General features: G+C 59.6%; 49 protein-coding genes and 1 tRNA gene (1 of these 50 running past the window's edge). 23 read left to right on the top strand and 27 right to left on the bottom strand.

The features are described 5' to 3' along the window. The 9 genes from NKI61_RS08310 to NKI61_RS08270 form a co-directional block, all read right to left on the bottom strand. Window positions 1–672, bottom strand: the 5' portion of a protein-coding gene (locus NKI61_RS08310; RefSeq protein ID WP_352839151.1) for an oligopeptide/dipeptide ABC transporter ATP-binding protein. Its footprint begins 312 nt before the window's first position; the window shows 672 of its 984 coding nt (coding positions 1–672); the start codon lies at window positions 670–672; its stop codon lies beyond the left edge, outside the window. Then, window positions 665–1675, bottom strand: coding sequence for an ABC transporter ATP-binding protein (locus NKI61_RS08305; protein WP_023683319.1), 1011 nt, complete (start codon window positions 1673–1675; stop codon window positions 665–667). The genes NKI61_RS08310 and NKI61_RS08305 overlap by 8 nt, the downstream gene beginning before the upstream one ends. Beyond that, window positions 1672–2583 (bottom strand): ABC transporter permease, encoded by a 912-nt coding sequence (locus NKI61_RS08300; protein WP_023669882.1) that lies wholly within the window; start codon window positions 2581–2583, stop codon window positions 1672–1674. Before NKI61_RS08300 ends, NKI61_RS08305 begins: the two co-directional genes overlap by 4 nt. Window positions 2584–2587: 4 nt before the next feature. Further along, window positions 2588–3529: an ABC transporter permease gene (locus NKI61_RS08295; protein ID WP_023703912.1), complete on the bottom strand. Its 942-nt coding sequence runs from the start codon at window positions 3527–3529 to the stop codon at window positions 2588–2590. A gap of 28 nt (window positions 3530–3557) precedes the next feature. Continuing rightward, window positions 3558–5120: an ABC transporter substrate-binding protein gene (locus NKI61_RS08290; protein WP_023683322.1), complete on the bottom strand. Its 1563-nt coding sequence runs from the start codon at window positions 5118–5120 to the stop codon at window positions 3558–3560. Between the two features lie 129 nt (window positions 5121–5249). After that, complete coding sequence (locus NKI61_RS08285; protein WP_352839150.1) at window positions 5250–5690, bottom strand: YqaA family protein; 441 nt, start codon at window positions 5688–5690, stop codon at window positions 5250–5252. Window positions 5691–5699: 9 nt separating this feature from the next. Beyond that, window positions 5700–7022 (bottom strand): MFS transporter, encoded by a 1323-nt coding sequence (locus NKI61_RS08280; RefSeq protein ID WP_352839149.1) that lies wholly within the window; start codon window positions 7020–7022, stop codon window positions 5700–5702. 64 nt (window positions 7023–7086) lie between these two features. Continuing rightward, entirely contained in the window at window positions 7087–8427 is a 1341-nt protein-coding gene (locus tag NKI61_RS08275) for a cation diffusion facilitator family transporter (RefSeq protein WP_352839148.1), read from the bottom strand. A gap of 8 nt (window positions 8428–8435) precedes the next feature. Continuing rightward, complete coding sequence (locus tag NKI61_RS08270; protein WP_023669876.1) at window positions 8436–8717, bottom strand: metal-sensing transcriptional repressor; 282 nt, start codon at window positions 8715–8717, stop codon at window positions 8436–8438. 104 nt (window positions 8718–8821) lie between these two features. Between NKI61_RS08270 and NKI61_RS08265 the strand changes: the two genes are divergently transcribed. The 3 genes from NKI61_RS08265 to NKI61_RS08255 are packed head-to-tail and all read left to right on the top strand — an operon-like array spanning window position 8822 to window position 10676. Next, the gene (locus tag NKI61_RS08265) at window positions 8822–9211 is read left to right on the top strand and encodes a hypothetical protein (RefSeq protein ID WP_023696825.1); all 390 of its coding nucleotides are present in this window, start codon (window positions 8822–8824) and stop codon (window positions 9209–9211) included. Window positions 9212–9259: 48 nt separating this feature from the next. Further along, complete coding sequence (locus NKI61_RS08260) at window positions 9260–9994, top strand: HupE/UreJ family protein (protein ID WP_031202371.1); 735 nt, start codon at window positions 9260–9262, stop codon at window positions 9992–9994. Window positions 9995–10028: 34 nt separating this feature from the next. Then, entirely contained in the window at window positions 10029–10676 is a 648-nt protein-coding gene (locus tag NKI61_RS08255; protein WP_023669873.1) for a hypothetical protein, read from the top strand. A 210-nt stretch (window positions 10677–10886) separates the two neighbouring features. Here NKI61_RS08255 and NKI61_RS08250 read toward each other — a convergent pair whose 3' ends face one another. Next, window positions 10887–11957 carry an NAD/NADP octopine/nopaline dehydrogenase family protein gene (locus tag NKI61_RS08250; protein WP_031201715.1) on the bottom strand — a complete coding sequence of 357 codons (1071 nt, stop codon included), beginning with the start codon at window positions 11955–11957 and terminating at the stop codon, window positions 10887–10889. Between the two features lie 231 nt (window positions 11958–12188). On the opposite strand from NKI61_RS08250, the gene NKI61_RS08245 reads away from it, so the two are divergent. The 8 genes from NKI61_RS08245 to NKI61_RS08210 all read left to right on the top strand — a co-directional run bounded on the left by NKI61_RS08245 (window position 12189) and on the right by NKI61_RS08210 (window position 18809). After that, window positions 12189–13160 carry a LysR family transcriptional regulator gene (locus tag NKI61_RS08245; protein WP_352839147.1) on the top strand — a complete coding sequence of 324 codons (972 nt, stop codon included), beginning with the start codon at window positions 12189–12191 and terminating at the stop codon, window positions 13158–13160. Beyond that, window positions 13157–14626, top strand: a complete 1470-nt coding sequence (locus NKI61_RS08240; protein ID WP_023669871.1) for an NAD(P)-binding domain-containing protein — start codon at window positions 13157–13159, stop codon at window positions 14624–14626. Before NKI61_RS08245 ends, NKI61_RS08240 begins: the two co-directional genes overlap by 4 nt. Beyond that, on the top strand, window positions 14623–15105 hold the full coding sequence (locus tag NKI61_RS08235; protein WP_023669870.1) for a CMD domain-containing protein: 483 nt from the start codon (window positions 14623–14625) through the stop codon (window positions 15103–15105). Before NKI61_RS08240 ends, NKI61_RS08235 begins: the two co-directional genes overlap by 4 nt. Then, window positions 15102–15665 (top strand): peroxidase-related enzyme, encoded by a 564-nt coding sequence (locus tag NKI61_RS08230; RefSeq protein ID WP_352815052.1) that lies wholly within the window; start codon window positions 15102–15104, stop codon window positions 15663–15665. The genes NKI61_RS08235 and NKI61_RS08230 overlap by 4 nt, the downstream gene beginning before the upstream one ends. Window positions 15666–15722: 57 nt before the next feature. Next, a complete protein-coding gene (locus NKI61_RS08225) occupies window positions 15723–16463 on the top strand; it encodes an amino acid ABC transporter ATP-binding protein (RefSeq protein WP_023669868.1) in 741 nt (246 codons plus the stop codon). Window positions 16464–16487: 24 nt separating this feature from the next. Then, window positions 16488–17315 (top strand): transporter substrate-binding domain-containing protein, encoded by an 828-nt coding sequence (locus tag NKI61_RS08220; RefSeq protein WP_023669867.1) that lies wholly within the window; start codon window positions 16488–16490, stop codon window positions 17313–17315. Window positions 17316–17382: 67 nt separating this feature from the next. After that, on the top strand, window positions 17383–18099 hold the full coding sequence (locus tag NKI61_RS08215; protein WP_352768689.1) for an amino acid ABC transporter permease: 717 nt from the start codon (window positions 17383–17385) through the stop codon (window positions 18097–18099). A gap of 17 nt (window positions 18100–18116) precedes the next feature. Then, entirely contained in the window at window positions 18117–18809 is a 693-nt protein-coding gene (locus NKI61_RS08210; protein WP_023669865.1) for an amino acid ABC transporter permease, read from the top strand. A 277-nt stretch (window positions 18810–19086) separates the two neighbouring features. Here the strand turns inward: NKI61_RS08210 and NKI61_RS08205 are convergent, their stop codons facing one another. From NKI61_RS08205 to NKI61_RS08180, 6 genes are all read right to left on the bottom strand, one after another. Further along, complete coding sequence (locus NKI61_RS08205; RefSeq protein WP_352839146.1) at window positions 19087–20091, bottom strand: ABC transporter ATP-binding protein; 1005 nt, start codon at window positions 20089–20091, stop codon at window positions 19087–19089. Then, entirely contained in the window at window positions 20084–21112 is a 1029-nt protein-coding gene (locus NKI61_RS08200) for an ABC transporter ATP-binding protein (RefSeq protein ID WP_031213837.1), read from the bottom strand. Before NKI61_RS08200 ends, NKI61_RS08205 begins: the two co-directional genes overlap by 8 nt. Continuing rightward, complete coding sequence (locus NKI61_RS08195; protein ID WP_023703918.1) at window positions 21109–21984, bottom strand: ABC transporter permease; 876 nt, start codon at window positions 21982–21984, stop codon at window positions 21109–21111. The genes NKI61_RS08200 and NKI61_RS08195 overlap by 4 nt, the downstream gene beginning before the upstream one ends. Window positions 21985–21986: 2 nt before the next feature. Then, window positions 21987–22925: an ABC transporter permease gene (locus NKI61_RS08190; RefSeq protein WP_023686269.1), complete on the bottom strand. Its 939-nt coding sequence runs from the start codon at window positions 22923–22925 to the stop codon at window positions 21987–21989. Window positions 22926–22986: 61 nt separating this feature from the next. After that, a complete protein-coding gene (locus NKI61_RS08185) occupies window positions 22987–24549 on the bottom strand; it encodes an ABC transporter substrate-binding protein (RefSeq protein WP_352839145.1) in 1563 nt (520 codons plus the stop codon). Between the two features lie 172 nt (window positions 24550–24721). Continuing rightward, window positions 24722–25879, bottom strand: coding sequence for an NAD(P)/FAD-dependent oxidoreductase (locus NKI61_RS08180; RefSeq protein WP_352839144.1), 1158 nt, complete (start codon window positions 25877–25879; stop codon window positions 24722–24724). A 227-nt stretch (window positions 25880–26106) separates the two neighbouring features. On the opposite strand from NKI61_RS08180, the gene NKI61_RS08175 reads away from it, so the two are divergent. Then, window positions 26107–27117 carry an ornithine cyclodeaminase family protein gene (locus NKI61_RS08175; RefSeq protein WP_352839143.1) on the top strand — a complete coding sequence of 337 codons (1011 nt, stop codon included), beginning with the start codon at window positions 26107–26109 and terminating at the stop codon, window positions 27115–27117. 4 nt (window positions 27118–27121) lie between these two features. Next, a complete protein-coding gene (locus tag NKI61_RS08170; protein WP_023725094.1) occupies window positions 27122–28258 on the top strand; it encodes an aminotransferase class V-fold PLP-dependent enzyme in 1137 nt (378 codons plus the stop codon). A 39-nt stretch (window positions 28259–28297) separates the two neighbouring features. On the opposite strand, the gene NKI61_RS08165 is transcribed toward NKI61_RS08170, so the two are convergent. Next, window positions 28298–28753, bottom strand: a complete 456-nt coding sequence (locus tag NKI61_RS08165) for a RidA family protein (RefSeq protein WP_245275023.1) — start codon at window positions 28751–28753, stop codon at window positions 28298–28300. Window positions 28754–28793: 40 nt separating this feature from the next. After that, window positions 28794–29762, bottom strand: a complete 969-nt coding sequence (locus NKI61_RS08160; protein WP_352839142.1) for a LysR family transcriptional regulator — start codon at window positions 29760–29762, stop codon at window positions 28794–28796. Between the two features lie 684 nt (window positions 29763–30446). Here NKI61_RS08160 and NKI61_RS08155 point away from each other — a divergent pair. From NKI61_RS08155 to NKI61_RS08135, 5 genes are read left to right on the top strand one after another with little or no spacing between them, the layout of a single operon-like run. After that, entirely contained in the window at window positions 30447–32018 is a 1572-nt protein-coding gene (locus NKI61_RS08155; protein ID WP_352839141.1) for an ABC transporter substrate-binding protein, read from the top strand. Window positions 32019–32039: 21 nt separating this feature from the next. After that, window positions 32040–32975, top strand: a complete 936-nt coding sequence (locus tag NKI61_RS08150) for an ABC transporter permease (RefSeq protein ID WP_023683344.1) — start codon at window positions 32040–32042, stop codon at window positions 32973–32975. Beyond that, window positions 32972–33892, top strand: a complete 921-nt coding sequence (locus NKI61_RS08145; protein ID WP_023683345.1) for an ABC transporter permease — start codon at window positions 32972–32974, stop codon at window positions 33890–33892. Before NKI61_RS08150 ends, NKI61_RS08145 begins: the two co-directional genes overlap by 4 nt. Further along, window positions 33889–34878, top strand: a complete 990-nt coding sequence (locus tag NKI61_RS08140) for an ABC transporter ATP-binding protein (RefSeq protein ID WP_023696840.1) — start codon at window positions 33889–33891, stop codon at window positions 34876–34878. Before NKI61_RS08145 ends, NKI61_RS08140 begins: the two co-directional genes overlap by 4 nt. Window positions 34879–34883: 5 nt before the next feature. Next, window positions 34884–35855, top strand: coding sequence for an ABC transporter ATP-binding protein (locus NKI61_RS08135; RefSeq protein ID WP_031198302.1), 972 nt, complete (start codon window positions 34884–34886; stop codon window positions 35853–35855). Between the two features lie 156 nt (window positions 35856–36011). Here NKI61_RS08135 and NKI61_RS08130 read toward each other — a convergent pair whose 3' ends face one another. Beyond that, the gene (locus NKI61_RS08130) at window positions 36012–37211 is read right to left on the bottom strand and encodes a trans-sulfuration enzyme family protein (RefSeq protein ID WP_023683349.1); all 1200 of its coding nucleotides are present in this window, start codon (window positions 37209–37211) and stop codon (window positions 36012–36014) included. Between the two features lie 741 nt (window positions 37212–37952). Further along, a complete protein-coding gene (locus NKI61_RS08125) occupies window positions 37953–38828 on the bottom strand; it encodes a LysR substrate-binding domain-containing protein (RefSeq protein WP_023686274.1) in 876 nt (291 codons plus the stop codon). A gap of 416 nt (window positions 38829–39244) precedes the next feature. Here NKI61_RS08125 and NKI61_RS08120 point away from each other — a divergent pair, with 416 nt between their 5' ends. The 3 genes from NKI61_RS08120 to NKI61_RS08110 all read left to right on the top strand — a co-directional run bounded on the left by NKI61_RS08120 (window position 39245) and on the right by NKI61_RS08110 (window position 43692). Then, on the top strand, window positions 39245–40645 hold the full coding sequence (locus NKI61_RS08120) for a M20/M25/M40 family metallo-hydrolase (protein ID WP_352815041.1): 1401 nt from the start codon (window positions 39245–39247) through the stop codon (window positions 40643–40645). Window positions 40646–40963: 318 nt separating this feature from the next. Continuing rightward, entirely contained in the window at window positions 40964–42595 is a 1632-nt protein-coding gene (locus NKI61_RS08115; protein WP_352839140.1) for a phospholipase D-like domain-containing protein, read from the top strand. After that, entirely contained in the window at window positions 42592–43692 is a 1101-nt protein-coding gene (locus tag NKI61_RS08110) for a hypothetical protein (RefSeq protein WP_352815038.1), read from the top strand. The genes NKI61_RS08115 and NKI61_RS08110 overlap by 4 nt, the downstream gene beginning before the upstream one ends. Before the next feature lie 436 nt (window positions 43693–44128). Here NKI61_RS08110 and NKI61_RS08105 read toward each other — a convergent pair whose 3' ends face one another. The 6 genes from NKI61_RS08105 to NKI61_RS08080 all read right to left on the bottom strand — a co-directional run bounded on the left by NKI61_RS08105 (window position 44129) and on the right by NKI61_RS08080 (window position 49788). Continuing rightward, window positions 44129–44686, bottom strand: a complete 558-nt coding sequence (locus NKI61_RS08105; protein ID WP_352839139.1) for a hypothetical protein — start codon at window positions 44684–44686, stop codon at window positions 44129–44131. After that, window positions 44686–45396 (bottom strand): hypothetical protein, encoded by a 711-nt coding sequence (locus NKI61_RS08100; RefSeq protein ID WP_352839138.1) that lies wholly within the window; start codon window positions 45394–45396, stop codon window positions 44686–44688. Before NKI61_RS08100 ends, NKI61_RS08105 begins: the two co-directional genes overlap by 1 nt. A 670-nt stretch (window positions 45397–46066) precedes the next feature. Further along, window positions 46067–46579: a hypothetical protein gene (locus NKI61_RS08095; protein ID WP_352839137.1), complete on the bottom strand. Its 513-nt coding sequence runs from the start codon at window positions 46577–46579 to the stop codon at window positions 46067–46069. A gap of 815 nt (window positions 46580–47394) precedes the next feature. After that, window positions 47395–48756: a site-specific integrase gene (locus tag NKI61_RS08090; RefSeq protein WP_023807830.1), complete on the bottom strand. Its 1362-nt coding sequence runs from the start codon at window positions 48754–48756 to the stop codon at window positions 47395–47397. Between the two features lie 151 nt (window positions 48757–48907). Then, window positions 48908–48984 (bottom strand) — tRNA-His (locus NKI61_RS08085). A 345-nt stretch (window positions 48985–49329) separates the two neighbouring features. After that, window positions 49330–49788, bottom strand: a complete 459-nt coding sequence (locus tag NKI61_RS08080; protein WP_023715623.1) for a phasin — start codon at window positions 49786–49788, stop codon at window positions 49330–49332. 324 nt (window positions 49789–50112) lie between these two features. On the opposite strand from NKI61_RS08080, the gene NKI61_RS08075 reads away from it, so the two are divergent. After that, window positions 50113–54117, top strand: a complete 4005-nt coding sequence (locus NKI61_RS08075) for a PAS domain S-box protein (protein ID WP_023715622.1) — start codon at window positions 50113–50115, stop codon at window positions 54115–54117. Window positions 54118–54380: 263 nt separating this feature from the next. On the opposite strand, the gene NKI61_RS08070 is transcribed toward NKI61_RS08075, so the two are convergent. Beyond that, on the bottom strand, window positions 54381–56351 hold the full coding sequence (locus NKI61_RS08070; protein WP_352839136.1) for an acetoacetate--CoA ligase: 1971 nt from the start codon (window positions 56349–56351) through the stop codon (window positions 54381–54383). Between the two features lie 364 nt (window positions 56352–56715). Here NKI61_RS08070 and NKI61_RS08065 point away from each other — a divergent pair. Continuing rightward, a partial coding sequence (locus NKI61_RS08065; RefSeq protein WP_352839135.1) for an AsmA family protein occupies window positions 56716–57671 on the top strand: 956 nt, incomplete at its 3' end.

The following is a 57671-nucleotide window of genomic DNA, read 5'->3' as shown; positions in this document are numbered from 1 at the left end:
CACCGTCACGTTTGAGCAGACCTCGCGCACGATCGCCAGGTCATGCGCAACGATGACGATGGTAAGGCCAAGCTGTTTCTGCAATGATGTGAACAGGTTGACGATCTGCGCCCGGATCGAAACGTCAAGCGCGCTGAGCGGTTCGTCGCAAACCAGGATCGATGGCTTCAGCGCAAGCGCGCGAGCGATCGAAACGCGCTGGCGCTGGCCGCCGGAAAGCGAACGCGGCAGGCGGTCGAGCACGGTCGCTGGCAGCGCCACCAGATCCAGCAGCTCGCCGATACGGCGCCGGCGCTCGGCCGGAGATCCGAGGCGATGGATCTGCAGCGGCTCTTCCAGCGTCTGGTAGACGGTCTGGCGACGGCTCATCGAGCCCAGCGGATCCTGGAAGACGAACTGGACCTCGCGGCTGAACGATTTGCGGTCCGACTTCAGCCACTGGGCGCGATCCCGCCCCGAGATCAGCACCGTACCCTCAGTCTCCTTCTGCAGGCCGACGACGCTGCGAGCCAGCGTGGTCTTGCCACAACCGGATTCGCCAACGATGCCATGGAAGGCACCACGCGGAATGGTCAGGTCGATGCCGTCGACCGCCCGCACGGCGCCTGTGCCGGAGCGGTTGGCGAAATGGACCTTCAGGCCCTTGACCTCAATCGCCGCAATGTCAGCCATGGACCGCTATCCCTTCCCGCCTCAGCACCACCGGGCATCCCACCTTGTGCGGCGTCCCGCCCGTCGAGATCGTCTGGAGCGGCGGCCGATGCACGCGGCATTCGGGCTCAACCAATTCGCAGCGGGCGGCGAAACGGCAGCCCGGCTCCAGCCTGATCTGGTTCGGCGGCAAACCTGGTATTTCCTTGGTCGCGGCGCGTTCGTCGGCGCGGAAATCCGGTACAGAGGCAAGCAGCCCGCGTGTATAGGGATGCGTCGGCCGCGTCAGCACATCCATCGCGGTCCCCTCCTCCGCCACCTGCCCGGCATAGAGCACCATGACCCGGTCCGCGACCGAGGCGACGACGCCGATGTCGTGCGTGATCAGCACGACCGCGATGCCTTCCTCGCGCTGGATCTGGCGGATGAGCTCCAGGATCTGCGCCTGCACCGTGGCGTCCAGCGCAGTGGTCGGCTCGTCGGCGATCAGCACGCGCGGCCGGCTTGCCAGGGCCAGTGCGATCATGGCGCGCTGCAGCATGCCGCCAGACATTTCATGCGGATAGCGATCGTAGCGGTCTTCCGGGTCAGGGATGCCGGTGCGGGCGAGCAGCGAGACCGCTTCCTTGCGGGCATCCGCATGCGAGAGATTGGCAAAGCGGCGCGCCTGGCGCGCCAGTTGCGGTCCGATCTTCAGCATCGGGTTCAGCGCGCTCATCGGGTCCTGGAAAATGACGCCGAAATAGCGGCCGCGAAGGTCAGACAAGCGCCTGGACTCCATTCCGACCAGTTCGCTCGCTTCGGCTCGGGCTGATCCCTTGATGTCGACGGTGACGCCCTCGGGCAGCAGGCCGAGCGGCCCAAGCGTCATGACGGTCTTGCCCGAACCGCTCTCGCCGACGACGGCGACTGTCTCGCCGGGACGGACGTTGAACGACACCCCATCGACCGCGCGCACGGAAACGGTCGTGGCGTAGAGATCAATGACCATGTTTTCTATGGAGTAGATCGGCTCGTCGCTCATGGCGCGGCTGTTCCCGTTTCGACGGCGTTCCGCTCCGCTTCCTCAACGGCGCGCGCCTTGCGACGCTTGCGCAGCAAACCGCCGCGCACCGGCCTCGGCACCTTTTGCAACGCGAAGGTCTCGCCCAGCAGATTGAAGCTGACCACCACCAAAGTGAGCGCAAGGCCCGGAAGGACGACCAGCCTCGGGTATTCCTCAATGTAGCTCATGCCGTCGACCAGCATCTGGCCCCATTCCGGCGCCGGCGGCGCGACGCCCAGGCCGAGGAAGCTCAGCGTCGCGATGGCCAGGACAAGGGCGCCAGCATCGGCGCTGGCATAGACCACGACGAGGGCCAGGACATGCGGCAGGATATGGCGCACAAAGATCCACAGATGGCTGGCGCCCATCACCCTTGCCGCTTCGATATAGGGCTGTTGCAATTCGGCGGTGACCACTGCGCGGCTCATGCGGGCATAGTTCGCCCACCACGCCAGCGTCAGCGCCGTGATCATCGACCAGTAGCCGGTGCCGAGAATGCCGATCAGCGCCAGCGCGATCACCAGGCTTGGCAGCGCCAGCGCGATGTCGATGAGGCTGATCAACACCAGCTCGACGCGCCCGCCGACATAACCGGCGAACGAACCGATGCTGACGCCGATGGCAAGTGCGGCCACCAGCACGATCACCATCGCCACCAGCGATATGCGGGCGCCGCCGATGATGCGGCTCAGAATATCGCGGCCGAGATAGTCGGTGCCCAGCCAGTGAGCCCAGCTCGGTCCCGCAAGCGTGACGTCGTAGTCTTGCGCGCCGGGATCGTAAGGCATGATCGAGGGACCGAGCACACCGACCGCGACAAAGAAGACGACTGGCAGCAGCACCAGCCAGGGCCAGTCCTTCATGCTCCTGAACAAGGACGTGTTCATCGGATCAAGCTCCTCTCGCCCTACGCATGCGCGGGTCGACAAACATGCAGATCACGTCAACCATCAGGTTGACGACAACGAAGAACACCACGAACAGCAACAGAACCGACTGCATGCCGACGAAGTCGCGGAAACGGATTGCATCGATAAAGAAGGCGCCGACGCCGCGCAGCGCAAACACCGTTTCAACCACGATCGAACCGATGATCATCAGCGTGAACTGGGCGCCGAAGGTGGTCAGGAACGGGATGGCGATGTTGGGCAGAGCCTCGCGCATCAGCACCTGTGTCCTCGTGTAGCCCTTCGCGAAGCCCGTCGTGGCGAAGGGTCGCGACATGGCCTCCTGGAGGTTGACGCGGACGACGCGGCTCAGCACCGATGCCGGAAACAGGGCGATTGTCACCCACGGCAAGAGCCACGAGGTGAAGCCGCTGACGCCGAAGGTGGGCAGCCAGCCCAGCATCACCGAAAAGACGATGACCAGCAGCGCCGCCACGAAGAAGTTCGGCGTCGAGGCGCCGACCAGCGAGAAGGCGTGGAGGAACCGGTCCAACGCGCCACCATTGCTGACCGCACCGGCAACGCCGAGCGCCAGCGACAGGAAAAAGGCGAGAATGCCGCCGCCCGCAAGCAGCGCCGCCGTCATCGGGATTCTGGCGGCGAATTCCTGCGCGATCGGCTTGCCGGTGCGCAGCGAGACGCCGAGATCGCCGGTGATAGCGCTGAAAAGCCATCGGCCGTAGCGGACCGGCAGCGGATCATAGAGCCCGAGGTCCTCGCCGATCTTCTTGATCATTTCGGCATCCGCGCCCGGGCCTGCCGCACGCTCGGCCATGAGCGCGGCGACGTTGCCCGGCGCCGCGGCAACCAGGGTAAAGGTCAATGCCGATGCCGCCACGACAAGCAGACAGGCAAGCAACATCCTTCGCAGAATCGTGCGTCTCATCGGAACTCCCCCAGGAGGTTCGAGGCGTTCAGGCCTTCAGCGTGATCGCCTTGAACGGCAGGTCGTAGTCCGTCGCGGGAAGCGCGAAGTTCTCGACGCGAGGATTGTGCGCCCACAGCCGCTGGCTGACAACGAGCGGGCAGATCGCCCGGTTGTCGTGCAGCCAGTCGTAGAGCGCCTGCATCTTGGCTTCGCGTTCGTCGCCGCTCGCTTCGAGCGCGGCCTTGACCACGCCATCAAGCTCCGGGGAAACATAGATCTTGCCGTCCGGCCCGCTGTCGGCGGTGGATACGAACGCGTTGCCGAGCGTGCCGTGCGGATCATAGGGCGCGCCATAGGTGGTGAAGAAGGCAAGATCATATTCGAACGCCGGGCGACGGTCGTGCATGGTGGCGTTGTCGACTGACGAGACCTGAACCTGGAAGCCGACCTCGGACAGCTGACCCTGGATCATCTCGGCGATGCGGCGCGAACCCGGCAGCGATTCCTCCGATACGAGGAAATCGATCGCCAGCGGCGCGCCCTCCTTGCTCCAGGCGCCTCCGCTTTCGCTCCAACCGCCATCGGCAAGGATTTTCCTGGCCGCGGCGACGTCGCGTACCGGCACGTCATGCCGCTTGCCCGACGAAGGCACGTTGGCCGGGAAGAGATCCGCCGCCGGATCTGCGTAGCCTTCGAACAACACCTTGGCGATCGCGGCGCGGTCGACCGAGACATAGATGGCCTCGCGCACGGCCTTGTCGGCCATCATCTTGGCCTTCGGCGAATAACCGAGCAGCATGGTTGCGGTGCCGGCCTCGGCCACCACTTTCATACCGTCCTTTTCAAGCGCGCGGGCGCGGCGTGGCGACAGCGTCGCCACCCAGTCGCCGCCGATCACGTCGAGGTCGCCGGAACGCAGGGCGTTGGCGCGGGCGAGTTCGTCGGGAACCACCTTCAGCTCCATGCGAGCAAACAGTGGCTTCTCGCCCCAGTATTTGTCGTTGCGCACCAGCACGGTGCCGGAGGAATCGTAGCTTTCGACGATCCACGGTCCGGTGCCGACCGGAGCGGTCTGCTTGCCGCCGGCGTCGACAGCCTTCGGCGACAGGAAGCGCACCGGACGCACGATGGTGAGCTCCAGCAAGGCGGCGGGCACCGGACGCTTCAGCTTGATCGTCAACTTGCTGGGTCCATCGGTGACGATGCTGTCGAATCCGTCGGACACACCGATCCATGAGAAATCCGCGACGCCCAGCCAGCGTTTGAGATTCCATTCGGCGGCGGTCGAATCGAAGGGCGTGCCGTCACTGAAGGCAACACCTTCGCGCAGGTCGAAGGCGATCGAAAGCTGGTCGTCGGCGACAGCCCACTTGGTGGCGAGCCCGGGCTCGAGCGCGCCGTCCTGGCCATAGTGTATGAGGGCGTCGAACACGACCGTGTAGGAACTCAGCGTGGAGACGTTTTGCAGCAGGTCGAGATCGCCGGTTTCGGCGGCAATGGCGACCTTCAACGTTTCATGCCCCTCCGAGTACGCGGCGCGCGGAAACGCGGCAATGAAGGCCAGGCCGGCTGTGGAGGCCAGGAAATTGCGGCGGTCGAGAGTCATCATGTTAGTTCCCCTTTTTGTTTGATTGGCAACGATCATGTGCACGCTTGCTAATTTGTATAGACATAAGACATAAAGTCGGAAAACCGTTTGAGAGTTTTACCCAGCGACCCACTTGGTCGCGGTTGCGGCCTACAGCCAGTTCAGCACCGCCGCCGAGAGCGCGAGATAGCGGCCGGCTTTCGCCATCGTGACGATCGCAACGAAGCTCCAGAGCGGCTCGCGCAGAACACCGGCCATCATCGTCAGCGGATCGCCGATGACGGGAACCCAGCTCAGCAACAGGCTCCATCGTCCGTAACGGCGGTAGCGCGCCGCGGCGCGATCGAGCGCAGTGGGCTTGACCGGAAACCATTTGCGGTCGCGAAAGCGGTCGATGCAGCAGCCGAGCAGCCAGTTGACAACCGAACCAAGCACGTTGCCGATCGTCGCGACCAGGATCAGCGCCGCCGGTGACTGGCTTCCGGTCAGCAGCAGGCCGGCCAGCACCGCCTCTGACTGCAGCGGCAGAATTGTCGCTGCGGCGAACGCGGTGAGGAACAGCGCGCCGAAGGCACCAACATCTCCCAGCATTGGGGCCGCTCAGCTCGCTTTCGGCCATTTTGGGTGCCTATCGTTAACGACATAACCATGCGCATGCTCGAAGCCTGCTTCGGTCCAGACGGCGTCCTCGAGGTGCGAATGCCCGTCAGACAGATCGTCATGGGCGTGGCTGAGAACGTCGGGATCGTGACGCGGCCACAACCACATCGCGGCAAAGAGTGCCGCGGCGCCAATGACGCCAAGCAGGATAAAGGTGAAGGGCAGGCCCATCGCCGCGCCGACGAGTCCGGCGATCGGATAGGTGATGAGCCAGCAGGCGTGCGAAAGCGCGAATTGCGCGGCAAACAATGCCGGCCGGTCGACGGGATCGGCCGAGCGCTTGATCAGCCGCCCAGACGGGGTCTGCGCCAGCGAATAGCCGAGCCCGAGCACGAACCAGAGCGGCAAGAGCAGCTGATAGCTGATGGCGAACGGCCCTGCGAACACGCCGGCAACCAGCAGGCCGGCGCCTGACAACATCGCAACCCGATCCGGGATGCTGTCCAGCAGCCGCGGCAGGACCAGCGCCGCGATCATCGAGCCGCCACCGAAGGCGGCAAGGGCAAATGCCGTGTCGCTCTGGGAAAGGCCGAATTTTGCCTGAACCAGCACGACCGTGTTGACGATCACCATGGCACTGGCGGCGGCGACAGCGAGGTTGAGCGCCAGCAGGCCGCGCAATCTCGGCGTCGCCAGATAGTTACGGATGCCGCGTGTGGTGCGCTCGTAAATGCCGCGCGGCTCAGAGGGTTTCGGGCTCGGCAGAACCACCGACACCACCAGCGCGGCCGACGCCAGGAAGCCGATGACCGTGCCTGCGAACAGGCTATGGAAGCTGATGACCGAAAGCAGTGCCGCCGCCAGTATCGGACTGACCACGCTCTCCAGATCGTAGGCAAGCCGCGACAGCGACAAGGCCCGTGTGTAGTCCTTCTCTTCGGGCAGCACGTCAGGGATCGAAGCCTGGAAGGTCGGGGTGAAGCCGGCTGACGCCGACTGCAGGATGAAGATGAGAAGATATATCTGCCAGACTTCGGTGACGAAGGGCAGGAATACGGCAACCCCTGCCCTGATGAGGTCGAGCGAAACCAGCATGGTACGGCGTGGTAGGCGCTCGGCGAACGCGGCGGAAACGGGCGCCACGCCGACATAGGCGATCATCTTGATGGCAAGCGCCGTGCCGAGCACCGCGCCGGCATCGGCGCCGGCGAGGTCATAGGCCAGCAGCCCGAGCGCCACGGTGGCAAGGCCAGTGCCAATCAGGGCGATGACCTGGGCCAGGAAAAGATGGCGATAAGTGCGATTGGCAAGGACTTGCAGCATATGTCTGTCTTCTTGGAGGAGCGATGGGTCGTTGATCCGTGGCGATTGAATGGCGGGCCTGATCTCAGTGATGGTGGCCTTCCGGCTCGACCATTTTGAACGGCAGCACCTGCTCGCGACCCTTCGCGGCCAAGACCAGCCTCGCCTGGAACTCATGCGGCTCAGCAGGAGCCACGGTGCTCTCAAGGCGATGATGGTTGTCGGCGACGGGTTCGAGGCGAATCGTCTCCGGCCCGCCAGGCCTATCGATGATCACCGTTGCCATCAGATCGTCGGCATGCCGGTCGATGGTCAGCCGCATCCGCTCGCCAGCCGGCGTGTCGACGATTTCCAATGTCCCGGCAGCCAGATCGCAGTCGACCTTGAAGGGCTCCGGCGGATGATGACCATGTGAGTGAGAGGGTTCCGTGCCCGTCGCGGCAGACCCGGCCGAACTCTCCAGACGAACATTCGCTTCAGCCAACGCCGGCAAGTGGGCGAACAGTTCCTCCTTGAGGGCTTCGGTGACGCCCATCACGTCCTTGGCCGTCGCCGCGTCGGCGACACTGATGGCGACGTCGGCATGCAGGCGATGGCCGATCCAGCGCGCCTGCACGCTTTGGACACGTTCGATACCGGACACATGCTCGGCGGCATGATGGATTTCATCGACGATGCCGGGCTCGACACCGTCGAGCATGCGCGTGAGGACTGCCTTCGAAGACTGCCAGACGATCGCGAAGATGGCCACCGTGATCAAGAGCCCGATGATCGGATCGGCCAGCGGAAACCCCAGCCATACGCCGATAGCACCCAGCACAACCGCCAGACTGGTAAAGCCGTCGGTGCGCGCATGGTAGCCGTCGGCGATCAGCGCCGCGCTGTTGATCTCGCGGCCGACCCGGATACGGAACACTGCAACGGCCTCGTTGCCTAAGAAACCTATAATGCCGGCTATGGCGACCCAGCCAAGAAATGCGATCGGCTGCGGATTGATCAACCGGTCGATCGCCTCGTAGCCGGCAACGATGGCGCTGAACAAGATGATGAGGACAATCAGAATGCCGGCCAGATCTTCGACGCGGCCCAGCCCGTAGGTGAACGTCTTGCTCGGTTTGCGACGGGCCAGCATGAAGGCGACCCACAATGGGATGGCGGTGACCGCGTCGCCGACATTGTGGATCGTGTCGGCCAGCAGCGCCACGCTGCCGGAGAGGAACACAACCACCAACTGCAGCGCCGCCGTGATGGCCAGAACGACGAATGACCATTTGATCGCCCAGATGCCGCGCGTCGTCGTGGCGATCGTCGGGTCGATGACGCCATGCGTGTGGCCATGGCCGCCCTCGCCGTGATCATGTCCGTGGCCGCCCATGCCTTGCGTCATCGGGCCGAACCCGAACCAATCGCGAACTTTGTCCATCATGGCGCTTCTCACAGGTACTTGGTGATATCCTTGAACTCGTCGATCGAGCGGCGCTGCTCGAGCGCCAGCGGTCCGACGACGTCCTCAAGGCAGTGGTTGAGGTGGTCCTGGATCAGCGTCTTCTTGGCCTGGGCGATGGCCTTCTCCACGGCATGAAGTTGCTGGGCGATGTCGAGGCACGGTCGCCCGGCCTCGATCATCTCGACGATCCCGCGCAGATGGCCGTCGGCGCGCTTCAGCCGCTTGATGATGGCAGGATGAGTTTCGTGGACGTGGGGACGCTCATTCATGCCCTTGATGCTATCCCCCCAGAGAGGATATTCCAAGCCTCAAAGTGGCCTCGATTCTGGTGCATGCCACCATTCGTTAGGATTTTAGAGAATAATCGTTAAGCATGCCGAATTGGATCCCTAGCACAGCCTTTCGTCTCATCGTCGCGTTCGCGATGACTCTCGGCGTGCTGCTCTCCCCAGTGGGTAGTTCGGCCTCGCATAGCCCGATTGCGCTCGCTGCCGCCGAGGCAGCGCGTCACGCAGAGCTGACAGCACAGATCGGAAAACACGGCCACAGCCATGACGATGGCGAAGCCGATGAGCAGAGCTTTGGTCATACCCACGGCCACAATCCGGCCGACCACACCCATGAAACGGCGAGCACGCTTCCGGGCTTCGCGCAGCCAGCACCGCCGATAGGCCGGAGCTGGCTGGTTTACCCGCCTTCGTTTGCCGACCTCGAAATCCGTTTCCGGCTTGAGCGCCCTCCCAGGCAGATCGTCATCGCATGATCGCGGCCGCACGCGCGGCCATCCTCAACGACGACGATTGGAATTCTCATGCAAGGATCCTTCTACAAGGGTCCGCCACGCACGCCTTGCGCGCGCTGGCGGTTGGCCCTTCCTGTGCTCATTGCTCTCCTGACCCTTCCATTGCTTGGGGGGACTGCCCTCGCCCATGCCGTTGCCGAAGGCGACAAGGGCTATATCCAGGAGATTACGGGCATCAATCTGCTGCCCTTCATCTATCTCGGCGCCAAGCACATGGTGACGGGATACGACCACGTCCTGTTCCTGTTCGGCGTGATCTTCTTCCTCTACCGGATGAAGCACATTGGCATCTATGTGAGCCTGTTCGCGCTCGGCCATTCCACGACCATGCTGCTTGGCGTCTATTTCAACGTTGGCATCAACAGCTACATCATCGACGCGATCATCGGCCTGTCGGTCGTCTACAAGGCGCTCGACAATATGGGTGCCTTCCAGAGGTGGCTCGGCTTCCAGCCGAACACCAAGATCGCGACGCTGATCTTCGGCTTTTTCCACGGCTTCGGCCTGTCGACGAAGATCATCGAATACAACATCTCGCCCGACGGGCTCGTGCCCAACCTACTTGCCTTCAACGTCGGCGTTGAGGTCGGTCAGCTTCTGGCACTCGCTGCTATCCTTATCGTCATGGGCTACTGGCGCCGGACCGACAGTTTCTGGCGCCACGCCTACACCGCCAACACCATCATGATGACCGCCGGGTTTGTGCTGATCGGCTATCAGCTCACCGGCTGGGTCGTCTCCTGAACCTCCAAGTAAAGATCAAAAAAGGAATTCTCCCATGTACAACACAGACATCCCGACCCGCGCTGAACTGCCGACATCCATGCAGCTCCTCCGATCTACCCTCATCGCCATTGTCGCGGCAGCGGCCATCCTTGTGACCATCGTGCTGCCGGCCGAATACGCCATCGATCCCACCGGCGTTGGGCGAGCGCTCGAGCTCACCGAGATGGGCGAGATCAAGACACAACTCGCCGAAGAGGCCGAGCAAGACCGCCTTCGCGAATTGCAAAACGGCACGCCGACCGCAGTGCCAGGCCAAGATCAGCAGTCGAGTCTTCTGGAGCGCGTCTTCGCTGAACTGGTGATTGGTTCCGCCTCTGCCCAGGAACTGCGGACGGACGAAATGTCGGTCACCCTCAAGCCCGGCGAAGGAGCTGAGATCAAGCTCGTCATGGCCAAGGGCGCAAAGGCAAACTACTCTTGGACAGCCAATGGCGCGGCGGTGAACTTCGACACCCATGGTGACGGCGGCGGCGAAAACATCTCATACGAGAAGGGACGCGGTGCTGCAGAGGACGAGGGCGTACTTGAGGCAGCCTTTGACGGCAATCACGGTTGGTTCTGGCGCAACCGCACCGGTGCCGACGTCACCGTGACGCTGAAGACGAATGGCGCGTACACCGACATCAAACGCATGATGTGATCGATACGGCACGTCTTATCCGGCGCCGTTTGGCGCCGGGGGAGATCAAGCAGGTGAAATAGCCAACTCGGACCAACACAGTTTGATAATATCCAACCTGTGTTGGTCCCCTTCGGATGTCGTTGGTTAGAATCAGCTCGCAATGATGTAACAGGAGCGTCGCGCTAGCTTCCCCAAAGCGTAATCACGCCGCATTGGCCGCGAGCGCGCTCAAAACCCCTTGCGGCAAAGGGCTTCAAGATCCGTCTTTGTCATTTTCTCGATGCCGAGCCCAGGAAGAATATCATTATCTCCCTTGAGATCCCGGCCATAAGCCGCCGACAATATGGAAATTCCGGATTCATGGAGAACCGCCGGATTTCCGCTGATCTTCCCCAGGACTGCGGTTGGTAACAGGCCGAACGGAACGTCCTCGAGAATATAGCGGCTCTCGATGGTCGTCGGGCCAAAGCCGCCACGACCTTGGCGATCCATCTCCAGGTTCATTTCCGAAACGGTGCTCATGGGGACGTGGAACGACAATGAAAAATGTTCCTGGACGGTACGAACCGCGATACCGAAATTGCCAGCTATGGCCAATCGTTCGGCATCCAGAGCCTCGATGAAGCGACCAACGGCAGGAGTGACATTTCCCCCCTGGCTCCATCGCTCGGCCTTCTCCATTCGTGTGAGATTGAGAAGGGCAATTCCCAGATGGTTCTGCGGATTGAGGTTGCTGAGCGCAATTGCCAGCAGACCATCGCGCTTGACGAAACGATCGCCGAACAAGGCCGTGCAAAGCTTGTACCCTTGATCGAGCGCATCGAAAGGCAGCGTCGCAACATCAAGCTTCTGGCGAATGGAAGTGACCTGGACTTCTGTTGGTCCGAGCTGGCGGCCGGTCAAGAGCGTTGTGCCCCAAACGACGATCGGCAACCTGACCTTGCGCTCGGCTAACCGCTTGGAGAGATACAGCGCGCCGAACGAACTGTGCGAACTGACGATGACAGGAATACCATCTGCCAGGTGAGGGACGGCGGCATCCATCACCATCTTGTGGCCGTAAGCGGGAAGCGCGATCACCACCACATCCGCGTGATCGATGGCATCTTTACAATCATTGGCAATACGCACCGGCACCGTCGCCTCGATATCCCCCGTCGCCTTCAATAATTCGCCAGTCGCCAACGTTCTGGTGCGGTCTCCCGACGGTGACCAAAGTGTTGGCGTATGTCCCGATTGTGCCAAATAGGCCGCAAGGCCATAGGCAATTGCTCCAGCGCCCAGAATACTCACGCGCATAACATTCCTCCTGTCGCCGGCTTTATGGTTCGAGAATCCTTGCCGTCCCCGCCTACAAGTTTTTTCATCGGGAGGATCCGAATTGAAGTCACGTCGGTTGCCATCAGCCGTTTCGATCAGGACTCCGGCTCTGAGCCGGCAAACGCCGCAACGACTATTAGTTTCCGCTTGACATATATCAAAAATGAATGAGACGATGTCAATCATACGAATTACGCATGTAGGGAGAACATGGAAACCCGGGACCTTCAGACCTTCCTTGCGGTTGCTGCCAGCGGCAGCATTACCAAGGCGGCTGACATGCTCGGGCGTTCCCAACCTTCGGTGACACGCACCATTCAGGAGCTCGAGGCCGAACTTGGCTTCGAATTGCTGCATCGGATCGGTCGACGGGTGCAGCTGTCTGAAGAGGGTGTCGCATTCGAGGAGGAAGCGCGGCGATTGTTGATGTCTTTCACCGAACTTGCAGCGCGGGCCAAGATGATCGCCGCCGGCCGTGGGCGGATCCTGCAGATTGTCACAACTTCCGCGATCGGCACCGGCTTGATCCCGGCGGCCCTGGCCGAGCTCAAGGGTGTCGAGCTTCCGCACGAGACGCATCTCGGGCAGTTTCTTCCCTCGATCGTCGCCCAGGAAGTGCGCAGCGGACGTGCCGAGATCGGGTTTTCAAGCCTGCCGCTCGATACGCCCGGTCTGGATGTCCTACGGCTCTATTCGGCGCCTGATGTTGCTGCCGTGCGGGAGGACGATGCGCTGGCTGAACTTGATGTCATACCGCTTTCGGCTTTTGCGGGTCGTCGCGTGGCTACGTTGCTCAATCCGCTGCGGTTTCAGTTGCATGTCGCCAAGGCACTCGCTGCCCGGGGCATCGACACCGGCCCGGTGATCCGGACCAATACTGCCTACGGCGCGTTGCAGATCGTGCGCCATACTGGTGTCGCGGCCGTCATCGATCCCCTCACGGCCTATGGCGTCGCCCTGCCTGGGGTCGTCATTCGCCCGATCGATGTAACCGTTCTCTTTTATTGGGGCGTTGTGGCTGCCTCAAAACGTCCCCTTCGCCCAGTCGCGCAGGCGCTGATGGATGCGGTCGAAGCGGTGGCTGAACGGTCGATCGTCGGTTTCAAGGAGCTCGATCCAGCTTTGGCCAGCCAATTGGTGAACGATCCCGCGTCGGGCACAAATAACGGAACTGGAATATGAAGCATACTCCCACCCCGGCAGCATCGACGGGCCTTGCCGCGTTGGAAGCCCAGCTCGCGCAGGATCTCGACTTTGTCGAGCTGCCCGCCAAGCCCTGGGTCCCCACACGCATGCATGAGGGCGCCCCCGTCCGTGATGTCGTGGTCATTGGCGCTGGCATGTGCGGACTTGCTGCCACGGCAAAGCTGGTGCTGGCAGGGATCACCAATGTCGTCGCCTATGATGCGGCGCCGGCTGGGCTCGAAGGACCGTGGATAACGTTTGCCCGCATGCAAACACTCCGGTCGCCGAAGACCCTGCACGGTCCGTCGCTCGGCTTGCCGCAATTGACGTTCCGCGCCTGGTTCACGGCGCAATGGGGCGTCGACGCCTGGCGGTCGCTGGACAAAATCCCCAAGGGCCAGTGGATGGATTACCTGGTCTGGTACCGCAAGGTTCTTGCTCTGCCTGTGCGCAACGGCGTGCGCATGACCGGCGTCGCACCGGTTGGTGATCTGATTGCGATCGATATCGAAGGCGCGGAATCCGGCCGGGTTCTCACCCGTCATCTCGTTCTGGCCACCGGCCGCTCTGGTCTGGGCGGTTTTGCCGTGCCCGATTTCCTCAGGGGCATCGATCGCGCTTATTGGGCCCATTCTGCGGACGAGATCGATTTCGACGCGCTGCAAGGTAAGCGTGTGGCGGTCATCGGCGCCGGTGCCTCGTCCATGGACAATGCCGCAACCGCACTCGAGGCGGGCGCCGGATCTGTGGACATGTTGATCCGGCGCAAGGAAATGCCGCGCATCAACAAGCTGACCGGAATCGGCAGTCCGGGTGTTGTACTCGGCATGCATCAATTGCCCGATGCCTGGAAGTGGAAGTTCTTCGACTACACCGCCTCAACCCAGACGCCGCCGCCTCGTTCATCGACGCTTCGCGTTTCTCGCCACCCCAATGCCCGGTTCTTTCTCGACTGCGGCATCGTCGCGGTCACGGAAGATGCGGGAGGCCTGCTTATCGAAACCACCCAGGGGCTGATGCGCTACGACTTCCTGATCGCGGCAACCGGCTTTTCAAACGACTTCAACGGCCGCCCGGAATTTGCAGCCATCGCGCCACATATCCGCACCTGGTCGGATGGCCGATATACACCGGACATGGGGCCGGCGCGTGCAGGCATGTCCGACGCACCGGACCTAGGTCCCGCCTTCGAGTTTCGTGAGCGCGTCCCCGGCTCCTGCCCGATGCTGTCGCATATCCACTGCTTCAACGACGCCGCCATGCTGACGCACGGCAAGGTCTCCGGTGATATCCCAGCCGTCAGCGCGGGTGCCGACCGTTTGGTCCGCGGCATTGCCGCATCGCTGTTTGCCGAAGATGTCGAAACCCACTTCGCCAACCTGATCGCTTACGACACGCCCGAACTTCTGGGCGACGAATGGGTCGATTCAACACCCTTGTTGGAGAAGGAGGCCGCGCTGTGATCGACGCAATGGACAAGGCCGCCGGTCTATCACCGCACGATGCGCTTTTCAGCGCGCGTCGGTTTCGGCCTGAATTCGTGCTGGGGGCGGAGGAATGTCGCCTCTCCGTCCTGCAGCCAGCAAACGACCAAGGGCTTGCGCCTAATTTGCGGGTTGCTCTGGCCCGTCGCATGGCCGCTCTGAATGCCGATCCGGTCCTGATGGCCGAATTTGATGTGCAGCTGGCTCAGCTCGATCCGACTGAGCAGCTTCTGGCCTTAGCCCAGGGGGAAACGGATTTGGAAGAGCCATTGGCGACCATCGCACGTCATGTGGACCTGATTACGCTGACACCGAAAAAGGCGGAAGCGGGCCACATCGCCCTGCTCGCCCAAGCTGGATTGAACAATCCTCAGATCGTCGCCCTTTCCGAGCTCATCGCCTTCGTCAATTTCCAGACGCGGGTGGCAACCGGCCTGCGATTGTTGAGGACGGCATGATTTCCGCAGTGCGCCTGAAGCCATTGAATTGGCATCCGTACATAGCGCCGGTCGAGCTATCCGAGGCCACGCCGGAACAGCTTGAAGCGATGAAGGTCACGCCATCAGCCAAGAAAGTTTCGGAATATGTGCGCACCCTTGCGCATGACCCTGAGAGCTACCTTGCCCGCACCATCTTGTTCAACGCCATCATGTATGTCGAAGGCGGGCTTGCCCGCCCTGACCGCGAGCTTGGTGCATTAGGTGCGTCCATCGTCAATGGCTGCAAATTCTGCGCCGTTGTTCACGCCCGCAGGCATGCAGAGCTGACCAAGAACGACGAAGTGGTCACCGCGCTCTATCTCGATAAACCTGAAGCGCTCGGCCCACGCGATGCGGCAATCTACAGTTTTGCCCGCCGCCTGTCGGCGGCCCCGTCGGAAGCGACGACAGACGATATCGCCGCGCTTCGATCAGTCGGCATGGACGACCGCGAGATTATCGACCTGATCCACGCCATATCGATCTTCGGCTGGGCAAACCGGCTGATGCACGTTCTCGGCCATGCGGAGAGCGGGTGATGATGTCGCATGCGGTCGAAGCAGTCCGTCTCACACTTTCCGAAGGGACAACCAGCAATGCTTGAACTCAAAGATGTAAAGCTGTCTTACGGAAGCACGCAGGTTCTGAACGGCGTCAATCTCTCGGTAAAGCGGGGTGACGTGGTTTCGATCATCGGCCCCAGCGGCACCGGCAAGACCACGTTGCTGAAATGCATCAACTACCTGGCCAAGCCGTCGTCAGGAACCATCGCGTTCGATCAGATCCGGATGGATTACCAGCGTGCCGACAAGGTCGCTGTCCAGGCGATCCGGTTGCGAACGGCGATGGTCTTTCAACAATTCAACGTCTTCAAGAACATGACGGTCCTGCAGAACGTGATGGATCCACTGGTCGTCGTGCAGCGCAAGTCCGCGGACGAGGCGCGGGAGATCGCCTTGCGGGAGCTCGAGCGGGTCGGCCTCACCCCGAAGCGAGACAGCTATCCCTCCCAACTGTCGGGCGGCCAGCTCCAGCGCACCGGCATTGCGCGCGCCCTGGCGGTTCGTCCCGACGTGATACTCTTCGATGAGCCTACGTCATCGCTGGATCCAGAACTCGTCGGTGAAGTCCTGAAGGTGATCAAGGACGTCACCTCGTCAGGGATCACTTCGCTGCTTGTGACCCACGAGATGCAATTCGCAAGGAACATCTCCAACCGGATCGTCTTCATGGACCGTGGCGTGGTCGCCGCCGATGGCAGCCCGGCTGATATCTTCGACGCGCCTTCCAGCCCACGACTTGCTCAATTCCTGCAGTCAGAACTCGCTTTTCAATAATCCAACAACAAGGGAACCTAAGAAATGTCTGTAATCACATCCCGCTTTTCCCGTCGTCATGCCCTGGCTGTCGTCGGCGGCATCGCAATAGCCCTTGCAACCGCAGGAGTCAGTTATGGTCAGACCGTTCGGACAATCAAGATCGCGACGTCTGCCGAATCCAAGCCGCTGGCATGGGGCGCGATCGGCGTCGAGCCGCAAGGCTATGAGCCCGATCTCCTGAGGGCGATCAACGCAAAGCTGCCGCAATACAAGTTCGAGATGGAAGGTGTCTCTGACATCGCGCAGGAAACTGGCCTCGCCACGGGCAAGTACGACATCGCGGTGGGTGGCTACTACAAGTCGCCCGAGCGCTCCAAGCAGTTCTTCATTCCGGAAAATCCCATGGGCGCCAGCCTGATGAAGATCTACAGCAAGAAAGACAGCGGCATCAAGGAAATGAAAGACCTGGTCGGCAAGAGGATCGTTCCGACCACGGCCGGCGGTGGAACCTACAAGTTCATCATGAACTGGCAGAAAGAAAACCCGCAATACAAGCTCGATGTCACGGCATCGAGTGCAGGCATTCCCTACCCGAACCGGCTGGACGAAGTTCAGAACGGCAAGTTCGACGCTCTCGTCTTGCCGTCCAATCTCGGTGAGCAGACCGTCATCGAGCAAAAGAAACTCGATATCGTGGCGTCCGAACCAGTGTTCAGCAACAACACCTACATGCTGATCCACAGATCAGACGAGAACAAGGTTCTGGCTGACGATGTGAACAAGGTTCTCAAGGAATTGAAAGACGACGGCACGATCGAGAAGCTCTCGCAGAAGTGGTTCGGCGAGGGCATCGTCCAGTACATGAAATAGCACGGCCGTTGAGGGCCATATTCGCTAGTCAGCGGCAAGGCTGAATTGCAAGAAGGAGCGTTTCAAAGTGGATGTATCTGCTATGATTCCCGAGTTGCTCTCGGCACTGCCGCTGACGCTCGCCATCACGTTTACGGCCCTCATTTCTGGGTTCTGTCTGGCTCTTATCGCGACAACACTCCGTGTTCGCAGGGTGCCACTGATCAGTCACCTGGTGGACCTCTACGTGTCCTATGCCCGGAGCGTTCCTGTCGTCCTGCAGCTGTTCGTCGCGTTTTATGGGCTTCCGCTGTTGGTGATCCTGTTCGGCGCCAAAGATTTTATTTCGCCGACGATGGCTGCCATGGTGGGGTTGAGCCTCTACCATGGAGGATATCTGTCGGAAGTCATGCGGCCTGCATATCTTGCCGTCGATCGCGGCCAGCACGATGCGGCCGATAGCCTTGGATATACGTTCCGGCAGAAAATTACTCGCGTCGTCGGCCCGCAAGCGGTGCACTTCGCACTACCGGGCTACGGGAACTCCGTCATCTACCTGATCCATAACGTTGCGCTGGTCATGTACATCGGCGCCGCCGACGTCATGGCGACTGCGCATTTGATCATGGAGCGCGACTACAATCAGTTCCAGTTCGAAACCTACCTCGTCCTGGCGATCATCTATTCGCTGATGTGCCTGGTCGCATGGCTCATCGTGCGCTTCTTCGAGCTTCGATCACCGATGCAAGCGCCAGAGGCAACGACAACAACTCCGATCAAGAACGAGCTCCTCGCGAGCGTCTGACGTAAGGGTATTCAACCATGTTTGATACCGATATTTTGCTCCAGGACACGCAGGAAATTCTGAGTGCCGTACCCGTGACCGTTGGAATGGCACTCTTGATTTTCGTCCTGTCGACGATAGTCGGCAGCATATTCGCGCTGATCGAATACAGACGGGTGCCGGTGCTGCGAGAGCTCATCATGACTTACAAGATCGTCTTCAAGGGCGTTCCGATGGTCATCGTGATTTTCCTCGCCTATTTCGGTCTGCCGCCCGCATTCCAGTTCCTGTTCTCATTGCTGGGGATCAACTTTAACGCCCACGAAACCCCCAATTGGGTCATCCTTGTAGTTGCGATTACCGGCTGTGTCGCCGCGTTCCAATCCGAGATTATCAAGGGAGCCCTGAATGCATTCGACACCGGTCAGTCGGACGCAGCCCATTCGCTGGGCTATACAGGCGGCCAACTGTTCCGACGTATCCTATTTCCCCAGGTGGCCCTCACGGCAATTCCCGACCTGACGACTTCGATGATGGTCATCATGAAGGCGCTTTCTCTCGGATTCGCCATCGAGGTCGTCGATATCTTCGCCCAGTCCCAGCTGACCGCCGCCCTGAACTACTACTACCTCGAAGCCTTCGTGATTGCCGTCGTGATCTACATGGTGATTGCCTATATCGTCACACAGATTGCCGACAGGCTGGAGCAGGCGCTGAGGGTGCGGACGTGAGGCGGATGTGGGATAGAATCGTCAAGCTTCGGATATCGAGCCGCACCTGGGAGGCAATTCTTTCGGGGATGAAAAGCTTGAGGAGAAACCCAAGTAGCCGATGCATGTACCGCTGAATGCCGACTGAAGCACCGATCGCGCCGACGCAACGTTGCGACTGTGCCGACCAGAGGAATCCGGTCTCCGGCTACTGGCATGGAGATCCCCAAGCCGTATTCGGCGCCGCGAGTACGCATCAATATTGGAGAACCTGGGCCTCTCCGTCTCCCACGCCGGTTTATCCGACTTGTCTCACGTCGTATTCCTGCAGGATACCCGCTTTGATCCGACCAGCGAAATGACAACTTGCGAGATGCGATTCCGACAAGCTGTTGACCGGAGGCGATGTCTCACAAACACTTTGCACGGCAGGGCAGCGCGTACGAAAACGGCATCCGGTCGGCGGATTCACAGGGCTTGGCACATCTCCCTTTAGAATGATCCGCTGACGTTCGCGCTCCTCAACTGGATTTGTCGACGGGACCGCGCTGAGCAGCGCCTGTGTATACGGATGTGCGGGCTGGCTATAGAGCGCGCCGCTCTCACCTTCTTCCATGACGCGGCCGAGATACATCACGTAGACGCGCTGTGCGGCCTGGCGAACGATGGCCAGATCGTGCGCAATGAGAAGACATGACATTCCGAAATCATCGCGCAGCTTCAGAAACAGGTTCATGATCTGCGCTCTGATGGAGACATCGAGCGAACTGACAGGCTCATCGCATATGAGTACGGTTGGGTTGGCAGCAAGAGATCGCGCGATACACACGCGTTGACGTTGGCCACCCGACATCTCGCGCGGATAGCGCTCCATTATCTGTTCGGGCAGCCCCACTTGGTCCAAGAGTTCTTTGACACGTGCCGCCCGCGCGGAATGGTTGTTCTCCCCATTGATGAGCAGCGCTTCATCGATCGCCTGACCAATCGTCTGTCGGGAACTCAGCGAGGAAAGCGGATCCTGAAAGATGTATTGGATCTTGCGCCTTCGTTCGAACAAATGCTTGCCGCTCATAGCCAGGAAATTTTCGCCCTTGAATCGGATCTCTCCGGATTTGGCGCTCTCGAGACCGAAGATCGTGCGACCCAGTGTCGATTTTCCGCATCCCGACTCCCCGACCAATCCTACAATCTCGCCCGCGCCAATCTTCAGGCTCACGCCATCACAGGCCTTAATCTCAGCCCCTGTGTGGCGGTCGCGAAAGTGAGTTTTGAGATCGACGATCTCAATGAGGTTCTCAGGCATCTTCCATCACTCGCGCAAGCTTGTTGATGATGACCGGGCATGCGGCGACGTGCGTCGACGACTCTCCTGGTACGGAAAGCAAGTGCGGTTGAGTGGCGCTGCAGCTCTGCAGCGCCGAAGCGCAGCGTGGCGTGAACGCACAACCGCGTATCAACCGAGACAGATCTGGCGGCTGGCCAGGAAGACCAATAAATTTCGAACCAATGTCTGCATTTAGCGATGGAACTGAACCGAGCAGACCTTTGGTGTAGGGGTGGACCGGCGTCATCAGCACGTCGTCCACCGGACCCAGTTCTGACAGCCGGCCGGCGTACATCACCGCCACCTTGGTCGCCATGCCGGAGACCACACCAAAATCGTGAGTGATGATGACGATGGCCATCTGCAGGCGCCTCTGTAGGTCTTTCAGCAGCTCCACGATCTGAGCCTGAACCGTGACATCGAGCGCGGTGGTAGGCTCATCCGCTATGAGGAGCTTGGGCTCGCCGGCAATGCTCATCGCTATGCCAACGCGCTGGCGCATACCCCCGGAAAGCTCGTGCGGATACTGCTGCAGTCGGCTTAGTGGATCGGGTAGCCCGACCAACGCCAGCAGTTCGGCGGCTCGTTTGTCGGCCTGCGCCGCAGTCATGCCAAGGTGCAATTCCGAGACCTCGGCGATCTGCCTTCCAATGCGTCGGACCGGGTTGAGAGAACTCAACGGATCCTGAAATATGACGCCGATCTCGCCGCCACGCAGTTTGCGCATTTGTTGCTCAGGCGCTCGCAGGATGTCGAGGCCGTTGAATTTCACCGTCCCCTCTATTTCAGCGTCGAGTCCCGTCGGAAGCAGAGATAGCGGCGCCATGTTGAGGATGGTCTTGCCGCTGCCGCTTTCGCCGACAATCGCCAGGACCTCGCCTTCGTCCACACGGTAGCTCACGCCATCGACCGGCTTGACGCTGGTTCTCGCCGTATGGAGCGTCACCGACAGATTGGAGACTTCGAGCAATGCAGGTGTTGGGGAACTCCCAGTGCTCATGTCGCGATCTCCTTCATGAACAGTTTCTTGCGGGCGGCCAAGCTCCGCTTGGTCATCCGGCGCGGGTTCTTGGACAGCGCGATCTTCTCGCCGAACAGGTTGAAACCTACGACCATGATGGTAAGCGCGAGCCCCGGAAGGATCACCAGGCGCGGTGCTTCTTCAAGATAGGGTAGGCTCGAAACCAGCATCTGTCCCCACTCCGCTTGCGGCGGCTGCACACCGAGCCCCAGAAAGCTCAAGTTAGCGATCGCGAGGGCCAAAATACCGACGTCCGCGCTTGCGTAGATCAGCACGGATCCCAATGCGACCGGCACCAGATGTTTGAATATGATCCTGAGTCGGCTGGCGCCCAAAACGCGAAGGCTTTCGATATGCGGCTGGTTTACTGCCGCCGCCACCACACCTCGCGTCAGCCGGGCATAGATTGGCGTCCAGGCGATCGCCAGCGCAATGATCATATTCCAATAGCTAGGGCCGAATACACCAACGATCGCCAGCGCCACCACGAGACTAGGCACACTGAGGCCGAAGTCGACCATACGCATGAGGATTTCGTCGATCCAGCCACCGAAATAGCCGGATATGGTCCCAACCAACATTCCAAATATGCCGGCAAGAAACAGGACAATGGTCACACCCACGAGCGTGGTCTGGGCACCCGCAATAAGTCGGCTGAGCACGTCGCGCCCGAGGTTGTCGGTGCCCAGCCAATAGACTCCTGAAAACGATTCAGTTGGAGCAAGGAGGTTTTGCGTATTCGGGTCATAAGGGCTGACCAGCGAGCCGAAGATCGCGATGAAGACAAAGAACCCGATCATCAGCGAGATCGGCCAGCCGACGCTGCGAAAGAATGATTTTATCGAACTCATGATCAGGCCCTCGCAGCCCGACGTTGAAGCGGATCGACGACAATGACGATCAGGTCGACGACGAGATTCACCACAATGAACAGCACGGAGAAGATCAGCAGGCACGCCTGCAGTACTGGGAGATCCCGGAAGCGAGCTGCCTCAACAAAATAGGCGCCAAGACCTTGCCACGAAAAAATCGGTTCGATGATGAACGCGTTAGGCACCATCTGGGCCAGCGCCATTCCAAACGCTGTCAAAACGACCGGGACGATATTCGGCAAGGCGTCGCGAAACAGAATTCTTCGTCTGCTGAAGCCTTTGCTGATCGCGGTAATGACATAAGGCTTGCTCATAGTTTCCTCCAGCGCGACCCGCGCGACGCGGCTGAGGAGCGCACCTGGAACAACCCCAATGGCGATGCTCGGCAAAATCCAACTGGAAAGTCCCCTGAAGCCGAAAGTGGGAAACACGTTCCACGTCACGCCGAACGCATAAATGAGCATTGAGGCTAGGAAAAATTTTGGGATCGACACGTTCAAAACGGCGAAGGCGCGGATCATCCGGTCTGTCGTTCCGTTAGGCCACATGGCACCCATGAAGCTGAGCCCGACACCAACGATCAGCATGACAATGCCGCCGCCAGCAATAAGAACCAGAGTGGGCTCAAGGCGTTCCATTATGGCTTCTGAGACCGGCTGACCGGTTCGCAGCGACCTTCCGAAATCGCCCTGCAACACATCGCCGAGCCAGTGCACATATCGCAATGGCAGCGGATCGTTCAGGCCGTATTCGATCGCCACCTGCTCAACGACCTTGTGCGACACAAAGCCGCCTCTCAACTCAGCTATGAGCGCGGCCACGTTTCCGGGAAACGCTGCGATCAAGATGAAAGAGAACACAGAGGCGATGGCGATGAGGATGGCGGCGGAAACACCGCGCTTCATGGCTATTCTCAGCATGGCGAACCTTTGGCTTTCCTGAGACTGCGGGTGCCTCGGCGCGAAGCCGAGGCAGTACAGCTTAAAGAGATATGCCTTTCAGCGGCATCTCGTATTCTGTCGCGGGTATGGCAAAAGCCTTGACGCGATCATTGTGCGCCCAGATTCGCTGGGCGTGGAACAGCGGCATCATCGCCCAGTTGTCATGCAGCCAGGTGAAAACGGCCTGGAATGCCTCAGCCCGCTCGGGCTCCGGAGCCGAGAGTGCCTTGAGGATCAGTGGGTCAACCGCCTTGTCCTCGTAGATCTTTCCATCCGTTCCCGGTTCGATCGTCGAGAGGACCATCAAACCAATTGAATTGAAGGGGTCATACGGCGCGCCGTTGGTTATAAACAGCGAGAGATCATACTTGAACTCCGGAATATCACCGTGACGCGTAGCGTGGTCGACGTTGCGCAACTTCACACCGATACCGGCTTCCGAAAGCAACGCCTGTATAACCTCGCCTAGGGCCCGGGAGCTCGGGACCGCGTCTTCGGATATGACAAGATCGATGTTCAGCTGCTTGCCGTCCTTGGATCGGACAGGCTCTCCAACCCAACCGGCCTCGTCGAGCAGGCTCTTAGCTTTTTCCAGGTCACGCTTCGGAACTTCAAATCGGGTTCCCGAATAGGCGATCACCTCGGGATAAAGGTTCATCGTAGGCGTGGCAAAACCCTTCATCACTGCCTTGCAGATGCCCTCGCGGTCGATAAGCAGGTTGAACGCCTCGCGAACACGCACATCCTTAAAAGTATCGATGCGCGGGTTGAAGCCGAGCACAATCGTATCCGTGCCCGTGTCGGTCACCACGGTCATGCCGGAAGACTCAAGGGTCTTCGCATCCTGAGGACTGACGGGAGCGATGAACTGTCCGCCCATCGCGTCGATGTCGCCTGCTCGTAGCGCCGACATCCGACTGCGTGCGTCCGGCATGACAATCAGCGAAACCTTGTCAACAGAAGGCTTTGCCCCCCAGTACTTTTCGTTGGGAATGAGGTCGGTGCCCTCAGGCGCGTCCTTCTCGATCTTCCACGGACCGGTTCCCACAGGAGATGCGTACTTACCCTCTCCATCAACTGCTTTAGGACTCAGGAACCTTACGGGCCTGACATAGGAAAACTCTACGAGAGCCGTGGGAGTCGGCTGCTTGAAATGGATTGCGATCGTCATCGGGTCGACGATCTCGATCTTGTCGAGATTCGCGCTGATACGCATCCAGTTGTAGTCTTCCTTCGGAAGCCAGCGATCCAGATTCCACTTTGCCGCTTCGGCGTTCCAAGGCTCGCCATCCGTGAACGCCACCTCGGGGCGAAGCTTGAACGTGTATACTTTGTCATCGGGTGACTTGTCCCACGAGGCAGCCAGAGCCGGTTCGATCTTGCCGCCTGAAGAGTAGTGCACGAGCGGGTCGAAGATCATATCCTGCACGGCGAAGATGCCGACATAACGCTGCGGATCGAGATTTCCCGCTGCGCGACCGATCGGCAGTCGCAACGTGTTGCCTTCTTCTGCCGAAGCTTGATTCGTACCAACACCGGTGACCAAGAGGCCGCCAATGGCCGCCGATCCCAGCAATAGAGTTCTGCGTGAAAGAAGTGTCATCTGAGTTCCCCTGTTATGGTTATGACCTGTCTTCTGCGTAGCCTTCGACCCTTGCGCTTCCTTTTGATTGTCGCCCCTTTCCGAGGCTGCGCTCATTTTGTTCGATTCGAATTCCGGACTGGTTGATCTCCTACGGCAGCGCCACACCTCGGTGCTTGACATGCCTGAATGCTCAGTCGTGGCTGGGGCCGGCAACCGCGGATTTGGGTACGACGCTGCCAGGGGCTCCGCCGAAGAAGCGCGCTGGTCTGAACATGGCGAGTTCTTCGCGGATGTTCCCGTGAACAATCTCATCGGCCAGCAACCGGGCCATCTGCGGGGCGATCGTGACACCGCTATGTGTCACGCCAACATAATACCCATCGACTTGCGGCATCGGGCCGGCGCAGGTCAATCCGTCGCCGGGAATCGGACGAACCGTCGTCCTGACGGCCTCGATGCTGACTGCCTCGAGCGCTGGAAGTAGCTCACGTGCAGCATTGAGAATGGTGGTCGCTTCGATGCCATCGGGCCGAAGCAGTTTCGGTTCGGAGAGCTGATCGTCGACTGATATCTTATGAAGCATCAGGCGGCCTGCGCCGTCGGGACGGACATCGAGATCGTCAGCGTGGAACTGCCGTCTCAAGGTCATCGCCACTGGCTGAGTGAACGCCAGAACGCCGATTGACGACTTCATTGGGATGCCGGGAATCTCGCCCAAGCTTTCTTTGGATGCCCCCCCTGCGCAATTCACCACAATGTCAGCTTCGAATCGTTCGCCGGCCGCCGTGCGCACGCCTGAAACGCGTCCAGACCGCGTCTCCAACGACTTGACTTGCGTGCCGGTGTACACCTGCGCGCCCCAGCGTTCGCACGCACTGCGCAACAGGCAAGCTGCGTACAGAACGGGATCGATCCAGCCCTCTTCGGGGTAATAGACGATAGGCGCCTCACCTATCGCCCGAACATCGAGGTCAGGCTCCATCGCGGCAACCTGATCCCGGGAGATGAAATCGACGCCATACCCCCATTCCTGTTCAAGCTTTACTCCCGCCAGCTGCTTTGCCTGTGCAGCCTCCGTGGTCCACCATTCGAAACTGCCTGTTTGGTTGAACCAGCCCGCGCCCTCGAACTCACGGGCGAGATCGATATAGGCGCGCATACCAGCGACATTGAGCGCATGGTATTCGCGAGGTCTTTTGCCGTTGGCATTGGTCCAAGCAAAACTTACCGCGGAAGCGCCAGAAGCAACTCTACCCTGCTCAAGGACAGAAACTTTCGCTCCCGCTTTCGCCAACTCGTATGCAACGGAGGTACCAATAACTCCGGATCCTATAACGATAGCACGCATATATTATTGCTCCGAGCGCTTTATCCCAGCAATGCTTTCGGCATCTCAGCATGCAGCCGAGTTCGTCTTGGAAGCGGCTGTCTCTGCTGGCGTATTCTGCTGAGAGCGACATGCATCGTCAACGATCCAGCGACGTGTGGTTTATGCTTTAAAGTTATGAACTTCGCGGATGAGTCCGGGAGTGCCGGTGATAGGCTGCACGAAAATTGCCCGGGGACGCATGCATCATGAGTGCCGATCATCAAGCACCAGCTTTTATGGTGCTCGACAAAAATGCCATTCGAGCTGCGCTCTCGATCGAACTGTCGCTCGAGATCGCAGAAGCAGCGCTACGCAAGACGTCGAACGGCGTTGCGAGCCAAGATGTCCGACGAACGCTGACGCTGCCTGGGTCGGAAGGAACTTGCCTATCCGTAATGTACGCGGCGCTCTCCGACCGCGACCTGTTTGGTGCGAAAGTCCTCTCTATCTTTCCTGACAACTTCGCCCTGGGGCTGCCTTCTCATCGAGGAGCTATCATCCTCTTTGATAAGGAAAATGGCAGTCCGGTTGCACTGGTCGATGGCGGGGAATTGACCGCCTGGCGCACAGCGGCAGCGAGTGCCGTCGCTACCAGAGCACTATCTCGCGCCGACTCCTCAATCCTTGCGATCTTTGGATATGGCGAACAGGCGCGACGCCACATAGAAACGATCTCGAAGGTGCGGCCTATCAAGCGGCTTCACATCTGGGGGCGAAATCCTGGGAAGGCGTCGCGTTTCGCCGAAGAACAGGCGAGCGCAGGCTTTCAGACATTGGTCTTCCCATCCGCAAGAGACGCCCTGGTAGAAGCGGACATTGTCTGCACCACAACCTCGGCGCAGGAGCCGGTACTGTTCGGCGAATGGCTGCCTCCGGGGATTCACATCAACGCCGTCGGCGCAAGCGTGTCTCAATGCCGCGAACTCGACCTGGAATGCGTGCGCAGATCGAGCATTTGGGTCGACTACATGCCAATGGCGCTCATCGCGGCCGGAGAGATGGTCGAAGCTTTCAAGCTCGGGGTTGCTAGCCGAGACGACATCCGCGGAGAAGTCGGCGCGATGTTGGAAGGCGCCGTCCCCGGCCGCACTACCGATGCGGAGATCACTCTATACCGTTCTCTCGGCGTCCCGGCGCAGGATATCGAACTTGCGAATTTCGTTTACTGCGTTGCCCGCGAAAAGTCGCTTGGCACGCCCATTGATTTCGAGGTGTGATCGTATGCTGGACTGCCAACGTAATCTTTTCGATCTCCCAAGGTCGATCTCCTATCTCGACGCCGCATACATGTCTCCAATCCCGAAAATATCGCTGCAGGCTGGCATAGCCGGGACGGCGGTGAAGGCGTCGCCCTGGAAGATGTCCATCGGGTCGTACTACGACGAGGTCGAGGATGCACGAACACTGGCCGCTTCGATGATCAACGCGGATGCGGACGATATCGCAATCGTTGCTGCCACAAGCTACGGTACAGCAGTTGCCGCGGCCAACGTGCCTGTGGAGCCCGGCTCGACGATCATCCTCATGGAGAACGAACATCCGTCGCATCGGTATGTCTGGTACGAACTGGCGGAGAAAAAAGGTGCGTCGATCACAATCGCGAAACGGCCCGCCGACAATGACTGGACGTCTGCGATCATCTCGACGATCGGGTCGTCCAGCGTGCCGGTCGCTGTCGTCGCAGGTACGATGGTGCACTGGTTCGAGGGAATGTCGGTTGACCTGGAGGCAATCGCATCCGCCGCACGGGAGGTTGGCGCCTGTGTCGTCGTCGATGGAACCCAGTGGGTCGGAGCGCTGCCTTTCGATGTCAAGACGGTGCGTCCGGATTTTCTCGTTTTCGCGACCTACAAATTCCTTCTCGGGCCATATCGGCTTGCGTTTCTTTACGCGGACCGCCGATGGCATTCGACAGGCAAGCCTCTCGAACACCATTCGTGGAACCGTGTAGGCGGCGATAAATCGGACTTCTATGCGGTAGATGTGGCTGAGTTTCTACCAGGCGCCCGGCGATTTGACATGGGCGAACGCTCCGATTTCGCGGTACTGCCAGTTGCGACCGCTTCTCTTCGCCTCTTGAGTGAGTGGAGCGTCCCAACCGTGTTTTCCCGGCTTGATTACCTCAACCAATTGATCTGGGACGAAGCTGCGAAGCTCGATCTAACGGTGTCTGACAACCGCTTTCGAGCCCCGCATATTGCAATCGTCGATCTTGGCGACAGGCCGATAGAGGGACTTTCCGAGCACCTCAAGAGCCAGGGAATTTTTGCGACCGTGCGTGGAAAGAAACTACGGATCTCTCCTCACGTCTATAACGACGAAGAGGATGTGAAGCGCCTCTTCGCAGCTATTGCATGAATTGCGGGGCCGCAAGACCCCTCCCCTTCGCTGACACGGTCAGACGGCGGCAGTGAATTGGATTTCCACACGGATGTCCGGGAGCGCGAAGGTCGCGCCCACGGTAGCGCGTGCGGGAGGAACCGTGCCTTCGAGCCACGTGATCCACGCCCTGTTCATCTCATCAAACTCGTTGATGTCGCGCATCCAAATTTGCGCTGACAGAATTTTCGATTTGTCCGACTGAGCCTTGCCAAGAAGCGCGTCAGCCTTCCGCAGCACCTGTAGAGTCTGCCCGAAAGCATCGGCACTTCTGTCATCGGCTGTCAGGCCCGAGAGATATGCCACCCCCTGATGGATAACCACACGGCTCAATTTTTCGTTTGTTTCTAGCCTTTGGATGTCTGACATCAATTTGGTTTCCATTGCTGTTGCATCGGCGGCCAGAGCTTGCTGAACTAGCTTTTTGCTGCCGCCAGATGCGGCGACAGTCGCTTCGGGATCAAAATCGGTCAATTGAGTTGGGGCCGCACGCATCGGGCGAAAAGTTATGAACTCAGCGCACGAGGTTCAGGATGCCTTCCTCTACCCCGTTCATATAGCTGCGCGTGCCCTGGATGAGATGTTCGGTGAACGCATCGGCTGCCGTGGATGCGATCACGCCCCATGGTCGATAGACACTGAGATTGAGATCGAGATGAGGCCGGAAATCCCTGATCTCGATCGGTAGGTCGCGCGCCGTCCAGGCGGACAAGCGATCAACGACGGTTACGCCCATGCCGCACGCTACAAGACTGATGCAGGTACTTGAAAGGCTCGACTCCACTTTGAGTGAACGGTTCACCCCACGCTCCACGCACAAGGCGTCGAGTTGCCGCCGCATTGGATCTGATAATCCCATCGAAATGAAGTTGATGCCGTCGAGATCGTCCGCCTGAATGACCTGCAATTGTGAGAGCTTGTGGCCGGCAGGCATCACGCAAACCGGCGGAGTTGCCGTCAAGGCGCGGCGAACGATTGATGGGTTCTCTTCCGATGAGGTAACGCCGATTCCGATGTCCAACTGGTTACGGCTCGCCCGCTGGATAACGGTTATCGAGCTCCGGATCTCCAGCGAGATCGAGACTGATGGATGAAGTTGGGAAAAGCTGGTGATCAGCGACGGAAGTAGCGTGAGTCCAAAGGCTGGTAATGCACATACGTTCAGCCGGCCGCTGCGTAGTTCACGGATATCTCTAGCCGCACGCGAAATACCTCGTGCCGACTCAAAAACCCGTTGCACTTCAGCGTGCAGCATATGCGCCTCCGGCGTCGGAATGAGACGTTGCCGGGTCTTCCTGAAAAGCTGGAAGCCGGCCTTCTCCGCAAGGTGCTGCAGCATCTTGCTAACGGCCGGTTGCGTGATGTCCAGAGCGTCCGCTGCCTTCGTCGTTGTTCCGTGCAGCATAACCGAGGCGAACACCTCGATTTCGCGGGGAGTGAATTCCTCGTGTTTCCCTGGATCAGTGGCACTTCGATTGCCCATCCAGAACCACCCTTGTTATCAAAACCAGATACTTGACGCTAAGGCCAGGCGAGTGTCTCTACTAATAACTTTGGGGAATAATCTCATGCAAGCAGTTCATAGATAATGAGATCATTGCCAGCCGTTCGTATTTTTGGCCCTTTTTGCAGGCGAACATGAGGGTGCGTTGTGGCCGCGCTGCCTCAAGGATGCGCCCGCAAGCCTTCCGATCCTGATCGGCGATCACACAAAATCGGAGAAAACCTCACGGGCGCTTGGCGCGATGCCTCGCCATTTCGCCTGCCCGTTACCTCGGAGAGCGGGCGGAGGGAGGCCAATCATCCCTGCGGTATGGGAGATTCTGCCAGGGTAAACGCAACCTCATTGCCCCGACTTTATGAACGTCGATGATCCCATCCTATAACCCTCGAGAATAGCTCATGCTGATAAAAATATTAGACGGCATGATCTGCGCCATGTCACCTTCCTTAAAATTACATGTGACAGCTGGAGTGGATACCGGCCGTGCCGAATTGGAAAGAGGTTCTGCCCCTTGGTTCGGACGGCGTTTGCGGAAACGATCGCGGCAACACCACTTCGGCGACTCACCAAAATAATCCGGCAAGAGGAAAGATCGGAACCGCGCGGAGGCAGCCCGTCCGGCTCGCGAGGTAAAATGGGGAAAAGGGCGATGGAGAAAGCTCAATGACACTTACGCGTCGCAACATTCTAACGTCTTTCGCCACTGCACCACTCCTGTTGGGGTTGGACGGCCTGATCAGGTCTGCCATGGCCGACAACCACACGGGAACCTTGCGTGTCGCGGTGGCCAAAGCGTCCGCCAATCTGGACGCGCGTGACTATGTCGCCCAGTTCCAACTGCAAGATCTCATTTACGAGCCATTGATCAGATATGGGGAAAGGGGTGCTCCGGTACCCTGCCTCGCAGAATCCTGGAGCCTTTCCGACAACGACACTCGATTGACGCTGAATTTGCGGAAGAATGTAAGCTTTACCGACGGGCATCCCTTCGACGCGGATTCGGCTATCTGGAACCTGAAACTCTGGATGGGTGTTGCGGACAATTCCTGGATCAACGCCTCCAAGTTTTTCTCGGGTGTCCAGAAGATCGACGAGCACACGATCGAGATCAAGTTTACGCAGCCCGTACCGGGGCTCATGTATGAACTCAGCTATGTTCGGCCCGTACGTTTCCTGTCTCCCATTTCCGTCAAAGAGGACGGAACCCTCAAGGCACCGGTTGGAACTGGGCCGTGGATTGTTCAAGCAAATTCGACCTCCGGCAGTTCTTTCATCCGCAATGATAAATATTGGGGAGATAAGCCATCTTTTTCCGGGATCGAGATTACCGTTATGCCGGATTCTCGTTCCCGTGTTGATGCCATGCGTTCTGATGAACTGGACATTGTCGGCGGCGGAGCCGCTGCGCTGACATCGCAGGAGGCGGACACCTTGCGGCGGGCGGGAATCAACGTCATCACCGCGCAGGGCTCGATGACGATGGTGCTTTCCTTCAATACTCAAAGGAACCCCGCCCTTGCGGAGAAGGCCGTACGACAGGCGATTGATGTTGGCTACGACCGGACTGCCGTATCGGCTGTGCTCTTCAATGGCGACGCCGCTCCGGCTGGTGATCTTCTCGGGCCCACCGTGCCCTTGTCTGGCACGAGGCATGACGCACCCGTTCGCGACGTCGAGAAAGCGAAGCAACTGCTCGAGAACGCCGGTTGGACGGGCGCGCCGTACCGCTCGAAGAGTGGCAAGAACTTGTCCCTGGAGCTTCTAGTTTCAGACGATTTTATCGCCGGCTCCAAGGTGTTTGGCGAAATTCTTCAGCAGCAGCTTGGTGAAATAGGCATAAACGTCACGGTGCATTCCGTCGACCATGCCTCCCGTCATTCCGAGATTCCTAAGCGCGAATATGACATCGCAATCTTTCAGACCTATGGCGCTCCCTATGATCCATTCGGCTCGGTGACACTTCTGTTCCTATCCACGATAGAAAGCGGGTCCGACGGCAAGGTCGCGCTCGATCCAAGTCTGGATCCACTCATCGCAGCTGCCACTGAAGCGGTGGGAGGTGAAGCTCAGTTGGCCGCATTGCACGTCTTCTACGACAAGCTTCGTGAAGATGTCCTATATTCACCAGTCCTCTACCCGCCGACATATTGGGCAGCTTCGAGTCGGGTCGAAGGCTTCAAGGTCCCTCCCACCGATACAGAATTCCCCTATCGAGGTATCGTGTTGAAGTCTTAGTTCCGGGGAGGTGGCTTGTTCATGTTTATTTATCTGAGGCGCCGATTGCGAAACTCAGCACTGCTGCTGCTGATGGCGTCAGTATTGTGTTTCGGGCTCGTCGTGGCTGCCCCGGGAAACGTCGCGCAGCTCATCGCCGAGCTGCGCTTTCCGGGCGCATCCAAGGCTATGGTAGACCAGGTCGCGCAGGAGCTCGGGCTGAACGATCCTGTTCCTGTTCGCTATTGGCACTGGTTGCAAGGCGTCGCTCAAGGTGACTTCGGCATTGCCTATATAACAGGCGAAGATGTCGGCAACGCCATCAGAGACAGGGTTCCGACCACGATGAAACTCATTCTCGGGGGGAGCATCGTGACGATAGTCTTATCGGCAGCGATGGGACTGATCGGTGCGGCTTGGCCAGGACGTTTCCCCGACCACATAGTGCGGCTCATGGCTCTGCTAGGCGCGTCGACACCGGTGTTTTTCGGAGGCGCAGTTCTGATCCTGATTTTCGCCGTCAATTTGCGATGGTTGCCTTCGTTTGGCGACAGCTCCATTTTGAGTTGGGTACTCCCATCAATCGCGATGGCGGCGCCTTCCGCTGCTGTGCTTTCTCGTGTGCTCCGGATCGGCATTTCCGAAGCGATGACACGGCCTTATGCCCTGACGGCGCGCGCGAAGGGGTTCTCGGTCCTGCATATCATGCTCCGCGATGCCTTACCCAATGCAGTTCCCGCATATGTCAGCGCGCTGGGCAACATGATCGGCTCGATGACTATCGGAGCGATCATCGTCGAACCGCTTTTCGCCCTTCACGGCATAGGCGAGCTCTTTGTATCAGGCGTTCGCACCAGAGATTTCATGGTCATGCAGGCCTGTCTCCTGGCGTTTGTACTGTATGTCTCGCTGGTGAACCTGATAGCCGACTTGCTGATGATTGCGGCGGACCCTAAGCTGCGGAGGCAGGTGGCATGAAGCGCTTTTGGCATTCCGTTGGAGAGGCGTTCAGCAACTTTCCAAAGTCCGCGCTGATTGGGGTAGGTCTGTTTCTCTTTCTAGGAGCATTCGGTCCGTGGCTGGTCCCCCACGACCCCAACCTACAGGATCTTACTGCTCGCTTCGCCGGTCCCTCAGCCGATCATTGGCTCGGGACGGACCATATCGGCCGCGATGTCTTCTCGCGCTTGATTGTATCGGCTCGAACAACAGTCGTCGCAATGACCATTGTCGTGACGTTCAAGCTCCTTATCGGAGTCACGCTGGGTACTTTCGCCGGCTTCGTCAAAGGTCGGACCGAAGAGATCCTGATGCGCTTCGTGGAACTCTTCATGGCGCTTCCGTCGCTCATCATAGCTCTCGCAATCATCGGCATGCTCGGAACGGGCTACTGGAACATGGTGCTGGCGCTGATCCTGGCGTTCTGGGCAGGTTCCACTCGCGTCGCCCGCGGCGTGGCGATCGGGATATTGAACCGGCCGCATATCGAAGCACTCCGGGTTCTTGGGGCCAGCCCGCTGCGAATCTATTTCCGTCATCTGCTTCCATCAACGCTAGGAATGGTGCTGGTCTATGTTTCAGCGGATGCAGGAGGGATTGCACTATCAATTGCGACTCTTTCGTTTCTCGGACTGGGCATACAACCGCCCACTCCGGAGTGGGGGCAGATGCTCGTTGATGCGTTGCCGTACCTCGATCTCAATCCGTGGATGGTATTGCTTCCCGGCTTTGCGATCACAGGAGTCGTCGTCAGCTTCAACTTGCTTGGCGAAGCGATTGCACTGAACCGTGTGCCGCGCGACTTGCGACGTTCGGTTTTGCGGCGCGGCCGGCTTGTCGCTGCCTCATGGGAACGAGCACCAATCGAAGATCCGAAAAAGCGGATTGCGACATGAGCACAGATAAAGTTCTGGAGGTAAGAGACCTCAGTGTCGATCTCTTCACCAAGAATGGTGCACTTAGGCCTGTTGACCGGGTCAGCTACAGCGTGCGCAGGGGAGAGACGCTAGCCATTGTCGGCGAGAGCGGCTCCGGCAAGACTGTGATGAACTTCGCGCCACTCGACCTTATGCCAGTTGGGCTGGCGGTCCAGATCAGCGGTTCATTCAACATCGCCGGTACTAATATTGCAGCCTTGCCGCCTTCCAGCCTGCGCCATGTTCGTGGGAAATCGGTTGGAGTGATTTTCCAAGATCCGATGAGCGCCCTGAATCCGGTCAGGCGGGTGGGCCGACAGATCGCGGAGGTGGCGCAAAAGCAGCTAGGCTTGACCACCCGGCAAGCTGAGAAGCGCGCTGAGGAATTGCTCTCCCTGGTAGGAATGTCGGACCCAGTCCAGCGCATGAGACAATATCCTCATGAACTGTCGGGGGGTCTACGACAGCGCGTCATGATTGCGATTGCGGTTGCGAGCGAGCCGCCTCTGCTAATCGCGGACGAGCCGACAACGGCGCTGGACGTGACGATCCAAGCGCAAATACTCAAGCTCCTGCAAAGCCTTCAGAAAAGATTGAACATGGGTATCGTGCTGATCACGCACGATATGGGCGTCGTTGCCGCCATCGCGCATCAGGTCGCCGTGATGTATGCGGGACGTATTGTGGAGTACGGCCCCGTAGCGGACGTACTAGTGTCACCCTCCCATCCTTATACCTGTGGTTTGGTCGACGCGATTCCAAGAGAGGAAGATCCTTCCGGGTCACCCTTCAGGGGAATTGCCGGGCTTCCGCCGATCATGGGAGCGCCTCTGGAGGCATGCGCATTCGCCGAGCGGTGCGCATTTACCCAGCCGGTTTGTCTCAACGGCCGGCCCCAACTGCACTCCATTCCGCAATCATCTGTTTCGATGGCGTGCACTGTAAAATACGAGCAACTGAGGTAGGGACAGTGAAAAGCATCCTCGAGGTAAAGGACCTGACCACCCGCTATAAAAGCGGGGAACGGGACAAATGGATCACCGCTGTCGATAACGTTTCAGTTCACCTAAATGCCGGCGAGATCGTTGGACTTGTCGGCGAATCCGGGTGCGGCAAATCCTCTCTCGGACGAACCATAGTTGGTCTCGAGAATCATCAGCATGGCAGCGTAGTGCTGGACGGCACCGATCTTTCAACCCTCCGGGGGCGCGCGCTACGAGATCGGCGACGTACAATCCAGTACATCTTTCAAGATCCCTATGCCAGCCTATCCGAACGTCAGACCGTCGGTGAGACCCTGGCCGAGGCACTTGTCATTGCCGGCAAGGTTTCGGCCAAGCAAATCGACACCAAGGTCGGCAAGTTGCTCGATCAGGTTGGGTTACCCTCCCAAATGAATAGCCGGTTTCCTCGCGAACTGTCGGGTGGACAAAGGCAGCGGGTCGCAATCGCCAGGGCCTTGGCGGTCGAACCGAAGGTGTTGATATGCGATGAGCCTGTGTCCGCTCTTGACCTGTCAATCCGGGCTCAAGTCATGAATCTTTTCTTGGAGCTGCAGCGTGATCTGGGGGTGGCGATGCTTTTCATTGCTCACGACCTAGCGCTGGTTCGACAGGCCGTGACGCGGCTCTATGTGATGTATCTCGGGAAAATCGTCGAGGAGGGTACGAGCGAGGAGGTCTATCGGACACCTCAGCACCCTTACACCCGGGCTCTGTTAGCTTCGGTTCTGCAATCGGATCCTCGTGTTGCCGCTGAACGGGGACTTGTCACGCTGGCGGGCGAAATCCCCAGCCCGATCAATCCTCCCTCCGGTTGCCGGTTCCACTCGCGATGTCCGATTGCGCAGAGCATTTGTTCGCAGACCCCTCCTGAGATGAAGAGTGGTGGCCGCGGACGTCAGTTCGCGTGTCATTTCGGCACCGATTTGAAGGCGGCGTGACCGACAGGAACTGTGCGCTTCCAGAATGGATCGCAAATGGGGAGCGGCCTGCTGGCTCCGGTCTCGCCTCGATCGCGTTGTCATGCCTGCGGAGAAAGTCAGGGCGCACCAGCTTTCTCCCCTCTCTCCATGAGTCACGTCGACGACCGGAAACAACTAGCCGTGGACGGCGCTGCGCGGTTCATTTCTCTCGCCGTCGATCAACACCGCGAAGAAGCGCTGCAAATCTTCCTCAAGATCGTCAGGGTGTTCAAGCCCGACATTCAAGCGAAAGAGGTAGTCCGGACCCGTCCAAGGCCGAACCGTTCGCAGTGCCTTCACGGTTGATGGCGCGATCAGGCTCTTGGTTCCTCCCCAAGAAGCGCCAATGGAAATTATCTGTAAGGCGTCCAATGCAGCGAATGCTTGGCCCGCATACTGTTCCTTCAGTATGAACGTGAAGACACCGCAGGAGCCGCTGAAATCTCGCTTCCAGATTTCGTGGCCAGGGCTGCCAGGCAGCGCAGGGTGGATCACCGTTTCCACGCATGGATGTTCGGCTAGCCAAGCCGCGATGCGAAGGCCGGATGTGTCGGATCTTGCGAGGCGTATTGCCAAGGTCTCCAGTCCGCGAGCCAGAAGCACACAGTCGTCAGGCGACGTGCCGATGCCCAGTCTTCCAAGAGAGGCTTTGATTTTCAGGCCTAAGGCGTCGTCCCTTGTGGTGATCGAGCCCAAGACCAGGTCGGAGTGACCGGAGAAATGTTTGCTGAGAGCTTCCGCAACAATATCCACGCCATGGCGGATCGGCCTGAAATTGAGGGGAGAAGCCCATGTGTTATCGCACCCGACGAGTGCGCCTTTGGCGTGAGCTATCAGGACAATCGCCGGAATGTCTTGCATCTCCAGCGTTATTGACCCTGGAGACTCTGTCCAGACGAGGCGCGTGCGCGCATCAATCAGGGAATCCAGTGCGCGCAAGTCGACGGGATCGTAGAAGACGGCCTCAATGCCAAGCGACGCCAACTCATGGGTGGCAAAATCGCGCACGGGGCCATACACGGTGTCGGGTATGAGTACTTTCTCGTGTGCGGCAACAAGGGCCAGCATGGAACAAGCGACAGCAGCTTGACCGGAAGGCACCAGCAGTGTGCGGGCGCCCTCTTCCAGTTCGGTGATCTTCTTCTCCAAGTACCGATGAGTGGGCGTTCCATAGAGCCCGTAAACATATCCATCAGCACTGCGCTCGAACCGGGCGGCGAAGGACGCGGCATCCGGATACCGGATTGTCGAGGCGCGATGTATCGGAACGGTCAGGCTGTCATAGCCTTCCAGGCTCACCGCGAACCTCGCCACCGATCTTGTGTCATCATGCATTCGATCCCGTCTCCGTTAATGACGCCATTGTTGACATGCGGGGATGTATCCCGTCCAATAGCAACAAATGGCGCTGCTATTCTCTTAGGTTATGGGCCTACGGAGTTCTCTGGAGCGCGGGTCGGCTTCAAGTCCGCCATTCGGCGCTTTGCCGTCGCAACATGAGCATGCGATGCATGCGAGTGCTGCACTTAGCAGAAGGCATCATTTCGAGACCTGTTCGCAACAGCTTGAGAGACGCAATTCGAGGTCATCCAGAAGACCTTGCGTGCGGCCCGAGCCAATTGTGAGCCACGATGGGGCACCGTTGGTGTGCCTTCCATTGTCGAGCGCCGAGCCCGTGTAGGAGGTCGTGATCGCGCATCCCGGTGAGGCGACGCTTTCTCAGCCGCCGGCCACCCAATAACCTGACGGAATAGGAGGCCTAAATCTTACCATTGGACGAACCTGTGCGTCCTTCCCATGATGCAGTCGATGGACGAGTGGTGGGAATACTTTCAAGCTTGAGCAGCCGATACTCGCAACGGCACGCCGCTTCTCTTCATCAACTAGTTGGATGCATCTCAGCCGGGAAGCGTGTTGGTGAAAGGTGGGTTGCAGGGTTTCGTGGAGCGGGATGTGAGCCGTGGAAGTGTGATGGAGGGAACTCTTCACGTAAAGGACTGGTCATCGGAGCAGGCAAGAGCCGATGCAGATCCACTCATCCGGAAGCAACCTGACGCACGAGTGTGTTCGACCATTTCAGATCGCGGCTCGCAAATCCTCGAGGAACTCCGCAATAATACGAGAGGGGAGACGATTGGGCGGCCTGATCAAGAGGGTTCGAAAGTAAAGTGCGGGCTCGAACGGCCGCAAGGTCAGCCCGCGGCCCTCATACGGCTGTGCGGTCAAAGGATCGACAAGGCCGACGCCGACACCAGCAGCCACCATCGCACAGATCGTTGTCGAATAGGGCGTTTCCATCACAGTTCGCACCGCGACGCCGGCTTCCTTGAGAACGTGCTCGGCGTCGCGTCGGGTCGTGTCTTCCGGGGCGAGAGCGATAAATGGACAGCCGGCAAGATCGATTGGGCGGATGATGTCCAAGGACTCGAGTGGATGTCCCTTGGGCACCGCCACGGCTACTGGAAACTGCGCAAACTCGCTCACCTCAACACCCGTGCGATCGATCTCGTCAGCGACAATCCCGAGGTCGAACTGGCCGGAAGCGACGAGGTCGCGCACATTAGAGGACATGCGCGTCTGGAAGGTGACGGCGATGTTCGGATTTCGATCCATAAAGGCGCGAAGGGCGCGCGGAAGAACATTGGTCGAGAGCGCCGAAAGACAAGCGATCCTGAGTTCGCCGGAGCCGTAGTCTCGAATGCGGGCGGCCGCCCCCCTGAGATGGCTGAGGCCAACAAAAGCCTGTTCGACCTCGCGGAAGAAAAGCTGTCCCTCGGGAGTAGGGTGGAGTCTACCCTTGATCCGCTGGAAGAGATCGAAACCAAGCGAGCGTTCCAGCTCTTGGATCATCTTGCTGACCGCTGGCTGGGACACATGCAAAACGTCAGCCGCGCGGGCCGTGGTACCGTTGGTCATCACTACCCGGAAGACCTCAACCTGCCGAAAATTCATCGATGCCGCCACTTCAATTCAATAACTCACGCGAATAGATGTGCGGAAAATTCGCGTCCTTTTCGATCGAAATCCGTACAGCGTTCACAGTGGTTTGGAAAGGCGCTCTCATCCAATTCGTTGTTACACCCGAAGGGCCAACCGAGGACTTTGCATCTCTTGGTGTTGGAGTGCATCCAGCGCCTGTCCATCGACGGCTTCCGAAGCGCGACGTCATGGCCAGGGGCCCGACGCAACATTGCGCCTGAGTATCGGCCTGGAGGACGAAGGCGAGCTCTGGGGCGATATCAAGCGCCTCCTGGCAACAAGCATGGGATCAACGGGAACGAAAAGCGCGAGCGAAGGATCTCTCAAGGTCGTCCGCTGCGTCTGACGGCGTCCGCGATATAAATTTTTGCGCACTTAAGGTGATCAACATGCCGGATGTGGAAAATGTGCTCCGTGACATTGACGACAATTTTGAGGTTTCAGTCCGCAAACTTCTGGAGTTAATCTCTATCCCGTCGGTTTCGAACGAGATTTCGGGCGAACCAGAAATTCTTCGCGCGGCTCACTGGCTCAAGTCGGAGTTGTCAGCGATCGGGCTTTCCGCTGAGATCATCCAGACCAACGGTCACCCGGTTGTCCTCGCCAGTTCTCCCGCAGGCTCCATGATCGAGCGCCCACGTTTGCTGTTTTACGGACATTACGATGTGCAGCCGGTCGGCGACTTGAAACAATGGACGCATTCGCCGTTTGAGCCGCGCGTGATCGAGGAAGAAGATGGCGCTCATCGCTTTTATGGCCGAGGTGCATCGGACAGCAAAAGCCAGCTCTGGACGTTCATCGAGGCTCTCCGTGCATGGAAAAGTATCGAGTGCAGTTTTCCAGCCGACATCATCGTGATGCTGGAAGGGGAAGAGGAGTCGGGGTCGGCAAGTTTGCCTGCCTTCATCGAAGCGCATCGGCATGATCTTCAATGCGACGTCGCGTTCATCTGCGATGCAGAGATGTGGTCGCCCACCCAGCCAGCCATCACGACACGACTCAAGGGGCTGGTCCACGAGCGAGTGACCATCTCGGCGCCCAATCCCGATCTTCATTCAGGTCACTACGGTGCCGTAGCCGCGAACCCCATCCGCATACTGAGCAACATTCTGACAGACATTCATGACAAAGCTGGGCGAGTGCGCATTGAGGGGTTTTACGACGGAGTTCGCGAGATTCCGGATAATCTGCGTCGGCGATGGCGGGGGCTCGAACAAGACGCAGGCCGGTTTGAAGAGGTCAACCTGAGCGGGGGCATAACGGAAGAAGGATATACCACGCTGGAAGCAATGTGGGCACGCCCCACCGTCGACATGAACGGCATCACGGGGGGCAATCAAGGACCGGGCGGACGGTCAGTTTTGCCTGGAAGTGCAACAGCACGTCTCAGCTTCCGGCTCGTCGATGCACAGGAACCGGGGAAGATCCGTGCCGGGTTCAGGGCCTACGTTGAATCGAAGCTTCCGAATGGTTGCACTGTGGAATTTGAGGGTGATGACGGCAGTCCGGCGGTAGTCCTTTCGCACGACAGCCCTTTCGTAGCTGCCGCTGCGCACGGACTGGAACGCGAGTGGGAAACACCTGCCATTCTGAGAGGGACAGGTGGTGCGATACCCTTAGTCCACCAGCTAAGCGAGGTTCTTGGCGTTGAGTGCGTCGTCATCGGCTTCATCTTGCCCGGTGACGCCATCCATGCGCCAGACGAACACTACGATACGCGACGTCTACGAAAGGGCGTTCGCAGCTGGGTTAGGATCTTTGAAGAAATCCAACTGCGGATCGCAGGATAGACGCCGGAACGCGTGAAAGCGCCGGTAGCGGTCCTCCGCCGCCGGTTCTCAAAATGATCGCAGTGGGGCCTCAAACGGACTGGCCGTTTCGAGGCTCGGATTGGCAAGAGCGGACCTTCAAGGCGGCGACCCCCTGATGCTTGCGTGCTGCCCTCGAAGAACTGTAGCGCCATGTTTTTCGCGAAGCGATAAACACTACTCTTCTTTGTGACAAGGCGTGCTGTTACTGTCGCCGCAGCGTTCTAGCAAAGCGGAGGGGGCATGCGTGCATGGAATAGCAACGGGCCGATCGCGGTCACGGCGGTCGCTGGCACCTACGTGGTCACGCTGGGCTTCGACCTTGCCGAACTCGAGTGCGAGGGCCTGCTGGGCTTTTCTGTCCACCGGATCGATCACGAGGAAAACGGGGCCTATTTCCTCGAGGGCATGAAGTGTTTCGCCGAGACCGATCCCGGATTTCCGGCGGGCGCTACCTACCCCACCAATGAGCAGCCCATCCAGAGCTTCCAATGGGCCGACTACACAGCAAAACCCGGACACCGCTACACCTACACGATCACCGCGCTCAAAGGGGCGCCGCCCTCCCTCACCGCGTCGGCCGATGTCGCGGTGGAGGTAACGACGGAAGGCCCTGAGAATGGCGACCACGATGTCTACTTCAATCGCGGCGTGGCCGCCTCACAGGCTTACGTCGACCGTTTCGGCAATCGCCGGCCGGAACAGGTCCAGAATGGGCAAGCCTGGATCTGGCTGTCTCGAGGCCTCTATGAGGCTATGACCGCCTTCGTCGAGGCGGCGGTGCCCGGCACGCACACGCTGCGCGTCGCAGCCTACGAGTTTCACTACGAACCCTTCCTGAAATTGCTGAAGGACGCCATCAACCGCGGCGTGGATGTCAAAATCGTCTACGATGGCCGCAAGGCCAAGCCGGGGGACAATAACCGCGAGGCTATCGCCAAGGTCGACGAAAACGGCGGCGAGGCGCTCGCCGATCACTGCAAGGAGCGTAGGAGCAACAAGTCGTACATCTCCCACAACAAGTTCATCGTGAAGCTGGAGAACGGCGCTCCCGTGTCGGTCTGGACAGGCGGCACGAACTTTTCGGATGGCGGCATCTTCGGCCACTCCAACGTCGCGCACGTAGTCGAAGATCCCGATACGGCCGACCTCTATCTCAAATACTGGACGGCCCTGCGCGAGGATCCGACCAATGGCAAGCTCAACGATATCACGGAGGATCTGACGCCCCTTCCCGCCATGCCGCCGCCGAGCGGAACGAGCGTCATCTTCAGCCCGCGCTCCGACCTCACCGCGCTGCAGTGGTATGCAGACCTTGCCATGATTGGCCGCGAAGGCGTGTTCATGACATTTGCGTTCGGCATGCACGATCTGTTCAAGGACGTCTATCGCAACAGCGCGGCCCCGTTTCGTCTCGCCTTGCTCGAGAAGGCGACCCGACCGTTGAAGGAAGGCAGTCCGGAGCGCGAAGCGGAGGAGGAAGCTATCCAGCTCCTGCGCAACATGCCCGCGAATACCTTCGCCATCGGGTCGCTGATCGCCACCAACAAGATCGACGGCTGGGTCCAGGAGCACCTGTCCGGATTGAACCGCAATGTCAAATATGTGCACAACAAGTTCATGCTGGTCGACCCGATGTCGGACAAACCATGGTGGTCGCCGGCTCGGCGAACTTCAGCGACGCCTCGACTGACCAGAATGACGAGAACATGCTCGTCATCGTTGGCAACACGCGCGTCGCCGACATTTACCTCGGCGAGTTCATGCGCCTCTATTCCCATCACGCCTTTCGCGAGTCGCTGGCCTGGCGCGATCCCAGCGATCCACCCAAGCCTTTGCGGACCGATCGGTGGTGGTCGGACTACTTTGGAAACACGGAACGTTCGGTTCGCCGCCAATTCTTCGCCCGTCGATTCTAGGAGGTTCTCGTGACACATGCCCGGTTGGCCGCCGTTTCGGTCGCCATGCTCATCGCCTGTATCGGCCAGGTCTCGGCAGCCCAAATCCGCATCGCGAACTGGAACATCCAGACGCTGGTCTATGCCGGAGATCCCCACACCGTCTTCCCGGGCGACCACGTGCGCCAGCCAGGCGACTTCGCTGATTTGCGTGCATGGCGCGACAAGGTCGACGCGCCGGTCTTCTTCCTCCAGGAGGTGACAAGCCCCGCCGCGCTCGATGAGGTGTTTCCGGTCGTGAATGGGTGGGAACACTGCATCAGTGGCCAATTCGCCGAGGACGAGAAGCTGGCGCCGGGTCCGATCTGCACTAAGGCTGGGGGTTCCCTCGTCAAGCCGGCGGGAGAGACACGGACACAGTACACGGGCGTTGCGTGGCGCCCCTCGGCTGGAGTTTCCATCGACTCAGTCGTTGACGTTGCCGATCTGAATGTTCGCTCCGACGACCCTGACGGGATCCGCAACGTCAGATGGGGGCTCGACGTCACCCTTCACAGCGGAGGAACGGCACTGCGGGTGCTCATCGTTCATCTCAAGTCCGGCTGTTTCGACGATTTCATGGATTTCCGGTTCTTCACCGTCGATCCGGCCACCACGTCGCCCGAGCGCAACAGCTGCAACACGCTCGCGAGGCAGATGTACCCGCTTCACAAGTGGCTTCGCGCTCGGGAGGAGGCAGGCAATGCCTGGATGATCGTGGGCGATTTTAATCGTCGGCTCGACGCCGGCGCCGGGACGTTCCAGGATGAGATGTGGCAGGCGTTGTCGGCCTATTCCCCCGGCTCAAGCGGGATCGATCGAGACACCCGTCCGGACACCGAGTTGTTCCGCGCTCCCTACAAGAAATCGTCGCAGTGCTGGGCCGACATGGCCACCGCCTATCCCGCAACGCTCGCGGCGGCAGACAAATACAACATGGTTCCGATCGAATTCTTTGTCTTTGGGAAGAGAGCCGTTGAACTAGTCGCCCGAGGGACTGAGGAACAAATAGTGTGGACGCCCGCGACGCCCGCCGATCCAAAACGCCTCTCTGATCACTGTCCAGCACGAATGACACTCGATACGAATTAGAGCCGAGCAGACTCCTTGGTTTGTTCGTTCGAAGCGTGATCTCCCATGAGCCTAATTGGCGTCCGAACACTCGCTGCCGCCTTTTGACGCCACGGCATTGCTACGCGCTGCTCCCGGCGCCTGCCACTCGTTACATACTCGCACGTTCGGAGGCATGTCGAGGGCTGGACGGCTGCATGCTATCACGCGGCGCGAAATGTCCTTCCCCCAAGCCGGGAGAAATCTGATTTGTGCCTTGCGGAGTGTTTAGGGGCCGATTGCCAACCCGCCACATGCTCTCTGACCACCGGCACGGCGTAGTGCGGCAGGGCGACGTCCACGTCGGCGGTGCCCGGAAGGGAGCCGAAAGGACTTGTGCTGCTGCCGCCGTGTTAGCTGGATCTCAATCCCTTCAGAGGGCACCTAAGGGCTGACAGGGCTCCAGCGCGGAGAAAACTCAGGCCTGCTGCGCGATAGCTCGTGCCGCCGTCTCTAGGCTAGCACACGCTCCGTCAAAGTCCGCGAAAGCTCGGATTAAGGCGATACGCGTTCGCTCGGCCGAAAGCATGGCCTCGCTGACCGCCGGAGGAAATGACTGCGCAGTGTTGTCAAGATCCAATGAACTCAATTGTGCAACAACGAATTGGTTCTGTTTCCGGAACTGCCCTGTCCTTTGCGCCACCGCGAAGCAGGCTTGGCGCAAGGCTGGAGGAACAACATGTGGAACGTCCATTGCCGCAGTAAGTTCGAGACCCCGATCAGCAAGCGCTGCCAAATCCGGCAACGCTTCACCCCCGCGGCTCGGCAATGAAAGCGACAGCACCGACTGACCGTCAACCGGCACACAGCTGTTGAGATCGATCGCTCCACTCGGCTTAAGGTTACAGACATGGAGCCTGCCTCTAATAATGACTTGGACCTTTCCGCGATCGCCATCCGCACCAGCCATCTCGATGTCGGAAGCTGCGGCACTTCGTTTGCGGGGCTTCTTGGGTGCTTCGCTGTCCTGCGGCATTACGGGCTAATCCTCCCCGAATTGATTTGCGAGTTAATTTGCGAGGCGAGGGACGAGAATTGGCCGGCTGGCCCTAACGCGCTCGGATCAGTGAGATCGGCCGGTGCCATTGTGATCACCAGCTGCTGCACCCGGTCGCGTTGACCGAAAACCAATGGATTCTGTCCCGTACCAAACTCGACCAGCTTCCACACCGGCGCGACGCCGCCTGACGACACGATCAGAAACTTCACGTCGTGAGAGATTGTGTCGGCCTTGCCCCCGAATTTGGGGTGCACGGGGAACTTACTCGACGGGCCGTTGCTAACAGCAACATTCAGAGATGCAGATAGCCAATCCTCAATCTTGAGATTGCTTTTTACAAAAAGCGTCCCTCTGTAGGTTCCGCCGTACTCACAGCGTTCGAATTTCTTGCCGACAAAATCCTTGATCCTGTAGGTCATACTGACCTTGTCGATACGCGTCGCCTGATTCTTGTAGTTGCCGGACAGCCCAAGAGTAAACGTTTCGCTGTCGACGAGCGGGTGGAGTTTGCTGACAAATGAGGGAGTCGGATTAACACTGGATTGCTCATCCACCTGAAAAGTGAGCGCGACCTGTGCATTCCATTTGTTGAGAAAACCGTAGTCACCGGCCAATTGAGGGTTCTTATCTACCACGGTAGAGATGTTACTGACCGCGTGACCGAGCTCACAGGCGACGAGGGTCATGACCTCAGACTCCATCGCTTCGGCGTTGAGAGGGCTACCCCAGAATTCTTGAATATTCGGCGTTACCGTACGGCAAGCTGAGAGGCATGCTGCGGAAGCGATAAGGAAAGGAAGAGTTTTGAGTATTTTGAACATTGCCCCCGCCCATGATCGACGCCTTTTCAGTCATATACGCACGACTCCGCCACGCGGCCCGCGAAGTAAGCGACCACAGCAAGACTGGTATATCTAACTGCCGAATTGAAACCCCATCTTAGGCGAGGAGAGGCTCGGATGACTTGATAGTCAACACGTGTGCTTGACATTGACTGTGCGAGAATAACTTATGCACAGAAATTTGTGCTACGTCGTTCTTCAAGAACTGGAAATCAAGTATTGTGGGAAAGCGATGATTTTTTCCGGCCCCGCGACCCGCTCATCAAACTTCGGTGCTCATTCACATCAACGATGCCATTGTTCACCCAGCTGTACCGATGACCTGAACGAATGACAGCCTGCGGCATCAGCATTTGCGGTATTGAACGGCTGGTATGAAGCGCGTTACTGCCCGGCCGCTACTCGCCTCGTTGCGGTCGTTAGCCCTTCGCTCCGGCACGGAATGCTCCTGGCTTAAGCTACCACTCGAACGAGCATTCAATGCCGCATCGGGGGCCTCCGATCCCGACTGCATTCACGATGGCCAAAGCGGCTTCGCCCGCTCAATGCGATATCTTTTCTCGAACTCACGGAGCAACATTTTGAGCGTTGCCTCAAAAGCTCCCTGATCAAACATCATCGATTTCTTCGCCTCATGAAGGTAGCGCCAGTCGGTGAAGGCATCTTGGTGCTGATGCAGAATGTGACGAATGCCGTAGTCGATGTAGAACGCATTGGGATGATACGGGACCACTGACCTTTTGAACTCAGCGTCGAGTTTCTCTTGGCTTTCGGGCTTAAGGCGATCAAACAGCTTCATCAGGTTGTGCGATTTGACAACTCTTGGATCGTCGTGGTCGAAGACGAACCACGCTTTGAGTGCCAGCTCCATCGAAAGCGCCAAAAGCATCGGTTCAACACCGACGTGTTCGCGTTCGCTCAGGTCTGCATGCTCTCCGAATTCTCGACTTGGAAAGCTCTGAGTTTTTCGAAAGATCGCCTTTGCGGCTTCCCCGATCCTAATGGCAGTCGATAAGCGCGCACTCATTAAAGATCCATTGGTGGAAACTGGCTCTGGAACTTGACCTGAGATATTGCAAGTACGCAGTCGCTTAGGCTAGGTGGCAGGAATTACAACCTAGCGGCAAGTTAGAGTTGAGTTAACTGCCGGCGACCTGTTTTTCCTACCTCTTTGGGGCGCGAATGCTATCTGGTTGTGGTCCTGGTTATCTGAGCCAAGGTCTTTAAATTGTGGAGCATCCGCGCAAGCTTGCCGCGCTATATCAGATCGTCTACATTCAAATGCTGCGTCCGGCTAATGAGCAGACTGTCCGCCTTCAGGAACGACCGGAATGAGGCGCGAAGCGCTCGTTCGCGTCGCGGAAAACGTTCGTCGGCTTCGGGCTAGACTTTGCCGTTCCCCACCGATCTTTGCAGCACCAAGACAGGTCCATCACGCCCCACACCGTAGAAAATACCGCAAGTCTTCTGAGTGGGGGGAAAGGCGGTAGCGCTCTCCCGCTACCAACCCCCGACGGACCGACAGTGTCCCATTTTCAGGTCGCAGCCGCAGATTACAGCCCGAGCCGAACGCAGGCCTTCACTGCACCAGGAAAGTCCGCCTACGCATAAGGCATGTTGCATTCATGGCCTTGCAGAAAGGCGAAGCCGTGAGGCGATACTCGCCCACGCCTCGACCGGTCACGACACAGCGGATTGAGCGAGCGCTCGACCGCGTCGCCGAGATCATCGTGGCGCGAGGCGACCATGGTGAGGCATGGCTCCCGCTATACGACCATTTGGAACGCGCCCTGAAGGATCATCGAGCGAAGGAGGAACGCCTCGCCGCAGTGCGCCAGCGTGTCATACGATCCCAGGATCGAACGGCAACACGATCTTCATAAGTTCCTCCTGCCACATCTTCATGTCGCCACCCTCGCCGTATTTCGGACGGTCGATCGTGTGCCCCATCAGCATGCGCCGAAGCTCCTCGTCCAGCCTGCCGTTCTTCATGCGGTCTTCGAATGAATGGCGCAGTGAATAGACGGTGTGCTTCTCGGTCGGGAACAAATTGTAGCTCTTGAAGTGCTTGTTGAGCAGGGCCGACAGCGACGCCTCGCGATCCTTGTACCGCGGGAAGCCCTTGGGATGCTTTTTGAACACCTCAAGCGCCACGCCGACCAGCGGCACCTTGCGTACCGACGAAGCGGTCTTGATCTCTCGTGGATCGTCGGGATCGTCACGCGGCTCGACAGAAATATGTGGCACCTCATGATCAACATGGATGACACCGGCATGCAGGTTCGCGAGTTCGCTCGGTCTGGCTCCTGTCTCAGCGAAGGCAAGCACGATTCCTCGCGCCTCCTCATTGAGTGCTGCAAGGGCGCCAGGCGCAAATATCCTGTCGCGAATCCAGTCGGTCGGGAACGGCGGTCGACTGCGCTTCGACCTGTCGGTAAATGAAAGATCGGCGAACGGGTTTTTCTGTTCGGGGAAACCGAGATGGCGAAAGTAGTCCGCATAGAGGGTTCGAAGGTTGCCCATGTTTCGGTTGCCTGTCGATGCCGAACGGTCCGCTCTCCCTTTTTCGGGTGCAACTCGGTCCAGCCAATATTTGTGCACCGCTCGCGCATCGTCGCGTGTGATCTCGCTCATTGGCTTATCGGCGACCAGACCAATGAAGACATCGACGCTCATTTCGCGCTTTGCCTTCCAGCGCTTCTTTTGGTCAGGGCTTTTGGTGCGGATTTCGTCGCGAGCAATCTCGTTGAAATACAGCTTCAGCGCTTCCGATATCCTATCGTCAGGGCGGGCGACCGCGCCGCCGACCGCGTCGACTGATGGTGATCTGGCAGGCTCCCCTATTGTGCTCTCGACCCGCTGCAGGATCGTATCGAGCGGTTCGGCGACCAGTATCTCGGCGAGTGGCCGATAGATGAACCCCAGCGACTCGGCTCGCTTGATGGCTTGGCGGTATCGGACACGCGCCGCCTGTGGATTCTCGCCCAGCATCAACGAAGCCCACAACGCATTGTCGGCAGCCTCGTGGAGATCCCGGGCGGTACGCGCCTTTATGCGGTCGGTGGTGTCGAGGGCGCGGCGCACGAACATGCCACGCTCGTCGAGGTCCCTGACCTCCCTGGGCACCCGGCGGTAGTAATGGAAATGATCGCCCCTCAGTTGCAGGAAGCGGTCAGGATCATGCTCTTCGCGTCGTCTTCCCACGTTTCTAAAACACCATTTTATCACAATAGGTAACACAATAGGTAACACAATAGGTAACACAATAGGTAACACAAAATGAAAATGGTTGCAAGACCGATTGCTGGTGGCTGGAAATTATATAATAAATTCTAGTACTTAGCGGGAAATTCGATGGTACCGTTGGCTGGGATCGAACCAGCGACCTCCGGATCCACAATCCGGCGCTCTAACCATCTGAGCTACAACGGCACGTTCGCCTGAGCCAGATCGTGGTGAAAATTCATTCTCCGAGATCCGCTCTGTCGTTCGGCGATGCGTCCAATACGGTCTATCAGAGACTAATTCAAGGCCTTTGATAAGGCAAAGCCGGTCTCCCAACAGACGCCCGTTTCTTCGGCAAAAGAAAAAGGCCGGCGGGAGGAGGTGCCGGCCTTTTCCTGTTACGAGCCAGCGGGAGGAGGTGCTGGCTGGTCACCCCGGAGAGCAGAGGGAGGAGGTTCCACTCGCCGGGTATTCATTTGGACAACTCTATCGCACACCTATTTGTCTGACGAAATGCGACGTTTTGATGCATCGCAGAGTTGTGCGCAATTATTAGGCGGCCTTGATGTCCTTCAGGGCCTTCTCGAAAGCGGTCTTGACCGGCTTGGAGACGTCTTCGGCAGCCTTCGAAGCAACAGCCTGGAAGTCCTTGGCCTGCTCGACGGTGGTCTCGACGCGCTTGCGCAGGAAGGCGGTCTGCAGTTCGACCACTTCCGACAGCGACTTGGCGCCGATGAGGGCCTCGAGATGCGAGAAGCCGGCTTCGGCATTGGCGCGCAGAGCGGCGATCGTCTTGAGCGACAGGTCGCTGGAAACGGTCTTGGCAGTCTCGAAGGTCGATTCCAGGACTTTCTGGGTCTCTTCGGCGCCGGTCTTCAGCTTGGAGTAGGCTTCCTTCGACTGCTCGACGCCCTTTTCGGCGAAAGCGCGGATCTGGTCGGTTGCCTTGGAAGCGTCGAAGCTCGGGAATTCAACGTTTTCGAAGGTCTCAGCGGTCTTGGCCTTGGTCATTTTCCATCCTTTCGGGGTAGCGGCTTTGACAAAAAGCCGTCTCGTTCATGTATGATGGCAATATAGCGGTTTTTTTGTGCGATGCAATATCTTTGTTGCAGTGCACCATAATTTCTTCCCATGCGTTACCCCAAGAGGTTACCCAACGGCATTCCGAGGGGATGTTAACCAAGTGGCCAGAGATTCCACCTGCTTCCCGCCATGGCTTGTGGACCTTCGCCGCGCGGGCTTTTATTAACAAAGCGTTAACTGCAAATTGCCCGCCTTGTAGGTTCGCCAAGAGGGGTTCGCCAAGAGGTTTCACCGAAAGGGTCCGCCAAGCGCATGCCTTCCGAGAACTACTCTTTCCTCGATGTCGCCGTGCTTGATGCGGTTCGCCAGCGCTTCGCCGCCGGCGACGCGATCGCGATTCTGTCGGCCGACCTCGAACAGGTGATCTGGGCCAACGGCCCGGGCGCTGCGGTGTTCGGCTATCCCGACATCGAGGCCATCATCGGCGCCTCGGCACAGCTGCCGCTGATCGCCAGGCGTCAGATCATGGCGACCGCGGGCTTCCCGCAGATCGGCAGCGACCGCGCCATTACGGTACGGCTGGCGACCGGCATCACCAGCCGCGCCGTCGGCTTCCTGGCCAGTGCGGTGACTATGCCGGACGGCGAAAGCGCCATCATGCTGGTGGTGCCGGCAGCGCAGGCCGGCTCGCGCAGTGCTGCCGACATTGCGGCCCGCGCGATCAGCGGCTTTACCGAAGACGGCCATTTCATCGCCTTTGTCGACGCCGCCGGCACTGTCGAGGCGGCTTCGGATGGCTTTGGCGCGCTCGCCATCCGGCCTGAGACGCTGGCCGCGCTTGTCGCCGACGTGGCGAGCCAGGACGACCGCATCGTCAAGCGGCTGGTCCCCGGCGGCGCCACGTCCTATCCGGCCGGCTTCGCGCGCCTGACCGAGTCCAGGCATCTGCTGGTGGTCATCGACGAGGATCAGCTCGATGAGGAAAATCCTGTCGGCGAGCTGGATGCCGAACCTGCTGCAGCGCGGGTCGACGATGGCCCGGCGCAAGCCGCCGCGGAGAACGCGGTAACGGTGGATGCGGTGGCTGACCACCCCCCCGCAAGCGGGAATCAGGGCGCCCCACTCGCGGCCGCGCCTGATGTCGGGGAGACAGGTCCGGCTGCCACCGAGCATGATGCTTCGGCGTCAACCGATACAAAGGCGGACGATCGCGAGCAGACGACCGGCCGCGAGCAGGCGGCGAATGACAGCGCGCCGGCGCAACATGATCATTGGTACTTCCATGCCGGCGAAGAGCCGCAGGCGGGCGAGCCGGACAGCCCGGCGCAGGCCGAGCCGGACTCTGTTTCCCCGGCCGAGAGTGCGCAGTTGGACAGCAGTGCCGCTGCGCCCGCCCTGCCCTCTGACGCAGCCCCACCGGCTGCGCCTCCCGCCAAACGTGAGATCGACCGCTCGGCGCCGCCGCTGCGCTTCGTCTGGCGCACCGACGCCGAGGGCAAGTTCAGCGCGCTGTCGCCGGAATTCGGCGACATTGTCGGCAAAGCCGCCGCCGACGTGATCGGCCGCCGCTTCAAGGACGTCGCGACAATTTTCGGCCTCGACGCCTCGGGCGAGATCGCGGGCCTGCTTGAACGGCGCGACACCTGGTCGGGCCGCTCGGTACTGTGGCCGGTTGCCGGCTCCGACCTGAAGATACCGGTCGATCTGGCAGCACTGCCTGTCTATGGCCGCAGCCGCGCCTTCGAAGGTTTTCGTGGTTTCGGCGTCGCCCGCGCCGGCGATGCGGTGGTCGATCCGGAAGCAATCGGCATGGCGCTGGTCCCCAATGGCGCGCCAGCGGCAGCAGCCGAGCCGGCCCCGGAACAGCCCGTGGCGGAAGCTCCCAGGGCGGCCGATCCGTTCGAGGGCGAAGTGCCGGCGCTGACCATCGTGCCGAAGCAGGAACGTCGTTTTGCCGACAAGGTCATCCGGCTGGCCGAGCATCGGCAGCCCGCCAACGACAAGCAGCCGACAAGCGAGAGGGGCCTGTCGACGCTGGAGCGCAGCGCTTTCCGCGAAATCGGCGAGCGGCTGAAGAAGGACAATCCCCCGCCGGAGCAGCCGGAGACTGCCAAGCAGGCCGAACCGGCCAATCCGAATCAGGTAACGCCAGACCAGGCCAAGGCAGATGAGCTCAAGCCGGATCATGTCGAGGCGAACCAGGCTGAAACAGCCGCGCCAGCCCGGCGGCCCGCCGAGGTCTCGAGTCCGGGCGAAGCCGGCCCGGCTGCCGTGGCTGAACCATCGGCAACCGCACCCGAAAATGAAACGGCTGAGGCCAAACCGCCGGAAAGCGATGCCGAGGACGAAAAGGATCTCGCGCGGCTTGACGGCGAGCAGCCGGACGACGGCCTTGCGGACGGCGAAGCAGGCGAGGCGAAGGCGCCGACAGTGTCGCGCTCCCTGCTCGACTATGCCGATCCCGAACCAGGCTCCGTCACCGAAAACAGTACGGAAGCAACGTCGTCCAACGACGAACCTGCGCCGGCTTCCGAACCGGATGATACGCAAGCCCAAGAGAACGTCGAGGCCGCAGAGCCACAGCCGGTTGTTGCCGAGACGCCGGCCAATGCCGGTGAAGACGACAGCATGACGTCGGCCGATTTCCGCGATGCCGAGGACAATGAGGATTGGGCGCCGTCCGACGAGGCGACTGACTCGGCCGTGGAAGACGGGGACAAGGCCGGCGATGCGGACACAGTGCCGGCAGAACCACAGCGCCTGAAAGTGCCGCCGCTCAAGCTTGAGGGGTTCATGCCTTCGGCATTCTCGGCCGGAGATGAACACAAGGCCCCTGACACGTCGATCCTCGGCAAGCTGCCAGTGCCGCTGCTCATCCATTCGGGCGACGAGCTTCATTACGCCAATGAGGAATTCCTCGGCCTGACCGGCTATGACACGCTTGAGGACCTGAGCGACGCCGGCGGGCTCGACGCGCTGTTTGCCGACCCCTATTCAGAAACGGCCGGCGAAAGCGACCACACACTCAAACTGAAGACGCGCGAGGGCCAGGAATTTCCGATCGAAGCCATTTTGCGTTCGGTGCCGTGGCGCTCCGGCAAGGCGCTGATGCTGGTGGTGCGACGTACCGGCGATAACGAGCCGCCGATGGTTGCGCATCTCGCAGCCGAGGAGCAGACGCAGCCCGATGTCTCCGAACTCAAAGCGCGCATTGCCGAGATGCGCACCATCATCGACACCGCGACCGATGGTGTGGTGTTGATCGGCCGCGACGGCGACATCCGCTCGATCAGCCGGCCGGCCGAGGCGCTGTTCGGCTTCGACAGCGACGACGTCACCGGCAAACCGTTCGCCTCGCTGTTTGCCATCGAAAGCCAGCGCGCGGCCCGCGACTATCTGAACGGCCTGTCCGAGCCCGGCGTGGCGAGTGTGATGAACGATGGCCGCGAGGTGATCGGGCGCGAGGCGCAAGGGCGCTTCATCCCGCTGTTCATGACCATCGGCAGGCTGCCCAATGACAGCGGCTTCTGCGCCGTGGTGCGCGACATCACGCAGTGGAAGCGGGCCGAAGAGGATCTGACCCAGGCGCGCGCGGTGGCCGAGCGCGCCTCCTCGCAGAAGACCGATTTCCTCGCCCGCATCAGCCACGAGATCCGCACGCCGCTCAACGCCATTATCGGCTTTTCCGAGCTGATGGTGGACGAGAAGTTCGGCCCGGTAGCCAATGACCGCTACCGCGACTATCTCAGAGACATCAACCGCTCGGGCAACCATGTGCTCGATCTCGTCAATGACCTCCTCGACATTTCGAAGATCGAGGCCGGCCAGCAGGAAATGGACTACGAGGCGGTGTCGCTCAACGATACGCTGGCCGAGACGGTGGCGATGATGCAGCCGCAGGCCAACCGCGAGCGTGTCATCATCCGCTCCAGCTTCGCCTCGCGACTGCCGGAAGTCGTCGCCGACCTCAGAAGCGTGCGCCAGATCGCGCTCAACATCCTGTCCAATGCCATTCGCTATACGCAAGCCGGCGGACAGGTGATCGTGTCGACCGCCTATGAAACCTCCGGCGACGTTGTCATGCGGGTGCGCGATACCGGCATTGGCATGAGCCATGCCGAGATCGAGCAGGCGCTGAAGCCGTTCAAGCAGATCAATGCGCTGAAGCGCGGGCGTGGCGACGGCACCGGTCTCGGCCTGCCGCTGACCAAGGCGATGGTGGAAGCCAACCGCGCCCGCTTCACCATCACCTCGACGCCGGGCGAAGGGACGCTGGTCGAGGTCGCCTTCCCGTCGACGCGGGTGCTGGCCGAATAGGCCGGCGATTTCCGGGCGAGAATCCCGGACAAAGAAAAGGCGTCCAACAGGACGCCTTAAATGGGATTTGCTGTCACAACGGGGCTTGAGCGAATCTGATCCTCAGGGGACGAGGAACGGGATTTCTCCCTCAAGTTACGTGCGACTATCGACGCCGGGCCTTAACAACTCCTTACCGGCCGTCCAAAAAATTTACGAATGTGTACCACTCATGAAATCTAGGTAAATTCGACCGACATATCTGGTTAACCATCCCGGCCGCGTCACTCAGCCAGCTGCGGCAGGTTCCTGAACAGCTCCAGCGCCTCTGGATTGGCCAACGCTTCCTTGTTCTTGATGGCGCGGCCATGCACCACGTCGCGCACTGCAAGCTCGGTGATCTTGCCCGATTTGGTGCGCGGAATGTCGCTGACGGCGACGATCCTTGCCGGCACGTGGCGCGGGCTGGCGCCGCTGCGGATCTTGGAACGAATGCGCTTTTCCAGATTCTCGTCCAGCGTCACGCCGGCGGCCAGCCGCACGAACAGCACGACGCGGACGTCATTGTCGAAATCCTGACCGATGCACAGCGCCTCAAGGATCTCCGGCATCTGTTCGACCTGATTGTAGATCTCCGCCGTGCCGATGCGCACACCGCCCGGATTGAGCGTCGCGTCGGAACGGCCGTGGATGATCATGCCGCCATGCGCGGTCCATTCGGCGAAGTCGCCGTGGCACCAAACATTGTCGAAGCGCTCGAAATAGGCGGCCTGGTATTTCTTGCCCTCAGGATCGTTCCAGAAGCCGATCGGCATCGACGGGAACGCTTTTGTGCAGACCAGCTCACCCTTTTGCTCGCGGATCGGCTTGCCGTCATCGTCCCATACATCGACGGCAAGGCCGAGGCCGGGACCCTGGATCTCGCCGGTCCAGACCGGTTGCGTCGGTACGCCGAGCACGAAACAGGAGACGATGTCGGTGCCGCCGGAAACCGAGGCCAGATGCACGTCCTTCTTGATGCCGTCATAGACGAAGCGGAAGTCCTCCGGCGACAGCGGTGAGCCGGTGGAGGAAATCGCCCGCACGGACGACAGATCATGGCTGCGGATCGGCTTGAGCCCGGCCTTGCGTACGGAATCGATGAATTTGGCCGAGGTGCCGAAAAAGGTCATCTTCTCGGCATCTGCGAAGCTGAACAGCACATTGCCGTCGGGGTGGAAGGGCGAGCCGTCATAGAGCAGCAGCGTGGCGCCCGAGGCCAGGCCCGACACCAGCCAGTTCCACATCATCCAGCCGCAGGTGGTGAAGTAGAAGAAGCGGTCGCCTTCGATGAGTCCGGCATGCAGCCGGTGTTCCTTGACATGCTGGACCAGCGTGCCGCCGGCCGAATGGACGATGCATTTGGGAATGCCAGTGGTACCTGACGAGAACAGGATGTAGAGCGGATGCGCGAACGGCAGCCGCTCGAACGTGACCGCTTTGGCGGTAAAGGGTAACACCGCCTCTTCGAGCGCCACGGCCTTGTCGATGATCGCTGCGATATCGCGCGAGGTACCGAGATAGTCGACGATCAGGACCTTGCGGACGGTTTCGAGCTTCGCCGCAACGGCAGCGATCTTGTCGGCTACCTCGATTGCCTTGCCATTGTACCAATAGCCGTCCGGCGCAATGAATATGACCGGCTCGATCTGGCCGAAACGGTCGAGCACGCCCTGCTCGCCGAAATCGGGGGAACAGGACGACCAGACCGCGCCGATCGAGGCGGCCCCCAGCATGGCGGCGACGGTTTCCGGCATGTTGGGCATCATCGCCGCGATGCGGTCGCCCTTTTTTACCTTGAGCGACAGGAAAAGCTGCTGAAAGCGCGAAGTCAGCTGGTGCAGTTCGTTCCACGACAGCCGCCGCTCGATCTTGCCCTCGCCGCGAAAGACGATCGCGTCACCGGAACCGGTCTTCTTCAGCAGGTTCTCGGCGAAGTTCAGCGTCGCTTCGGGAAAGAACGATGCGCCGCGCATCTTGTCGCCATCGACGAGCACGGTCTCGCCCGCATCGGTCCCTTTGTCGCCGACAATGCCGCAAAAGTCCCACAGCAGGCTCCAGAAGCCTTCGCGATCCTCGACCGACCAGCGGTGCAGTTCGGCGTAGGAGGTGAAGGATGTGCCGCTTTTGGCCGCTGCTGCCTTCATGAACGCGGTCAGTGGTGCTGCGTTGATCTGGTCTTGCGTCGGGGTCCAGAGCGGTGCTTCGGCAGCCATTATCGATCCTCCTTGAAGCCCGTCGCGTCGCAAGATAGATATGCTTTTGTTTTGATGCACGTCGTTGTCCCGGAACCGCTGCACTCTTCCGGGCGACATGCACTAGCCTCAGCTTTACAGGCGCCGCTGTCCCAAAAACGCCGCGCCTCGTAACAGGCTGAAGCTGCATCGCTTATGCCTACCACCGTGCGGCAGAGCAAGATTTTGTTCCGCTAAACTCGGCCATATGTGCGCAATTGCCATCGCCGGGCCATAAAGACTTGAAATGCCTCAGCCCTAAGTCGTAGTGACGGCTGGAAGGCGTGGTGACGACTGGCGGTTACACCCGTCAGGCGTTTATCGGAATGAAAGCAACCGGGGCAATATGCCATCACCTTTGATCCGGCGCGGAATATGGGCGATCGGCGTTGCCGTGCTCGTCATCGCGCTGGTCGTCGCCGCTCTGCCGCTGTTTGCCTCGACCCGGATCGTGCGCGATCGCATTGCCTGGGAGATGAGCGCGTGGAGCGGATTCAGGGTCACCATCGCCGGTTCGCCGCGCATCGAGGTGTGGCCGAAGTTCCGCGCCATATTGAGCGACGTCACGCTGTCGCAGTGGACCGAGACCGACGCGCCGCCGGTGATCGAGGCCGAACGGGTCGAGGTCGACCTTTCGGCCATGGCGGCGCTGCAGGGCGATGTGGTGTTTTCGACGGCGCGGCTGGTGCGGCCGACGATCCGGGTCCAGCGCGCCGCAAACGGCATATTCCTGCCCGCCATGCCAACGGGCGGACGCATCACCCGCTCCATCGACACGGCGCGCGGCGTGGTCAACGCCGATCCGACGAAGCCGGATCTGAGCAAGCTGCCCGCCGATCCGTTCGGCACCGTGGAATTCAGGGACGGCCGTATGGTCGCCTCCGTCGGCGGCAAGGACGTCGAATTGCTGACCAGCCTGTCCGGCCAGGCGAGCTGGGCAGCGATGAACAGCAACGCGACCTTGTCGGCGACCGGAATCTGGCGCGGCGAGAGCGTCACCGTCGATGCCGCCTCGCCCAAGCCGCTGGTGCTGTTTGCCGGCGGCGCCGCACCGGTCACATTTTCGTTCAAGGCAGCGCCGGCCAGCTTCTCGTTCGACGGCACGGCCAGCATGTCGCAAAACGCCTATTTCGATGGCCAGGCGAAATTCGCCGCGCCCTCGCTGCGGCGCGTGCTGGAATGGTCGCAGGCCGGCATTGCTCCTGGTACGGCGATCGGTTCGGTCTCGATTTCGAGCAAGATCACGGCGACCGCCGGCCGCGTCAAATTCGAAAACACCGCGGTGACGCTCGACAACAACCC

The sequence above is a fragment of the Mesorhizobium sp. M0514 genome (assembly GCF_040321145.1).
Classification (GTDB): Bacteria; Pseudomonadota; Alphaproteobacteria; order Rhizobiales; family Rhizobiaceae; genus Mesorhizobium.
Note: the sequence above shows the minus strand (reverse complement) of the source record. Positions and strands in the feature narration are given on the sequence as shown.

What these genes read in the sequence shown, in the direction of transcription:
- NKI61_RS08305 (WP_023683319.1), bottom strand. Translation starts at nt 1,675, where the DNA reads ATGAGCGACGAGCCGATCTACTCCATAGAAAACATGGTCATTGATCTC.
- NKI61_RS08300 (WP_023669882.1), bottom strand. Translation starts at nt 2,583, where the DNA reads ATGAACACGTCCTTGTTCAGGAGCATGAAGGACTGGCCCTGGCTGGTG.
- NKI61_RS08295 (WP_023703912.1), bottom strand. Translation starts at nt 3,529, where the DNA reads ATGAGACGCACGATTCTGCGAAGGATGTTGCTTGCCTGTCTGCTTGTC.
- NKI61_RS08290 (WP_023683322.1), bottom strand. Translation starts at nt 5,120, where the DNA reads ATGATGACTCTCGACCGCCGCAATTTCCTGGCCTCCACAGCCGGCCTG.
- NKI61_RS08285 (WP_352839150.1), bottom strand. Translation starts at nt 5,690, where the DNA reads ATGCTGGGAGATGTTGGTGCCTTCGGCGCGCTGTTCCTCACCGCGTTC.
- NKI61_RS08280 (WP_352839149.1), bottom strand. Translation starts at nt 7,022, where the DNA reads ATGCTGCAAGTCCTTGCCAATCGCACTTATCGCCATCTTTTCCTGGCC.
- NKI61_RS08275 (WP_352839148.1), bottom strand. Translation starts at nt 8,427, where the DNA reads ATGATGGACAAAGTTCGCGATTGGTTCGGGTTCGGCCCGATGACGCAA.
- NKI61_RS08270 (WP_023669876.1), bottom strand. Translation starts at nt 8,717, where the DNA reads ATGAATGAGCGTCCCCACGTCCACGAAACTCATCCTGCCATCATCAAG.
- NKI61_RS08265 (WP_023696825.1), top strand. Translation starts at nt 8,822, where the DNA reads ATGCCGAATTGGATCCCTAGCACAGCCTTTCGTCTCATCGTCGCGTTC.
- NKI61_RS08260 (WP_031202371.1), top strand. Translation starts at nt 9,260, where the DNA reads ATGCAAGGATCCTTCTACAAGGGTCCGCCACGCACGCCTTGCGCGCGC.
- NKI61_RS08255 (WP_023669873.1), top strand. Translation starts at nt 10,029, where the DNA reads ATGTACAACACAGACATCCCGACCCGCGCTGAACTGCCGACATCCATG.
- NKI61_RS08250 (WP_031201715.1), bottom strand. Translation starts at nt 11,957, where the DNA reads ATGCGCGTGAGTATTCTGGGCGCTGGAGCAATTGCCTATGGCCTTGCG.
- NKI61_RS08245 (WP_352839147.1), top strand. Translation starts at nt 12,189, where the DNA reads ATGGAAACCCGGGACCTTCAGACCTTCCTTGCGGTTGCTGCCAGCGGC.
- NKI61_RS08240 (WP_023669871.1), top strand. Translation starts at nt 13,157, where the DNA reads ATGAAGCATACTCCCACCCCGGCAGCATCGACGGGCCTTGCCGCGTTG.
- NKI61_RS08230 (WP_352815052.1), top strand. Translation starts at nt 15,102, where the DNA reads ATGATTTCCGCAGTGCGCCTGAAGCCATTGAATTGGCATCCGTACATA.
- NKI61_RS08225 (WP_023669868.1), top strand. Translation starts at nt 15,723, where the DNA reads ATGCTTGAACTCAAAGATGTAAAGCTGTCTTACGGAAGCACGCAGGTT.
- NKI61_RS08220 (WP_023669867.1), top strand. Translation starts at nt 16,488, where the DNA reads ATGTCTGTAATCACATCCCGCTTTTCCCGTCGTCATGCCCTGGCTGTC.
- NKI61_RS08210 (WP_023669865.1), top strand. Translation starts at nt 18,117, where the DNA reads ATGTTTGATACCGATATTTTGCTCCAGGACACGCAGGAAATTCTGAGT.
- NKI61_RS08205 (WP_352839146.1), bottom strand. Translation starts at nt 20,091, where the DNA reads ATGCCTGAGAACCTCATTGAGATCGTCGATCTCAAAACTCACTTTCGC.
- NKI61_RS08200 (WP_031213837.1), bottom strand. Translation starts at nt 21,112, where the DNA reads ATGAGCACTGGGAGTTCCCCAACACCTGCATTGCTCGAAGTCTCCAAT.
- NKI61_RS08195 (WP_023703918.1), bottom strand. Translation starts at nt 21,984, where the DNA reads ATGAGTTCGATAAAATCATTCTTTCGCAGCGTCGGCTGGCCGATCTCG.
- NKI61_RS08190 (WP_023686269.1), bottom strand. Translation starts at nt 22,925, where the DNA reads ATGCTGAGAATAGCCATGAAGCGCGGTGTTTCCGCCGCCATCCTCATC.
- NKI61_RS08185 (WP_352839145.1), bottom strand. Translation starts at nt 24,549, where the DNA reads ATGACACTTCTTTCACGCAGAACTCTATTGCTGGGATCGGCGGCCATT.
- NKI61_RS08180 (WP_352839144.1), bottom strand. Translation starts at nt 25,879, where the DNA reads ATGCGTGCTATCGTTATAGGATCCGGAGTTATTGGTACCTCCGTTGCA.
- NKI61_RS08175 (WP_352839143.1), top strand. Translation starts at nt 26,107, where the DNA reads ATGAGTGCCGATCATCAAGCACCAGCTTTTATGGTGCTCGACAAAAAT.
- NKI61_RS08170 (WP_023725094.1), top strand. Translation starts at nt 27,122, where the DNA reads ATGCTGGACTGCCAACGTAATCTTTTCGATCTCCCAAGGTCGATCTCC.
- NKI61_RS08160 (WP_352839142.1), bottom strand. Translation starts at nt 29,762, where the DNA reads ATGGGCAATCGAAGTGCCACTGATCCAGGGAAACACGAGGAATTCACT.
- NKI61_RS08155 (WP_352839141.1), top strand. Translation starts at nt 30,447, where the DNA reads ATGACACTTACGCGTCGCAACATTCTAACGTCTTTCGCCACTGCACCA.
- NKI61_RS08150 (WP_023683344.1), top strand. Translation starts at nt 32,040, where the DNA reads ATGTTTATTTATCTGAGGCGCCGATTGCGAAACTCAGCACTGCTGCTG.
- NKI61_RS08145 (WP_023683345.1), top strand. Translation starts at nt 32,972, where the DNA reads ATGAAGCGCTTTTGGCATTCCGTTGGAGAGGCGTTCAGCAACTTTCCA.
- NKI61_RS08140 (WP_023696840.1), top strand. Translation starts at nt 33,889, where the DNA reads ATGAGCACAGATAAAGTTCTGGAGGTAAGAGACCTCAGTGTCGATCTC.
- NKI61_RS08130 (WP_023683349.1), bottom strand. Translation starts at nt 37,211, where the DNA reads ATGCATGATGACACAAGATCGGTGGCGAGGTTCGCGGTGAGCCTGGAA.
- NKI61_RS08125 (WP_023686274.1), bottom strand. Translation starts at nt 38,828, where the DNA reads ATGAATTTTCGGCAGGTTGAGGTCTTCCGGGTAGTGATGACCAACGGT.
- NKI61_RS08120 (WP_352815041.1), top strand. Translation starts at nt 39,245, where the DNA reads ATGCCGGATGTGGAAAATGTGCTCCGTGACATTGACGACAATTTTGAG.
- NKI61_RS08105 (WP_352839139.1), bottom strand. Translation starts at nt 44,686, where the DNA reads ATGCCGCAGGACAGCGAAGCACCCAAGAAGCCCCGCAAACGAAGTGCC.
- NKI61_RS08100 (WP_352839138.1), bottom strand. Translation starts at nt 45,396, where the DNA reads ATGACCCTCGTCGCCTGTGAGCTCGGTCACGCGGTCAGTAACATCTCT.
- NKI61_RS08095 (WP_352839137.1), bottom strand. Translation starts at nt 46,579, where the DNA reads ATGAGTGCGCGCTTATCGACTGCCATTAGGATCGGGGAAGCCGCAAAG.
- NKI61_RS08080 (WP_023715623.1), bottom strand. Translation starts at nt 49,788, where the DNA reads ATGACCAAGGCCAAGACCGCTGAGACCTTCGAAAACGTTGAATTCCCG.
- NKI61_RS08075 (WP_023715622.1), top strand. Translation starts at nt 50,113, where the DNA reads ATGCCTTCCGAGAACTACTCTTTCCTCGATGTCGCCGTGCTTGATGCG.
- NKI61_RS08070 (WP_352839136.1), bottom strand. Translation starts at nt 56,351, where the DNA reads ATGGCTGCCGAAGCACCGCTCTGGACCCCGACGCAAGACCAGATCAAC.